Origin of the sequence: Ruminiclostridium cellobioparum subsp. termitidis CT1112, assembly GCF_000350485.1 — a bacterium.
Classification (GTDB): Bacteria; Bacillota; Clostridia; order Acetivibrionales; family DSM-1351; genus Ruminiclostridium; species Ruminiclostridium termitidis.
Map to the genome: position 1 here is coordinate 1 of NZ_AORV01000044.1, position 57,671 is coordinate 57,671.

Genomic DNA, 57,671 nt, shown 5'->3' on the forward strand with positions numbered 1-57,671 from the left:
CCTGTTAGCTCATTAAAATTGCTGACTTTTTTCTAGTTCTTGTTTCCAAAAACCAGGTTGTAAAGTTCGCAAGTTACTCAATTTGAAATCGCTATGCGATTTCGGAATTTTTCGAGTTCCTTTACATTACATTTGCATGTATTTGTCACTGTTTACTTTTCAAAGTCCATTTCTCAAAGTGTTATATACTTCGTATTACTATGTCAGACTTCGTACTCTGCGTTGCTCATTTACCTTTGTAAACTCCGCTACTCGAGACTCGTCTTCCTTGTACTACTCGTATCTACCACTTTGAAATTAATCTTAGATGCCGCATTACTGCGTCAGATTTCATATTTTGCGCTGCTCACTTATCGTATAAGCTCCGCTGCTCGAAATTCATCTTCCGATGATTCACATTGTGAATCATTGTTCTGCCTCGCATCTATCATCTTGATACCTTAAAAGCACTATTACCGCTGGCTTTCAAGGTTTTCGCTGTTCGCTTGCCGCAAGCAGCTTAATTATGATATCACGTCGTTTTACTTGTGTCAACACTTATTTTAAAAATTCTTATCAGCTGCTTTTACAGCTTGTCAGACCTTTAAGTCGGTGTCATCAGTAATTGCGACGGCTTATATATACTAACATAATGTTGTTTTTATTGTCAAGGGTAAACTAGCGATTAAAATGTGATTTTAGGTAATTATAAGAAAATAAATCACTTATATTCATATGTTCTAAAAAGTTCTGCCGTTTTCTAGCGTATACGTTTTTTATTCCGCGGCCTTCCTGCAGCTATATATAAACATACATAAATATAAAAAGATCAGTGGTTCTCCACCAATCTTTGGATTTAATATTTGTCCGGAAGCTCCTGCCGTCACCTCAGGCTTTTTATTATCGATACCTTGTTTCCGCACTTATTGAACTTCAACTTATCGCTGAGCTGTTCAACTATTATTAGTCCTCTCCCGTGTTCATTGAAGGAATTGTTCTTTTCTTCAACATAGTCGCCTAACTTCTGCAAGTCAACCTTATGATTGAACCCGCAGCCCTCATCCTTAACGCAGACATACAGATATGAATCGTTAACTATCTTTACGGTCACATAAGCTCCCTTATCGTCTCCGCAATTGTTTCCATGGCAGATAGCGTTGACGATAAGCTCATTCAGTATGACCCTGATTTCAAATAAAGTATCCTCACTTACCAGATACTCTGTCTGAATAACCTTTAGCACTGTTTTAATCAAACAGGCCAGGCCTTTTATATCGTGTTTGATGGCATAAGTTACAGCTTTCACAATTACACCCACCTAGTTTAGAATAATAATATTAATACCCAGTATTTATGTATATAAACAAGTGCATTAATATTATAGTAAAGTACGGAATCTATCCAGTATCTTTTTTTCCAAACGAGAGATGTACATTTGTGATACTCCAAACTTTTCGGCAATCTGCTTCTGAGTCAGATTTTGCATATATCTTAAACTTATGAAGTCACGCTCTACCTCACCGAATAATTTCAGTGTCCTTTCAAGGAAATCCCTGTTCTCAATTTTTTCATATGTTTTTTCATCATATCCCAAAGTATCACTTAAATCAGTTTCATTATCCTGATAAATACTCTGGTCAAGAGACTTAATTGAATTTGAGCTCCCTGCTTCAATTATTTCAAGTACGGTTTCTACGCTTATTCCCATAAAGGCTGCTATTTCATCCGCTCTGGGCACCCGTTTCAACTCCTGGGTCAATTCATCACGGGCTTTGTTAAGACCCTGCCTGGCTTCATAAAGTCTTCTCGGTATCTTGATAGATGTACTTTTATCTCTGAAGAACCTTTTGATTTCGCCCAATATGGTAGGTGTTGCAAAACTTACAAATTTAACTCCCTTATCCGGGCTGAATCTGTCTACCGCCTTAATCAGTGCCATACATGCCACCTGATATATATCATCGTAGTCGACGCCCCTGTTAATAAACTTCCTTGCTAGAAAATCAGCCAGATTTATATATTTGGATACTATTGCATTCCTGTAGCTCACATCTTTTGTATCAATATAACGTAAGAACAGTTCAGCCTCCTCCATGACCTCAATACTGCTATTAACTTTTTCCATAAGCTATACTCCGATCTTTTTGGTCATAACTATGGAATTATTATCATTACAAAGCTCTACAGTATCCATAAGCGCTTTCATGATGTACAGACCATATTCATTGTCAAGAGCTTCCTTAAAACAGTTAAATTGGATGCTTTCACCGGTAAACATTATCTCGAGGACATTTCCCCTGATATTGAAGGATATCCTGTATTGGCCTATTTCATCCGCTTCTCTGGCTAAAATGATGTTGCAAACTTCAGATACTGCTACTTTGATATCTTCTATCTCGTCAATATTAAAACCTATTCTGTTAGCCACACTTGATGCCGTGAGTCTCGCAGTACTTACATATTCTCTTTTTAAGGGCAAAACAAGTGCAACATTGTCGCAAGCTATATTATTACTCATATATAGTCTCCTTCTTTTATTATCAAAAAATAGGTACACATTTTATGTGTACCCATGATTGAGCAATGTAAACTTAAAATTAATCTATTTTAAATAATTTATCCAATCCGGTAATTATAAATAGTTTTTTTATGTTGTCCTTTAAATTGCAAATATAGATGTTGTTATTATCTTTCCTGATCTCTTTCAAAGCACCTACCAGTATTCCAAGACCTGTACTGTCAATATATGACAGTTCTTTGCAGTCTATATATAAGTCACCCTTGAATGTGTTGACTACTTCATTCAGCTCACTCTTAAATGTCTGACATGTATATATGTCAATCTCACCCGAAAGAAAAATACAGGTCTTGTCACCAACCAATTCTTTAGTTATTTTAAATTCACTGCATTCCATACTAATACCCCCCCATCAATAATAATTTCATGATCTTACTATTATCATTTGAACATCCGACAGTTCTTTAAATCTATCATATAACCTTTATGTCACTTTGTAAAAAGTTTTATCAGTTTTAATACCAAATCATAGTTCTTGGGTTGAACGCGCACAACCAGTATTTTTTCAGGACCAATTACATCAATATCTTTAAAAAACTCGCTGCCGGATACATCAATTCCGTAAAGTCGCGGCTCGGCATCTGCATAGGTTTTGGGTTTTGGCTGGTCTGTGGGACCTGCGGGATCTTCCCATTCATCAACCACCCGCAGCTTCAGTGACTCACTTTTTGACGCATCAATATCAAGCTCCTTTGCCACATCATCAAGAGCCATAAATGCTCCATTTTTTGCATAATTGTCAAAAGCATATTTATTAACCAGAAATAAATCTATATCCGATGCCGAAATGAGTACTACCGCCTTTTGCAAATAGGCGTATGACTGCTGATCGTTATGATTACCTGACAATACGGCAGAATCCACCGCTACCTCTTTTATTTCAGGGATGTTTTCAACTATCTTTTCTTTAAATTTGTCCTGCGACTCATAGTTTACTTCCCCCAGTAAACCGATTGTTATATCAGGTTCTACCCGGGTTACAATGGAATATACGGAATAAACTATCAATATTACAGCAACTATTCCGATGAGGATATGGTATTTATGATAGTGGAAAAAGTTGTCGGCTTTCTTCCTGTCGATACCTACCTTTTCAAAGGCCTTATCCGTATAGGTTTCCTTTTTCTCAACCTTTGGCTCCTCCACTTCATATCCCATTATCACTCTGTAAGCATCAGTGGACTTCCGGAATTCAGCCTCTGCATTGTCGTCCAGAGTGCCATCCATCTTCATAATTTTATACTTTTTCAGTACCACATCATATTTTTTTTCAATTTCATCTTTAGATGAGGCCTTAGTGACGCCTAGTATTTTTCTGGCTTCCTGTAAAGTATACTTCAAACCAATCCCCCCTAGCACATCCCTACATTAATTTAAGCTATTCTCTCGGCTTCATTGTAGGGAACAGTAATATATCTCTTATGGACGCTGAATCGGTTAAGAGTATGATAAGTCTGTCCACTCCTATACCTAAGCCTCCTGTAGGGGGCATACCGTATTCCAGTGCCGTAACATAATCTTCGTCCATCATATTGGCTTCTTCATCGCCCGAATCCCTTTTCTTGACCTGATTTACAAATCTCTCCTTCTGATCTACAGGGTCGTTAAGTTCAGTATATGCATTGCCCATCTCACGTCCTGTTATAAAGAACTCGAAACGTTCGGTTAATTCAGGGTGACCAGGCTTTCTCTTTGTGAGAGGAGAAACCTCAACGGGATAATCATATATGAAGGTTGGCTGGACAAGATTGCTTTCAGCGAACTCTTCAAACATCAGGTTTAAAATTTCACCCCGGGTCATTCCCGGTTTTACATGGACTTTCTTTTCTTCTGCAGCTGCCTTTGCTTCTTCGTCAGTCTTAATGCTGTCAAAGTCAACTCCCGAATACTTTTTAACTGCTTCTATCATTGAAAGTCTGTTCCAGGGAGGAGTCAGATCTATTTCCTGTCCCTGATACATTATCTTTGTAGTTCCCAGAGTTTCCATGGCAACTGTAGATATAAGATTTTCGGTAAGTTCCATCATTCCCTTGTAATCAGTGTATGCCTCATAAACTTCCATCATGGTGAATTCGGGATTATGCTTAATGGACATACCTTCATTTCTGAACATTCTTCCCATTTCATATACTTTTTCCATACCACCGACAATAAGCCTCTTAAGATATAACTCCGGAGCAATTCTCAAATACATATCTATGTCCAGTGTATTGTGATGAGTTATAAACGGTCTTGCAGCAGCTCCGCCCGGAATTGTATTCAATAAAGGCGTATCTACCTCAAGGAAGCCCCTATCGTCAAGGAACTTTCTGATTGACTTTATTATTTTGCTCCTTAATATGAAAGTATTCTTCACTTCAGGATTTACAATAAGGTCAACATACCTTTGCCTGTATCTCAAATCCGTATCTTTAAGACCGTGCCACTTTTCAGGCAGGGGCTGAAGGGATTTCGACAACAGTGTAATTTCCTTTACCTTTATTGATATCTGTCCCATATGGGTTTTGAATATTTCACCTTTTACACCGACAATATCACCTATATCATACTTTTTAAACATTTCGTAGCTTTCGTCGCCTACTTCGTCCTTTCTGACGTAGAGCTGTATCCTGCCGTCCCTGTCCTGCAAATCACAGAAACCTGCCTTACCCATTCCTCTTTTGGACATGAGTCTTCCGGCTATGGATGTGTTCCGGCCTTCCAGAGTTTCAAAATTATCCAATATATTTTGAGTTGAATCTGTCACATCATACTTGACTATTTTAAAAGGATCGTTGTTTTTATCCTGTAAATCCTTTAATTTTGCACGGCGTACTTTGAGTATTTCACTTAAATCCTGTTCTTCATTCTGTTCATTAACCTGCATATTTTCTTCCGACATTATATCCTCCAGCAATCTCTATTGTAATCTATTACAAAAAACAGTTTACATTTTTAATGTAAACTGTCAGTATAATTATATATTAGTTTAGCTTTTAGTGGCAACACATAATTAAAATTATATAAACTACTTGGAAATCTCTAAAATCTTGAATTTGATTGCTCCATCAGGAACCTGGACTTCAACGATTTCTCCTACCTTGTGTCCCATTAAAGCTGCTCCCACCGGTGATTCATTTGAAATCTTCGACTTCAGCGGATTTGCTTCTGTGGAACCGACTATCAGATATTCCACTTCCTCCTCAAATTCCACGTCGAAAAGCCTGACTCTTGATCCCAAACTGACCACATCTGTTTTTACGTCATCCTCATCTATCAGTCGGGCGTGCTTAAGCATTGATTCCAACTGGACGATTCTTCCCTCCACCTGTGCCTGTTCATTCTTTGCTTCATCATATTCCGAATTTTCCGATATATCTCCAAATGAAAGTGCCTGTTTAATTCTCTCGGCAACTTCCTTTCTTTTTGTTCCTCTGAGGAATTCCAATTCTTCTTCTAATTTTTTTAAGCCTTCGTAGGTTAAAACGACTTCTTTTGCTGACATTTGAAGCCCTCTCCTTTACCGTTAATTTTTTCTGCTAACCTAGCATAATTAAAAGTATCCTGTTATCTTATCTCCATAATCATGCTGTAATATCCATAATATTTCACAAATATAGAAAAAATTTTAAGCCGTAGGTCAGCCATATTGCTAACTAATTATAAATTACATATAAAATAATGTCAAGAAGCCTTTTCACCAATATTTTACAGGCAATTATAACCTTTGCATCCTGTATAATCCAGCATTATTGCTCTTTTCTTTGAAGTCATCAAAAAACAGCAGTGCAATTTATGCTTCGCTATATATACTATTGTACTTCAAGATATATATTAGAATATGCACCTTACTTTCTTTTAGACCTAACTTTAAGAGTTTATATAAATCACGATGAGGACAATTCCTTATCCTTCAGAATAACGTCATGGGCTCCGCCTTCCTTGATGCTTGTGGCCGATACAAGTGTGAGCCTTGCCTTCTGCTGAAGATCTGAAACCGAAAGTGCCCCGCAGTTGCACATGGTTGATTTCACTTTGTGTATGGTAGTGTCAAGGTTATCCTTGAGCTTTCCTGCGTAAGGTACATAGGAATCAACGCCTTCTTCAAAGCCCAGCTTTGAGTCTCCGCCCATATCGTATCTCTGCCAGTTTCTTGCACGGTTTGAGCCTTCACCCCAGTATTCCTTAACAAAATTTCCGCCGACTTTTATTTTTCTTGTAGGACTTTCATCGAATCTGGCAAAATACCTTCCGAGCATTACAAAGTCCGCCCCCATGGCAAGTGCAAGCACAATATGGTAATCATGCACAATCCCGCCGTCGGAACATATCGGAACATATATGCCCGTTTCCTTAAAGTATTCATCCCTGGCAGCTGAAACCTCAATAACTGATGAAGCCTGTCCTCTGCCTATGCCTTTTTGCTCTCTTGTGATACAAATTGAGCCTCCCCCGATACCTACCTTGATAAAATCGGCTCCGGCATTTACCAGGTATCTGAAGCCTTCCCTGTCAACTACATTTCCTGCTCCCACCTTGACTTCACCATTGTAGGTCTCTTTAATCCATCTGATGGTGTCGGACTGCCACTCACTGTATCCATCCGAGGAGTCTATGCAGACCACATCCACACCGGCATCAACCAGTGCAGGAACTCTTTCCTTGTAATCGCGGGTATTTATGCCTGCCCCCACAACAAGACGCTTATTTTGGTCCAGCAATTCGTTCGGGTTTTCCTTGTGGCTGTCATAGTCTTTTCTGAATACCAGGTACACCAGCTTTTGTTCGCTGTCAATTATAGGCAGGCAATTCAGCTTGTGCTCCCAGATCATGTCATTTGCTTCTTTAAGGGTGATGCCTTCCTGTCCGTAAATCAATTGTGAAAATGGAGTCATGAACTCATGAATTTTTTGATCCATTGAAGCTCTGCTAAGTCTGTAGTCCCTGCTTGTAACTATTCCCACCAGCTTGCCGGTAGGTGTTCCATCCTCGGTAATTGCTATGGTGGAATGGCCTGTTCTTTCTTTTATTTCCACCACATCTCTCAGCGTATTGTCAGGGCTCAAATTACTGTCGCTGATAACAAAGCCCGCTTTGTACTTCTTTACCTTCCTCACCATCTCTGCCTGGTTTCCGATAGTTTGTGATCCGTATACAAATGATATACCGCCACATCTTGCCAATGCGATTGCCATATTGTTATCAGAGACCGACTGCATTATGGCTGAGGCTACAGGTATATTTAGCTGTAAAGACGGTTTTTCACCGGCCTTAAACTTAACGACGGGTGTTTTCAAATCCACATTTCCTGGCATGCATTCTTTGGTGCTTAAATTGGGAACCAGAAGATATTCACTGAATGTTCTGGATGGTTCACTATAAAAATACGCCATTTTCCAAAATCCTCCTTGATCGGAAATAATAAATATGTGTTATAAAATTATATAAATACCGGATACCGTTTAAACATCTCCAGCACTATTTATCATTATTTAAAAGGCAAATGGCTGTAATGCTGCCATCTGCCTTATTATCATACTTTAGTATTATTCAAATACTTTTCTTGGAATATATTTTTTGAAAGACTCTATCATTTTGGGATGAGGTTCAAAAAATACCAGTACCTTGCTTCCGTCCTTTACCGTAGTAAGAAAGTATACATCGGGTGAATCCATGGCTGTAACAGCATTTATGCGCTTTTTAATGCTGTCTGTATTATTGTTGAATTGCCCGCTGGTCATTTTGGCAACCACATCAAAATCCTTGCAGTTTCCCGAAAAAACTCTCTTTCTTTTCCTTTGGGCTATTATCATATCTATGTCAAGATCACCGTTGGTCACAATGTACTCGTATTCAACGTTCCTGTTCCTGATAAAAACATATCCGAGATAACCTATTCCCACTATTACTAATGGTGAAAAGGCAGCCAGAAACGACAATGAGCTTACAAACATTATGATAATCAGTGCAGATAAAATGATACTGGCAATTACCACACCGTCAACTGCAGTTTTCTTACGCCTTACAATTTTCTCCAAAAATATATCCACGCAAACCCCTCCTGAGAAGTTTATTCTACACTCCAATAAACTTGCGCTTGGCTTAAAATATTATATATATCTCTAAGCTTTTTATACATAATAATAAATTACTGAAATAATATCAAGTATTATTTTTAGGATTTCTAATTAATTTTAAAATTATTTACAATTTCATCATCATGCAATTAAAAAAATTAATGATATTTTTAAATGATTAAAATAAAAGAGGATGGCTTTTTTCGCTCTGCCACCCTCTTTATTCTTATTTGAATCCAGGACTGTTAATACATGCCGCCCATTCCGCCTGGCATTCCACCTGGCATAGCCGGAGCTTCCGGTTCAGGTTTGTCGGTAACCAGACTTTCAGTTGTCAAAACCATGGATGCTATTGATGCCGCATTTTGAAGTGCATATCTTGTAACTTTTGCAGGATCGACGATACCGCTTTCTATCATATCGATATACTTTTCATTAAGAGCATCAAAACCAATACCCTTGTTGCTTGCCTTTATCTTGTCAACTATGACTGAGCCCTCTAACCCCGCATTAGCTGCGATCTGTCTTACAGGCTCTTCCAATGCTCTCAATATGATCTGAACACCGGTCTTTTCATCGCCTGAAGTTGTATCAAGTAATTTTGCAACATCAGGTATTACATTTATCAATACTGTTCCGCCGCCTGCTACGATACCTTCTTCAACAGCAGCTCTTGTGGCAGCGAGAGCATCTTCTATTCTCAATTTCTTTTCTTTCATTTCGGTTTCAGTTGCAGCACCAACCTGGATTACAGCAACACCGCCAGACAGCTTTGCAAGTCTTTCCTGCAGCTTTTCTCTGTCAAAGTCTGAAGTTGTGTCTTCAATCTGTGATTTGATTGAAGCGATTCTGTTTTTGATTTCCTGCTGGTTTCCTGCACCGTCTACAACAATAGTGTTTTCTTTCTGAACTATTATCTGTCTTGCTCTGCCAAGCTGGGTAATCTGAGTTTCCTTAAGGTCAAGACCCAATTCCTCAGTTATAACTTCTCCTCCTGTCAGTACTGCTATATCACGGAGCATTTCCTTTCTTCTGTCGCCAAAGCCCGGAGCCTTGACAGCCACACAGGTGAAGGTTCCTCTCAATTTGTTGACGATAAGAGTTGTAAGAGCTTCTCCTTCAATATCTTCAGCAATTATTAACAGTTTCTTGCCCTGTTGAACTATCTGTTCGAGAATAGGGAGGATATCCTGAATATTTGTCAATTTCTTATCGGTGATAAGTATATATGGATCATCGAGAACTGCTTCCATTTTCTCGGTGTCGGTTACCATATAAGCTGAGAGGTATCCTCTGTCAAACTGCATACCTTCAACCACTTCAAGGTTAGTACCCATGGATTTGGATTCTTCAACAGTTATAACACCGTCGTTAGTTACCTTTTCCATAGCATCTGCAATAAGTGTTCCTACCACATCATCATTAGCTGAAATTGTAGCAACTCTTGCGATGTCTTCCTTCCCCTTGATTTTCTGGCTGTTTTCCTTAATTCCGGTAACAGCTATGTCCACTGCTTTCTGTAAACCCTTCTTTAATATCATTGGGTTTGCACCGGCAGCTACATTCTTCATGCCTTCTCTGATTATTGCCTGTGCCAAAAGAGTAGCAGTAGTAGTACCGTCACCTGCAACATCATTGGTCTTTGTAGCAACTTCCTTAACCAGCTGCGCACCCATATTTTCAAACTTGTCTTCGAGTTCTATTTCCTTGGCTATTGTAACACCATCATTAGTTATCAACGGTGCTCCGAATTTCTTATCCAAAACAACATTACGACCCTTAGGTCCAAGAGTTACCTTTACGGTATCAGCTAATTGGTTAACACCTTTTTCAAGTGCACGTCTAGCTTCTTCACCAAACTTTATTTCCTTTGCCATGTTCTATTGCCTCCTAATTAATATTATTCAACTTAATATTATTCAACAACTGCAAGGATGTCGCCCTGCTTCAGTATAGTATATTCCTGGCCGTCAAATTTTACCTCTGTGCCGGAATATTTGCTGGTGAGAACCCTGTCTCCAACCTTAACTTCCATTTTGACTTCTTTTCCGTCAACAACTGTTCCAGGACCAACAGCAACAACTTCAGCAACCTGTGGCTTCTCCTTCGCGCTGCCTGGCAATACTATTCCGCTCTTGGTAGTTTCTTCGCTTTCAAGCATTTTAATAACTACTCTATCACCTAATGGTTTTATCTTCATTGTTTTACCTCCTCGAGATTTTTGTAACATTTGTTAGCACTCACTACTAACGAGTGCTAATTACATTTATTATATTATATATTGGTTAAAATATAATCAAATATCTTTTTTGAATGAAATTAGCTATATTCTGCCATATAACCCATTCTTGCTATTGATATCTATATTTTTCTTCCAATTGCTCTATTTTTCCGTATTATTTATTATTGGTGAATAAAAAACTCAGAAAGATATATTCAAAACCTTGAGTGCATCATTTAATAACCCGGAAGTAATTTTATACTTAAGTATAATTTCCCCTTTTTCCATATCTATATGAAATAACCTGCAGTACGAGTATTCCAGCGCTGCAGAATACATATCATAGCTCCCGTTGAAGGGTTCGACCGGCTGCTTTAAATCCTGGACAGCCTTAATCAATATACTGATTATCTCCTTTTTGTACAAACTGCTATACATTATTTCCCTGTTTCTCAGGGCGCCTTCAATTATTGGTGCATATTTTTTTGGGAGTTTTATCTTATCAGGTCCACTATCCCTTAACAGGTCATAATACCTGCCGGCATCGTACCTGGACTTTATGGGTTCCTGATTTACGCAGAACAGGTTTGCATACTCTTTTACAACATTGTCTGCAATTTGTCCCCGGTTATTCTCATCAGTGATGTAGCTGACCCAATCTGCCAGTGAACCGCAATTCGCCGTATAAACGTTTATCATTTCGGATAATTCCAATGCTTTGGAACGTTTGCCGGTAATTATGTACGCCAGCATCAGGACTGAATAAACCAGCCGGTCACTGTATTCAACAGCATATGTTTCCACAAGCTTGACCAGTTCTTCGGTTTTATCGAATACCATGAGCACAGTTGCAGCACAAAGCAGTTCATCCCTGTTTTCTATGGGACGGTAAGGAAGAATTTCGAGGGCACGCCTAAATGCAGCATTCCTTTTTGACCTGGATAACAGGTAAATATTCAGACAGTTCCCCCAAATATTTTCACTGTCAATAATATTTACAGTAGAATTGATATACTCTGCCCGGATAAACTGCTGCTTTTCCATTAAAGCCAGTGTCAGCTGGTTTCTGGCCTCCACATTAAACGGATTTGCCCGGATTGCTTTGTACAGACAACCAACAGCTTTTTCAGTATTGTTTTCTTTAAGATATGTCTGAGCCTTTTTAAGATTTGTTACAGATGTCTTAAGAAATTTGTTGTTATGTGAGACTTCGCTGTACAGCTTTAAATAAAAGGCCATCTCCGAAATCTCATAGCTGAACTCGCCTTCGGCATCAAAATAAAGGTATTTGTCAAAATACTCGGCAGCTTTTTCATTGTTTCCCACTTCGAAGCTATTGCAGCCCAAACCAAAAAAACAGTCGAACATTGTAGGATCAAAGTTTGTCAATATGTCATTGAACAGCCTGTTAGCTTCCCTGGGGCGTTGGAGTTCAGACAAAAAGCAAGCCATATTGAACTTATACTCACTGTTGTCAGGTTCCAGCTCCAAAGCCTTCATCAAGTTCCGGTATGCCTCGCTTAGATTTTTTTTATTAGCCAGTCTTAATCCCTTTGAAAAATAAAATTCAGGATTATTTCTATATTCACTTATACTCAGGATATTATTTTTCACTTATCTACGTCCTTTTAATTCACCATATATATCTTCGAGAGTAACGCCTCTTTCAACCATTAAAACCATAAGATGATACATCAGATCGGAAATTTCATACCTAATTTCTTCCCTGGATTTATTCTTTGCAGCTATGATTACCTCTGCAGCTTCTTCTCCGACTTTCTTTAATATCTTATCAAGGCCCTTTGTAAACAGGTAATTTGTGTATGATCCTTCTTTAGGATGAACTGTCCTGTCAACAATAACGTCATATACCTCCTGAAGGATCTTTGCTGATATCTCTTCCTCGGCCTCCGGTGCTGTTTCGGTCCATTCACCGTCTGTGAGTGTTCTGAAGAAGCAGGTCTTATTGCCGGTATGGCAGGCCGCATCAATCTGTTCGGCTTCAATGAGAAGTGTATCTCCGTCACAGTCAAGTTTTATGGACTTAACAAGCTGGAAATGACCTGAAGTCTCCCCCTTTATCCACTGCTTGCCGCGGCTGCGGCTGTAGTATGTGACCTTGCCGGTCTCCAGGGTCTTATCAAAGGCCTCCTCGTTCATATATGCAACCATGAGTACTTCCTTTGTCTTATAATCCTGTGTAACAACCGGAATAAGCCCTTTATCGTCAAATTTAACCGAGTCCTTTAAATTTCCCACCATAACGCCTCCATACATTTTTATTCTTACAGCTTGTTTTATGTTCAATTTTTTCACCGGCCACTGCACCGGAATGTTTCGTTGATTATTTACACATCTATCTATTATAGTCTAGTTTCTATTCCATTACTACCCAAATATCTTTTTAAATCGCGGATTTCCATTTCTCTGAAATGAAAAAGTGATGCCGCAAGTACTGCATCAGCCTTCCCGTCAACCAGTGCCTCTTTGAAGTGTTCCAGCTTGCCTGCACCGCCCGAAGCGATTACAGGTATTTTTACATTCTCCGAAATTGTTCTGGTAAGTTCAATATCATAGCCGTCCTTTGTACCATCCCGGTCCATACTGGTCAGAAGAATTTCCCCCGCACCCAGTTTTTCTGCTTCGATGGCCCACTGGACCGCATCCTTTCCGGTATTTACCCTGCCGCCGTTCAGATAGGTATCCCAGCCCGAACCATCCGGCCGGCCCTTGGCATCTATGGCCAGCACAACACACTGGCTACCGAATTTCCAGGCTGCCTCGGATATAAGCTCCGGCCTCCTGAGTGCCCCCGAATTGACTCCCACCTTGTCGGCTCCGGCCTTGAGTATTTGCCTGAAATCCTCTACCGTCCTTATGCCTCCGCCTACGGTGAAGGGAATAAAGACCTGCTCGGCCACCCGGCTGACTACTTCCACCATTATGTTCCTGGCGTCGGAGGAGGCTGTGATATCCAGAAAGGTCAGCTCGTCGGCGCCGGCTTTATCATAAAAGGCCGCGGCCTCCACAGGATCTCCCGCGTCTATGATATTAACAAACTGAACGCCCTTTACCACTCTTCCTGCGTGTACATCCAAACACGGAATAATTCTCTTTGTCAGCATATTAACCTCCCAAGCCATTTTATGGCTTTGAGCCACATTCGTGGCCACAAAATGTTATATAAGTAATATCCTTTATCGCAATGTGGCGAATAAAGGAGGTCAATTGGCCATATGCGCCCATGGCACATACTCAAATAGTGACGGAAAAGCCGTTTGCGGTTTTATGCATTTATGGCAGCTTTCAGTTCCAAATTCCCTGTATACAATGCCTTCCCTACAATTACACCGCTTACGCCTGTGGTCTTTAAATCTGAAATATCCTTAAGACAGCTGACACCGCCCGAGGCAATCACAGCTATTCCGACAGCTTTTGCCATTTCGCCCATAGCCGTAAGATTTGGTCCCTTGAGCATGCCATCCCTTGAGATATCGGTATATATTACAGTTTTGGCACCCAGCTCCTCCACCTTTTTTGCAAAAGCTATTGCAGACAGATCACTGGTCTGCTCCCAGCCGTGTATGGCCACCATTCCATCCTTTGCATCTATTCCTACAACTATTTTTTCCTTATACTCCTTCAAAGCTGTCTTAAGCATCTCCTGATCATTAACTGCCGAAGTCCCCAGGATAACTCTGCTCAAACCGCCAGAAATAAGATCTTCAACGGTTTCCAGGCTCCTGATGCCGCCGCCTACCTGCACCGGGATTTTCAGAGTTTTTGCTATCTGCTTTATTATTCCATGGTTCTCGGTATTACCCGACCGCGCCGCATCCAGATCCACAACATGCAGATACTGTGCTCCCTGGCTTTCCCATTTGAGAGCCATCTCCGCCGGACTGTCTCCGAAAACCGTTACCTCGCTGTAGCTGCCCTGCTGCAGCCTTACACATTTTCCGTTTATTATATCAATCGCAGGATATATTATCATAATGAGCAACCTCCTACAGTGCCGCAAAATTCCTGAGTATATCAAGTCCCACATCTCCGCTTTTTTCGGGGTGGAACTGCGTTCCCATTATGCTGCCCTTTGCTACGGCCGCATCGTATGTAATTCCGTAATTGCAGGTTGCTGCAACATGGCTGCTGTCGGCTGCTGTCAGATAATAAGAGTGCACGAAATACACATAACTGTTTTCCCTGATTCCCTTGAATATACCTTCTCCCTGCTTTATACTCAGGCTGTTCCAACCCATGTGTGGAACCTTCAGTCCCATATCCGAAGGAAACTGCGTTACGCTGCCTTTGAGCAGGCCAAGGCCGGGAACCCTGTCCCCTCCCTCGGTGCTGTAGTCGAAAAGCAGCTGCATTCCAAGGCAGATGCCCAGCAGCGGAGTTCCTTTTTCCACTACCTTTTCTATGACAGAAATCATATTTGTCTTTTCAAGACTGTTCATGGCATCTGCAAAGGCGCCTACGCCCGGCAGAACAACCTTGCCGGCAGCAAGTATTTCTGCCGGATCGAAAGTTATGGCCGACTCCACTCCTATAAAGCTGAAAGCTTTGTTTACGCTTGCAAGGTTTCCTACGCCGTAGTCAATTATAGCAATCATAATTATTCTCCAATCATACCCTCTGTTGACAATGTACAACACGCCTCACGCCGGCTATTTTGTCACTTTTCTTTGTTGTCGTCCTTGGCCTGCGACAAGGCAAAGACGTGCAATAGGGCTTTGTGCCTTGCAAGCGGCTTCAACGCATTAAACTGCTATTAGAACTTCTGACCCGTTATTTTTTCATAGGCTTCGATGTATTTTGCCTCGGTCTTCCTGATTACTTCTTCGGGGAGGGCCGGTGCGGGAGGCTGTTTGTCCCAGGTCAGGCTCTCAAGGTATTCTCTGAGATACTGTTTGTCAAAGCTCTTTTGCGCCCTTCCCGGCTGGTATCCGTCCATAGCCCAGAATCTTGAGGAGTCAGGCGTAAACATTTCGTCACCCACTACAAGCTCTCCGTCGGACATACCAAATTCAAATTTTGTATCGGCCAGTATCAAGCCCACACTTTCAGCGTGTTTGCTGGCCTTCTTGTATAGGTTGATGCTGGCGGTTTTCAATTTATCAGCCAAATCGGACCCGATTTTTTCACAGAGCACCTCGTAGGACACATTTATATCATGGCCTTCCGATTCCTTGGTGGACGGCGTGAAGATGGGTTCCGGCAGCCTGTCGCCCTGTCTGAGACCGGCAGGAAGCTTGATGCCGCATATTGAACCGGTCTGCTGGTATTCCTTGAGGCCCGAACCTTCAAGATAACCTCTTACAATACATTCGGCAGGCACCATTTCTATTTTCTTTACCAGCATTGATCTGCCTTCCAGCTCTTCCCTGAATTGAGAAAGTCCAGCCGGATATTTACTTACATCTGTGGTTATTACATGGTTTCCTATGATATCTTTTGTATAGTCAAACCAAAAAGCTGATATGCTGTTAAGAACCTTTCCCTTATTTGGTATCAATTCGGAAAAGACAACATCAAATGCCGATATCCTGTCAGTTACAACAATAAGCAGTTCATTTCCAAGATCATAAACGTTTCTCACTTTGCCTTTGATGAATAAAGGCAATTTAATAAAATCAGTGTTGTTGATAAGCATGGTATCCTCCAAATCCCCATAGCGGCTTCCGCCCTATTGCTTTGTATTTATCATTCCCTGGTAAAATTTATATACAGGAGTGACTAAAAATTCCCGTACAAATATTTGAGTTAATTATTAATCATCCCTGGAAATCAGGTTTACAGAGTACCTTTTGTGGACATAACCCCAACTATTCTGGTATCAATTTTTGTGGCTTCATCCAACGCTCTTCCGAAAGCTTTGAACATGGCTTCTATTATGTGGTGGCAGTTGCTGCCATGCAGCAGTTTTATATGAAGGGTTATTCCGGCATTAAAAGCCACCGCCCTAAAAAATTCCTCCACCAGCTGAGTATCCATCTGCCCTACCATCTGTTGAGTCATGCATGCATCAAATACCAGGAAAGGCCTGTCGCTTAAATCAAGAGAAACCTGTACCAGAGCTTCATCCATGGGCACAAATACCGTACCGTATCTCTTTATGGATTTCTTGTCTCCAAGCGCCTGTCTTATTGCAAGACCCAAAGCAATACCGGTATCCTCCACAGTATGATGGGCATCCACATGCAGGTCACCGTTTACTTCGAAAGAAGCATCAATGAGACCGTGCTTTGCAAGCAGCACAAGCATATGATCGAAAAACCCTATTCCGGTGTTGACAGTGCAGTCACCCTTACCGTCAATATTGATTTTAAGATTTATCTGGGTCTCTTTTGTATTTCTGATAACCGAACCTTCTCTCAAAAGGTATCCCCCCGTTCATCATTATCTGCGGTTCGAAATGGTAGTTAAAATTCCGAACTTTTTTTGATAATTTGAATTTAATGTTCGCTATTTATTATAACAGATAGTATTTAGTTCATCAAGCAGTACGGTATTTTGTTGACGTATGCCTACACTGATTCTCAGGCAGTTTTCCAGCAGCGGTGAAGCTCCGAATATTCTCACGAAAATACCTTTTTCACATAATTTCTTATATACTTCCCTGCAGTTATCAACTCTGACCAGGATGAAATTTGCATATGAATTGTATACATCAATACCCTGTATTTTAGTCAGTTCTTTTGAAAGCCATTCTCTTTCGTTTACAAGATAGGATATATTTTGAGCTATCTCGGTCTTCTCCTCCAAAACCAGCAGGGCGGCATATTGGGACAGACTGCTGATGTTATATGGCGCTCTGGCGAGATTTACGGCATTTGTCAGGCCGGGTCCGGCTATTGAATATCCGCACCTGATACCGGCCAAACCGTAGGCTTTTGAAAAGGTTTTTAAAACGATGAGATTCTCGTACTCAGCAGTATCTGGAATTACGGTGTCATCGCAAAATTCAGCATATGCTTCGTCAACTATGACAACGGCATCCTTACAATATCCGGCCACCTCAAGAACATCTCCCCTTGGCATCAAATTTCCGGTGGGGTTATTGGGATTGCAGATATACACCAGCTTGGGCTTCTCTTTGTCATAAGCCTCCAATATAGTCTGTTTGGAATATTCAAACCTGTTTTCGGGCTGGAGGATATATTTTACAGGCGTTCCTCCCGCTATTATGCAGGAATCGGCATACATGCCGAAGGACGGCGCAGGGTACAGCACCCTGTCACCGGGGCCTACAAACACATTTGCAAGGATCTGAATCAATTGATCCGAGCCGGTGCCCACAATTATGTTCCTGTAATCAACCTTCCAGTGCTCCGAAAGGGCTTTTCTCAATTTTACCGAATCGGTGTCGGGATACAGGTTAAGTCCGGGATTGTTCAGAATGAACTCCGACAATTTCTGCCGGGCTTTCAATGGCATATTAAATGGGCTTTCATTGGCATCAAGCTTTATTTTGTATGGCTGCTGGTTTGCATCATACGGTATGAACGACCGTATTTCAGGTCTTATTAATTCTTCAATCATATTGACCTCCGTGAGCATTGTTCTATTTTCCGGCAAATCTGACCCTTATGGCATTGGCATGGGCATCCAGATGTTCTGCCTCCGCAAATCTGATTATATCCTGGCTGGTTCTCTCCAGAGCACTTCTGTTATAGTAGATCAAACTGGACTTTTTAATAAATTGATCCACATTGACCGGTGATGAAAACCTTGCTGTCCCGCTGGTGGGAAGAACATGGCTGGGGCCGGCCATATAGTCTCCCAGAGGCTCGGGAGAATAATTGCCTACAAATATTGCACCGGCATTCCTTATACGGCCTATCAGGCTCATAGGTTCCTCAACACAGATTTCAAGGTGCTCGGGAGCTATGTTGTTCGATACCTCAATAGCCTTTTCAATATTTTCAACCAGCACTGCAAAGCCGAAATCCTGCAAGGATTTCTCAGTAATTGAACTCCTGCTCAGTGCAGAAAGCTGCTCTTTTATCTGCACGGCAACCTGGTCTATGAGCTTGGGATCATCTGTTACAAGGACCGATGAGGCCAATTTATCGTGCTCTGCCTGTGAAAGCAGGTCGGCTGCCACATATTCCGGCTTTGCGGTCGAATCGGCAATAACCAGAATTTCGCTGGGGCCTGCAAACATATCTATGTCACAATCCCCATATATCAGCCTCTTGGCAGTGGAAACATACACATTTCCCGGACCGCATATTTTGTCAACCGCAGGAATTGATTCAGTCCCGTAAGCCATGGCACCCACAGCCTGGGCGCCGCCCACCCGGAATACCTGATCTATGCCTGCTTCCCTTGCGGCAACAAGTATGGCAGGATTTACACTCCCATCCCTTGAGGGCGGCGTGCACATAATTATCCTGGAAACACCTGCAACCTTTGCGGGAACAGCTGTCATAAGCACCGAGGAAATCAAGGGTGCCGTTCCCCCCGGAACATACAGCCCCACTTTTTCCAGAGGCCTTACCAGCTGGCCTAATACAGTTCCGTCTTCCTTCGGAGTGATCCAGCTGTTTTGCAGCTGCTTTTCATGGAAACTCCAGATATTCTGTTTTGATCTTTTTATAGTTTCCAGCAATTCCGGTTCTATTTCACTGTAAGCTGCCAGTATTTCCTTTTCGGATACTTCGGCAGGCCCTATCTCAGCATTGTCAAATATTCTGGTGTACTCCCTCAAAGCCTTGTCTCCGTTTACCCGGACATTTTCAAGGATATCGGAAACCACTTTTATTATGCTGGCACCATCCCCGGATTTTGTCCTCTGCGCCAGCTTTTTATATAACTCTTGAGCCCTTATGCCATCTTCATCTTTTGTCAGATCCAATATGTTTATCATACTCTGTCTGCCTCCTTCAATACACTTCTGCTTCACTCGCCGGTCCAGAACAGACATCTGCATGCAGACTTTCCTGTTCCTTTGCTTTCTTCACTCTTTAGCGTCTGAGCAAAAGCTGGGCACGTATCCCATCTATGATTTTTTGTATTCTCTCATTTTCCATTTTCATACTCACTCTGTTTACCACCATTCTCGCACTGATATCGGCTATGGTGTCCAGCACTACAAGTCCGTTTTCCTTCAGTGTCCTTCCGCTTTCCACCAGATCCACTATCACCTCGGACAGGCCCACTAAAGGCGCAAGCTCCACAGAACCGTTCAGCTTGATTATTTCAACACTTTCCCTTCTTGTCCTCTCAAAATAATTTCTGGCTATGTTGGGGTACTTTGTGCCCACCCTTCTGATTGTGAGTTCATCTATTTTTCCCTGCAGGTCGGCCGGTCCCGCCAAAGCCATTTTACAGGCTGCAAAGCCCAGATCCAGAACTTCGTACAGATTCCTGCCCTCCTCAAGGATGGTATCCTTCCCCACAATACCTATGTCTGCCGCACCGTATTCTACATATGTAGGAACGTCAGCCGGCTTGGCCAGAAAGAATTTAATTCTGTTTTTCTCATCTAATAAAATAAGCTTTCTGGTAGATGACTTTAATTCCGAACAATCTATTCCGATGGCTTCGAACAATTCAACCGACATTTCGGTGAGCCTTCCCTTTGAAAGTGCAATTGTTAAATACCTCATATTCCCTCCGCTGACCCGCTTTTTAATGTTTCTGCCTTCACTTCTCACCCATTTAATATGGTTTCAATACTGGTTTCACTGACAGTATTATTTACCAGATCGTGAACCTTGATCCTGCCGCCGTCATCAATGAAGACAACCCCGCCTATCTGCTTTGCGCGAGCATATTCCAGGCCCTTCTCAATGCTCCCGGCCACCATCATGGTTTCAATGTTCATTTCCTGTTTTCTGAGAGTCTCGGCTATTTCAATGGCACTCTTTCTGTTTGTTTTCTTATAGCAGATCAGTGAATCCACACCCGGTCTGTCTTTTGACATGAGCGTTTTGCCGAGTGCCATCATCAGCATATTGATTCCGATTGAGAAGCCGATTGCCGGGCAGTCCTTTCCAAATGTTGATGTAAGACTGTCATACCTGCCCCCTGAAAGTATGGGGAACCCCACCCCATAGGTAAAGCCTCTGAATATGATTCCCGTGTCATAATCAGGGCCCTTCAACATGCCCAGATCAATTGACAGGTACTTTGTCAGGCCGTAATCTCCCAGGATATTTATGACTTCTTCTATGTTCTCCAGGGCAGCCCGGCTTCTTTCATTTTTTGTTATCTTTTTAAGTTTTTCTATGAGATCCAGTGAGCCAAACAAGCCTGGAAGCTTTAAAATCAGTTCCTTTAATTCCTTTGATATGTTATGCCGGTTCACGAGCTCTTCGACACCCACATAATCTTTCCTGTCAATCAGTCTGGATATTCCTGCAATGTCCTTTTCCGAAAAACCGGCCTCTTCGGCCAGTCCCTTAAAAAAATCAACCTGCCCTATATCTATTTGAAAATCCTCCAGCCCTGCAGCTTTCAAAGTATTTATTGCAACAGCAATGATTTCGGCATCGCTTTCGCAGGAGGAATCTCCAAGCAATTCAACTCCCACCTGGGTAAATTCGTTTTGCCGCCCTCCTCCAATCTCGTTGAACCTGAATACATTACCTATATACGAATATTTTATGGGAAGCTGGACATCTTTGTTTTTAGTGGCGGTAATTCTGGCAACCGGAACGGTTATATCAGGCCTCAAAACAAGTATGCGTCCCTTGGGATCTAAAAATTTAACCATTGCCTCCTGAGGAAAGGACTCGATATCTGAAGAAAATACATCATAAAACTCAATTGTGGGAGTCTCTATCTCATAAAAGCCGTAGGACCTGAAAGTCTTCCGTATACGGCTTTCCAATTCTCTTTTGGAATAGCACTCATCAAACAGGATATCCTGATAGCCATCGGGTGTATAAATTTTCCACTTTGACATAATTACCTCTCATTAATAAAATTTGGTTTATGTGCAACATCGGCATTACATACTCATGTTTTTTCTTATTAATTACTTTATTAAATTAAAGTGCTAATCTAGTAAATTAATAAATCATATTTATTATATTTTATTTTATCACATCAGTCAATAAGAATTAAATAATTATGGCTTTTCCACCAATAAAAACACCCTGTAAAGTATACAGGGCCTTTATCCCATGTCACCTTACAGGGTACTTTTACAGTTTTTCAGCTTATATCGGCCTGTATGCCTTTATTGTGCATTATCTGCCCCATACCCTCCACTCCAGGATTCCGGTGGAGGTTGATGCTTTTGCTGTCATTTCAACGCGTATCCGGCTTGTTTCAACAGAATCAAAAACAGTGGTATTATACTGATTGGCAAGTACTCCGGGGGTGCCGGAATTTCTAACATTAACCCAGCCGATGCCATCCCAGTACTTTATTGTACAGGAAGCCGGCACATCTATACCGCCCCCGTCTGAAATATCGCTGAACCAGTAAATATCACATTTCGATATTGTATACGCCTTATCAAAATCGTATTGTACCCACTGGGTAGTTCCGGGGTTGTCCCAATTGCCGTAAACAAGATGAGTCCTATCATTTGAGCCGGCCGGATCATAACCGTCATTCAGAGCATTGACACTCTCCCAGCTTGAACAGAAGGAGGCTGAAGGTGTGGCATTTGCAGCAATGTTGGTTTCATTTGTCCCTCCGCTGCTGCCTGCTGCCAGTGATCTGACTTCTGCCTGGCTCAGTGCCCTGTTGTATATTTTGAAATCATCCACCATTCCGTTCAGATAGCTGTCACCCGACCATTGTGATCTTCCGATGTAGTTCTGGTTTGTATCTCCAAGGCCGGCCGGATTTATGCTCATTGCTGTATTCCTTGCCACCTCGGTGCCGTCAATATACAGGATGCCCGTATTTCCTGACAGTGTCACGGCAATATGCTTCCAGGTGCCGGCAGGTATTCCTGCTGCATAATTCAATTGGCTTTCGCTGCCGTTGCCGGATGTGGTTATGGCAAATCTGACTCCTGAGCCTCCTGCACTTGCAGTCAGGAACATATAGTTTGTCGTTCCTGTTCCAAAGTCAAAGACTCTGGCCCAATCAGTTATTGTATTGACTTTCACCCAGGCTGCTGCCGTAAAATCGGTGAGATTGGAGACAACTCCGTTGGGAAGACTCACATACTGATTGTTTCCGTTGAGGTTCAGGGCATTTCCATTCTTTCCGGCAGCAAAACCGGCACCGCCGTTAAGGGTTCCATTCCGCTGGAAGCCGGAAGAATCATATGCTGTGGAACCCGAGGTTTCATTGAAGGCAAGGTTTGTTACACAGCCGTCTGCAGGTGCTGCCGTTACAGTAACGGTTACCATTGAAGAACTTGACAGGGCTCCGTCACTGGCCGTCAGCTTGAATGTGTAGGTTCCCGGTGCTGAAACCGTAGCTGTGGTCTTCAGGCCTGCCGCATTTGAAAAGCTTGCCGAACCGGCTCCGCTCTCCAGACTCCAGTTCGTGGTCAATACTCCATTGGGCAGTCCGTCATCGGAAGCCGTACCGTTCAGTGTGACAACCGGCATAACAAAGGTTGCAGCCGGACCGGCATTAACAACCGGAGCAGTATTTACCCCCGGTGTTCCAATTGATATTTTTATATCATAGTTTGCAGCTGTTCCGACATTTATACCGGCAACTGCTTTTTTGCCGGCTGAAACTGTCAAGGTTCCGGATTTCACATTGTTTATGAGTATATCATAGGTTCCGGCCAATAAGCCTGTAACGCTCAGTTTTGTGGTGTGTGCCGCTGAAGTGTACTGATTTTTCAGATTCAGCTGCACATAATTCTTTGCTTTTGATACCGTGGCTGATGTATACTGATCCCTGTCGAGCTCCAGATATAACTTTTCAGTTATAAGGTTCAGCCTCTTCATCAACCCGTCCTTTGGTATTATTGTATAGTTGGAGCCATTCAGTGTTACGTCACAGCCGTATCCGTACAAACCGAACACCGGATCGACTGCAACATCGGAGCTCAGTATCTTTAATGCTCCGAATAAACCCAGATCAGCTTCGCCGGCCATATCTCTCCAGCCGTTGACCAGGGTCCCGTTACCAACTCCCTGACCTCCCAGATTTCCTTTTTCAGCCTGATAGGTCCAGGAAACGGCTCCGAGATTTAAAGGATCGGAACTTATCTGTCCCGAGTTGATACACGACAGGTTGGCCAGTTTTGCTGCAAATGCCATTCTGGCATCCATTTCGGGAGTTGTTGAATTATACCTCATCCAATCATCCATACAGTATCCTGCAAGGGATGTAGTATATTGGAAATTCCACCAGTTCTCGCCGCAATTTGTGACGGGATCGGCGTAATAGTACCAGACAGGCTGATTACCCCGGCAGGCTCTGGTCTTAAGATTGATTTTATTCATCATATTGGTGTTGTTATTGGTCTTGGCCAAAGTATATACTGCTTCTTCTCCCGTATTGTCATAGCTGTATTCCGATCCGTACGGGTAGGTGGTGTTCCTGAAATTATTATATTTGGTGGTCATATATCCGGATAAAGTGTTTGCCTCTGAGGCATAGCCCTCATCCCTCAGAGCCTGAATGATGTCAGGAGTGGTCAATTCCCCCATCAATCCGGTATTCCAGTTATAGGAAACACCTGAGCCGTATAGAGCCTTGAATATGTTATAACACCTTAATAGGTAGGTATTTCTTGGGTTATTGTAAGTAATGAGCTCCGGATACTGCTTTGCAATCTTGTACATGCTGAAGTAGGTGTTGTATATATGGGGGTATGCATAACCTCTGTAAGTCGGAGTGGTATTTTCCCCGTACATCAGAAAGTCATGTATGAGATAGTCCGAATGATGGCCGTTCATCAGGTTTGTCCATATAGCTGTTTCAAGATAGTCATCTACGGCATCAACTTCTGATGCGACAGGATTCAAAACATTCTTCTCGGCCAGGAACTGTCCGTGGGTCAACCCCCAATCGTCTCCCCAGCCCCAATAACCTGCGAAATTATTTCTCTTTGCTTTTGTGTTCAGCATCCAGTCGTCAAACACCTTGTTCCTTATGTCACTGGTATTCCACTGGGTGTTCTGGACCATGTGGGTGGCATGCCTCTGCAGGGCAGTGTCCACAGGCTCTATTGCATAGAACTGGAGTACCGTCTTCTCACCATTCCCGTAATTCACGGTTATGTTGTTGGCTCCCAGCTGGCTGAGTGTCAACGAATAGATTTTGTGATTGGTTCCCACTGTGTTGAGGTAGGTCATTGCCGCACCCGCCGGAAGATTTATGGAATTTATGGTTTTAGAGGTATGCAGGTCAACCTTCGCCGTCATATTTGTGGCGAATATCATACCCGGAACCACATTGACATCTATAAGGCCTTCGGTATAGAGCCTTTCCTTCATTGCGGCCTCGTCACTTACCTTGAAGAACTTGAAGCTATAGGTCTTGCTTTGATTTGGAGAAAGTACGAGACTGGTATTGGGAAGATATCCGCGGTTTGTACTTTTTATGACATTCGAGTGGATATAAAATACATTGAGTCCGTTTTGCCAGCCTGACTGGTCCTGACACCAGGCAGCCTCTTCTGAGGAACGCTCTTGCGTTCTCCAGTGGTCCTGATATTCAAAGCCGGCTCCCGTTGAGGCATCGAGAACCATCAGCAAAAATGGACCCAATCCGCTTGGTCTGGTCGCATAGACATATGATGAATTATTCCCTGTAAAAGAATGGTCAACTGCTCTTGTTTCATATATTGCGTCTCCGCCGGTCCAGAATTCATTAAAGGGAAGCGGAAGTCCGAAATCACCTATTTCAAGCGTTTGCGAGCTTGTATTTGTAACATTTATGGACCACAGGAGATAATCATTCACCAGTGAATAGGTCTCAACAACCTTGAAATTTTTTATGCCACTGGCATTTCCGGAATTCTGATAGGTTACTGTTACGGTGTTTCCGCTTTGACTCTGGGACCTGACATCGGCCGACTTGTTGGTGGTCGCCGTTGTCCAGGCGCCGCTACCCAGCCTGTATTTGAACATAAGTTCACCGAACCACTGGTGTCCGGCTGTGTTCTGTTTCGGTGCATTAACTGTATTCATAACATAATTTGTGGGAAATGTGTCGCCTGTCAGTTTTAATGAAGATATCTCACCGTAGGAACCTGTTTCAACCTGAAAATAATTGTTGGATAGGCTGTATGCATATGATTCTGCCGGAAACACAAAGAGTGACAATAACAGGATAAAACCTGCCACCCCCAAAAACAGAAGTGCTTTTGATGCTTTGGTATTACTGCTCATTTCTAATTCGCTCCTTTCAACTCTAATATAAAGCATTTTTCAGGTATCGATTTGCGAAATTTAGAATATATGTACTTGCTTCACCTCCAATCGCCCTTTCACGTGTAAATTATTGCATAGGTTTGTCCTATTGCCTGCTTTCCTTAATCATATCATGCCATTTATTACATATTATTCCAATTTTTTAATGGTTTACTTAAAAAAATTAAACTGCCGGTATAAATACCGACAGTTATAAATATAAATTACTATTCTTCAAGTTTTTCTTCCACTTCTTTTTCTTTCTTTTCATTTATTTTTTCCACAATGCCCGGAACCAAATCCAACAGCTTATCCAGTCCTCCTGATTTCTTTATGGGAAGCAATTCAACCCTGTCTCCCTGGAGTACCAGAACTGCTGTGGGGGCTATCTTCGCTCCTGTTCCACCACCGCCGCCGATACCTCCGTTACCTCTTTCATCGGTGCCGTTTCCTCCTCCGGTTCCCAGACCAAAGGTCAGGTTGATAAACGGCACGATTGTAGTTTCGCCTATTTTAATGGGCTCGCCTACTACAGTTTTAGTCTTTAAAAAATTCTCCAGCTTGTCAAAAATAGTTCCTATGTTCTCTTTAAAATCAAAGTCTGCCATGTTTTCAATCTCCTTTTCATTTTAATATTTAAATTTTTAAGCCAGATGCTTCTTACCGGCCGGGCCAGTACAAATTCCATCACAACCAGTAATAGATAGAATAACTGTATGCTGCCTCCGGTGCTCAGGCTTCCTTTTATTTCTTCATCCTCAAAATCAGGCTGCAGATGAATATCATATTTATCTAAAATTGCACTCCATATCCCCTGTATGCCGCACAGCAGACCTGTGTACATGGGGTCTTCAAATCCGGCTCTGGCCTTAAGCACGAATTTTCTCGGTTTGCAATGATTTAGTAATTTAAGAATACATTGAAATCCTTTTTCCATTACCTCATAATTTAAATAGCTGTAAGGATTTTTATTTTGGGACTTTTTCTCTTGCTCCTTATCCCTATTTTCATCTGTATCTTTTTTACCTGGGCCTTTTTCAATGCTTTTATGAATTCCCAGAATTCTGATATTTGAGGAAAGCTTCCCTGAGTTGTAATAAATATTGAATTTAATGCCTCCGAACAGCCAGACAACTGATGCCTTGAACCACTCCTTTTCCATTTTTTCACCGGTAAAATAATATTGGAACGGGATTAATAAAATCACCAGAAGTACCGCCAGCAATATTGACAATATATATATGAATAAATATCCCAAAACGGTTAGTACTAGCATATTACCTCCTCTTAACAGCTGAATTCACCTGGCTGTCAGCATTCTTTCAACTCCCTTTTTTACTCCCTTTCCTACCCCTTTTGCAAGACTCCTGGAAGCCTTTTTTATGACCTCCGGAGTTTTCCTGGCCCCGGGAAGATAGTCCAGAAACCTCGTTGAGCCTTTTAAATTGCCAACTTGCAAATCAACCAGCTTTCTGGCGGTGCTTTTTTCTTCTTTTCCCAAAACCCTGTCAATCAGGGTTCCAGCCATTTCATCCAATTCCTGGGGATATTCCACCCTGTAATTACTCTTGTTCCCAAGCTCCCAAAACATAAGCTTGAGTTCGGATAATTCTCTTCTGCAGTCCTTGCAGGTATTTAAATGAGCTTCTACAAAAAGCTTTTCAACGGGATCGATGGTTCCTTCCAGATAATCCTGTAGCAAAGCCCCATCCATTTTTCCGCACTTTATGGAAATGTTATTTTCACTGTTAAGATTCAGGATTGATTTTTCCTTCATGCCAGCCTCCTGCTTTAAGTTTCTGCCTGATATATTTATGTTATGCACCTGCTAAACCTCCCAAATGCCCTGTTTCATCAAATTATCCTTGATTGCTGCTCTTCCGTTATGTATCAGCGTTTTTACAGTGCCCGGAGGAACCTTCATTGTCCCGGCTATTTCCTCATACTTCATCTGCTTCATATGCCTTAGCAGCACGGCAATTCTTTGTTTGTCCGGGAGTTTGCTTATAGCCTCCTCCAGCGCCTTCTTTGTGTCCTTGCAAAATATGGAGGCTTCAGTGTCCTCATTTGAGCTGATAATATTCTGAAGCTCGTCTCCGCCTTCGGTGGTTTCATTTAAAGAAATACTTTCCTTACGGCTTCTTAAAAAATTCAGGCACTTGTTCACAGTTATTTTCTTTATCCAGGGAAGGATCGAATATTGTTCCTTAAAGCTCCCAAAGGCTTTAAATACCGACATAAATACTTCCTGCGTTATGTCCAGTGCATCTTCCCTGTTTCCTGAATAGTGATAGGCAATTGAATAGACATACTTTTTGTATCTTTCATATACAAGTTCCAGACCTCTTCGGTTATTCTTTTCATATTCCCTAAATATACTTAAATCCGAAACCTCCAATTACCTTATCCCACCTTTTTCTTGTGCCTTGTACATATATACACGCAAAAATTAAAAAAGTTTTAGAAAATCTAAAACTTTTTTAAAAAAATCAACTTGAATGTTAATAAAATTTACTTAATTTCAAACTATACTATCTTAAACGTGATATTATGAGCACCTTCCAGCGGAACGAGCTTTGAGCCCATGGAATTGGCTTCAAAGGCTGCACCTTTTAAATCACAGATATGATTTATATTTCTCATTATTATGCTGTAATTCTTTAAACCGCTGACAGCAACCGATACCTGGTCTCCATTCCTGAGAACCTGAACAGTGCCCTTTGGTTTTCCTTTAACTGAATAAATAGTTGCAGAAGCAGGTTCATTTTCCCCCGGTTCAAAAACATGAAGAACCGTCCCGTCCAAATAATCATAATCGGGAACATTTTCATTATTTCCTGCGGCAATTATTGAATTGGGTCTTGCCATAAGGGGCAGACTCATAAAATCATGCTTTTCATACCGCCATGTACCGCCTGTCACCTGTTGATTTGTTATAAAATTGGTCCATATTCCGCCGGGAAGATAATAATCCACCCTGCCTTCCGGATTGAAAACAGGAGCGACCAGCAGGGAATCCCCCAGCATATACTGGGCGTCCAGATAGTCGCAGGCCCTGTCCCTGTCAAACTCAAGAATCATGGGACGCATTGCAGGTATGCCGGTCTCTGCGGTATTGCAGGCTGTGCCGAACAAATATGGCATAATCGAGCATTTAAGCTTGCTGAAATATCTCACCACGTCAACCGCTTCTTCATCAAACAGCCAGGGCACCCTGTATGAGCTGCTGCCATGGAGTCTGCTGTGAGTTGACAATAAACCGAAGCCTGACCACCTTTTATACAGATCAGGGGATGCAGTATTTTCAAAACCGCTGATATCATGGCTCCAGAAACCGAAACCCGACATGCAAAGTGACAGTCCTCCTCTGAGGCTTTCACCCATGGACTCATACCTGGATACACAGTCACCGCCCCAATGTACGGGGAATTTCTGTGATCCGGCTGTTGCACTTCTGGCAAATAATACGGCTTCCTCCTTTCCCAATCTTTTGACAAGTACCTCGTACACTGCCCTGTTATATAAGTAAGTGTAGAAATTGTGCATTTTCAAAGGGTCAGCACCATTATGATATACCACATCGGTTGGTATCCTCTCTCCGAAATCGGTTTTGAAACAGTCAACCCCCATATCAATGAGCGCTTCCAGTTTATCCCCATACCATTTACATGCGGCCGGGTTTGTAAAGTCAACAATCCCCATGCCGGGCTGCCATAAATCCCACTGCCAGGCCTCTCCGTCCTCCAGCTTCAACAGATAACCGTTTTCCACAGCTTCTTCAAACAGCCGGGATTTCTGTGATATATACGGATTTATCCACACACATATTTTTAAGCCTTTTTCCTTTAACCTTTTCAGCATATTCCTGGGATCAGGAAAGACTTCCCTGTCCCATTCAAAATTGCACCATTCGTATTCCTTCATCCAGAAACAGTCAAAATGGAATACTCTTAAGGGGATATCCCTCTGGGCCATACCGTCTACAAAGGCTGAAACCGTATCCTCATCGTAATTTGTTGTAAAGGATGTCGTCAGCCACAGGCCGAAGGACCATGCAGGCGGTAATGCCGGTCTGCCTGTCAATGCGGTATAGTTATGTATGACCTCCTTCAGGTCACTTCCCCCTATTACGAAATAATCCAACTTTTCGCCGGGAACACTGAACTGCGTTCTTGAGACAGCTTCTGATGCCACTTCAAAAGACACTTTTTCCGGGTGGTTTACAAATACACCGTAACCTCTGTTGGTGATATAGAAGGGGATATTCTTATAGGACTGTTCAGATGAAGTTCCGCCGTCCTCATTCCATATGTCGATGCTCTGCCCGTTTTTGACAAAGGCCGAGAATCTCTCTCCAAGGCCGTAGACACATTCTCCAATGGACAGATCCAGCTGTTCGCGCATATAAACACCGCTGTTTTCAGTTGTGATATAGCCCATCTGACCTGTACCGCTCCCGGTCAGGAGTCTGTCCTCATAATAAAAGCTTATGGAAAAATCCTTTTTATTCACCCGTACCGAGGTTTTTCCGCTTTTTAAAACCAGCTGGCCTTCTTCATCAAAAATCTCCGGCACAAAACCTTTACTGTAATTGAGCTCAAACTCAGGCTGCTTTATTATTTTCTTTATAAAATGCCGGGAAACAACCCTGATTATGTCACTGCAGGGCGAGCTTATTTCAATGGTCAGCATGGGGCCCTGCAAGGTCTGTCCACGGTTTGAAATCCTTGTCACCGGAGCATACAGTATTATTGATTTTTCATTTATAACGAAATCCCTTACTTCTGCCGGTGAATGAATGCTTACCCCTTTCTTCTTAAGCCAAAATCCGTCTGTAAACTTCATTAATATCCCTCCGCCCTATTAATTTAATGCATTGTGCCAATTAATTTAAATTTTGCTTTACCTGTGTAATTTTTTTATATCAACTGGTGACTTCCGTACTAACTTCATAAAATAAGAGCCCCAAAACAATTGCAAAAATTGTTTTAATCGTGCATCTTATTTTATGAAGTTGTCCTCACGTACCAGTTGATCCTAAATAAACCTATATGTAAAGCAAAACAAAATTTCAACTAGCACAACAGGTTAATTTAAATATAGTTTATCTCGTTATGCCGGTTAAATTGTCTCTCAACTTTTCAGCGGCACAGTTTATGCTGATTATGCAGGTACGCGAGTACAATTTCAAGCTATGGATTAACACGGTAAAAGTGCTTACTGAAATTTGTAGGTGAACAATAAGTTAATTTATAATAAATTTATTCAATCATACGCGGTAATATTTCTTTCTCTCCCATCAGTAAACACGATTTTACAAGGGTTATAATATCAGGAGCGGCAGCAGTTCCACCGCTCCTTTTTTAAGGCATAATTATGAACACTTGGTGCCTTACGGCTTGCACCTTTGGCTATATCCTTTTTAGATTTGCCATTGAGGCCATCAGCCTTTTCATGCCGGCTCCTTCAAATTGGATCTCCAGCATCTGATCTCCCCTGTCATCTGTCACCTTGGTTATTGTGCCTTTTCCGAACTTCTTATGCTCCACTTCTTCCCCGACACTGTAGTCGGCAGTGTCCGCTGCTGTGAAGCCCGGCACCGGAGCTCTCCCAGCTCCGGCACTATTCCCCGTCATGCCGCTTGCCGGAGGAGTATTCCTGCCTGCGGGGGCACCGCCTGAAACCCCATTTCCGCCGAATCCCCGCGATATGAGGTTTGAGTTGAGCAACTCCTTCAGAGAACCTGTTCCGGCTGTCACCGACTTAACTGTGGAATCTTTTGAACTTCCGCGGGTTTGAGCAGAACTCCAACTTTGATTTGAACTCCAGGTTTGAGCTTTACTCCAACCTACGGTTTCCTGTGACTTCTGCGCGGAACTTTTGGAGGAACCGAAAGGAAACTCTATCAACTCCTCTGGAATTTCCGATAAAAACCTGGATGGTTTGTTATAGCTGGAGTTTCCAAATAGAGTCCTGAAACGGGCGTTGGATAAATAAAGTTTTTCTCTGGCACGTGTTATGCCCACATAGCAAAGCCTTCTCTCCTCCTCCAGCTGTTCCGGGCCTTCCGTTATAGCTCTGTAGCCGGGGAAAACGCCCTCCTCCATACCCGGAATGAAGACAACGGGGAATTCCAGTCCCTTGGCGCTGTGCATTGTCATCAATACGACGTAATCCTGTTCCTCTTCAAGATTGTCCAGGTCGGATACAAGTGAGATATGCGCCAGGAATTCTTCCAGGCTGTTGTCTTCGCTCTGCTTTTCAAACTCCATTGCAACGGATTTCAATTCCTTTATATTTTCAATTCTGGACTGGGCTTCAACAGTATTTTCTATCTCATATTCCCTGAGAATGCCGGTGTCGTCCACAACCATTTCAAGCAAGTCGGCAATCCCCACGTTTTCCTTCATGGTTCTGAGTTTCATTATCATGGTGGAGAAACTGTTGAGTTTATTTGCCGCTCTTTTCAGGGCCGGCCATTCATCAGCATTTGATACTATTGAAAATATGGAGACTCCGCTCTCAAGTGCAAGATCTTCGGCCAGATCAACAGTTGCATCACCTATGCCCCGCTTGGGAACATTTATGACCCTTTTCAAACTCACATTGTCAGTTGGGTTTTGAATCAATCTAAGGTATGCGATTATGTCCTTGATTTCTTTTCTGTCATAGAACTTCTGGCCTCCTACGATTTTGTACGGAAGCCCTTCACGCATAAACATTTCTTCCAGTACACGGGACTGGGCATTTATACGGTATAATACCGCAAAGTCCTTGAACTTCCGGTCATCCTCACTTATAAGCCTTTGAATTTCCCTGGCAGTATAAAGAGCCTCCTCATGTTCATTGTCGTTTTCACACATGACTATTTTGCTGCCGCCCTTGTTGTCGGTCCAGAGGCTTTTGCTCTTTCTGCCGGTGTTATTCCTGATAACATGGTTTGCAGCATCCAATATATGCTGTGTCGACCTGTAATTCTGCTCAAGCTTTACTGTTCTGCAACCCTTAAAGTCCTTTTCAAAATCCAGGATGTTCCTGATATTTGCGCCTCTCCAGCCATAGATGGACTGGTCGTCGTCGCCAACGACGCAAAGGTTTCCATGGGCCTCGGACAAATTCCTCACCAGAGTATACTGTGCCGTATTTGTATCCTGGTACTCATCCACCAGGATATACCTGAATTTTCTCTGGTAGTAGTTCAGAACCTCGGGGTTCTGCTGGAACAACCTGATAGTGTTCATTATGATATCGTCAAAATCCAGTGCATTGTTGTTTTTCAGTTTTTTCTGGTACAGGCTGTACATCTTCGAAATTTTACCCATGCGGAAATCCGAAGCATACAGCTTTTCAAAATGCGCAGCATCAATAAGCTCATCCTTTTGCTTGCCTATTGCTTCAAGCACCGATTTTGGAGGGAAATTCTTTTCATTTATATTCAGCTCTTTGATGCATTCTTTTATTACTACCTGCTGATCCTGCGTATCATAAATAACAAAGCTTTTGTCATAGCCCAGCTTATCTATATCTCTTCTCAATATTCTTATGCATATGGAGTGGAAGGTCCCTACCCACATGTCGTTGCTAAGGTCTCCGATGAGATTGTCTATTCTCTCTCTCATCTCCCTTGCAGCCTTGTTTGTAAAGGTAATTGCCAGTATATTCGAAGGGAATACCCCTTGTTCCCTGATAAGGTATGCTATCCTGTTTGTCAGTACCCTGGTTTTACCCGAACCAGCGCCCGCCAGGATCAAAAGCGGTCCTTCGTTGTGAAGCACTGCATCCTTTTGTTCCTTATTCAACCCGTTCAATAAATCCATTTTTTCCTCCGTAATTTAAACCAAAGTTAAAAGGCGTGCCGCAAAGCCAACACAATTTAAATACATGTGAAACCTTTAACACCCCTTTTAATTATATTTCATATGCCGTTTTATATCAAGGCAGCCGGTTTTTACCGGCCGAATTCCCGTTTAACTGCTTCCAGGGTATCTTCAAGAGTATCCTCGATGGAATTGTTTGAACAATCCAGCTTGATGCCGGCGTATTTCTCATAAAGAGGCACCCTCTCCCTGTATATGTCTTCAAGAGTTTGCCCTTTGCTCAGAACCACTCCCCTGGTCTTTAAATTCCTCAGCCTGGTATATACCGTCTCCATGGCAATATGGAGGTATATTACGAGACCGTTCTGCTTTAGATGCTCCATTGCCTTCCGGCCGTACACGACACTTCCGCCGGTGGCTATGACCGTATTGCTGCAGTCCATGGACAGGATGGCCTCCTCCTCTATTTCCAGAAATGACTCGGTGCCTTCGGTGTCCAATATTTCCTGGAGAAGCCTGCCCTGCCGGGTTTGGATCAATACATCGGTATCTATGAAATTCATTCCGAGATTTTTTGCTATGATTACGCCAACCGTGCTTTTTCCCGCACTTGGCATCCCAATCAATACGATATTTCTCACTTGTAAATCCTTTCTGTACATATTACTTATTCCTGAAGAAATCCGACCTGATGGCCATATCTGCATATTCAAGACCTTTTAACACTTCGGCCTTTTTTGTCTCGCCTATACTACCGCGGAATTCTCCGCTGGAAAGAAGAACATAATCCTCCCTGGTATTTAAAAGGTTTCTTCCAAACACTGTTGATTCATATTCGCTTTCGTCAATTCCAAACAGGTTCAGCAATGTGGGCATAAGATCTATCTGACCGCCGTTGGTATGGATTGTCTCGGGTTTCTGGCCCTTGCTGTAAATGATCAGGGGAATTCTCTTGTCATTGTCCAGCCACCAGGCCTGTGAAGGCTTTATACTCTGAATCTCATCATTGAAATATTTATGGACCGAGTCATGATCCCCGTATATTACCAGTACGGTGTTATCCAGCACCCCTGATTTATCAAGTTCATCAATAAAGGTCCCAATACAGCCGTCGGTATAGTTTATACTTTGGAAGTAACCGCCCAGTTTGGTTTCTCCCAGTGTTTGATCCAATTTTAACTTCCGGTGCCAGACAGGCATTTCAAAGGGTGAATGGCTGGATAGGGTGACCATGAAGTTATAAAACGGTGTTTTCTGACTGATTACAGTATCTTTGACCTGCCTGAGAAAGGATCCGTCGCTCAGTCCAAGGAAGATAATCTCATCCATTTTAAAGCTCCTGGCGTCGATGCACTCGTGAAAACCCATGTTGCCCAGGGCTTTCATCCAATTCCAGTATTCGCCGTTGTCAGGATGGATGGCCTTTGTATTATAGCCGTGCCTTCCCATTATGGCAGGCAGTGAATTGTAGCTGGTATATGGGAATCTGAAGAAGGTGCTTCCATTTCTGATCGGAAATACCGATGTATTTGTCATTAAGTCGGCATCAGAGCTGGTACCCTCATTCACCTGTGCATAATAGTTGTCAAAGTAAATGCTGTTGGGCAGCAGTTTATTGAGTGAAGGTGTTATCTCCTGCCCATCCACCGCCTGTCCCACAACGAAGTTTTCCAAGGATTCCACCTGCAGAACCAGCAGGTTCTTTCCTTTATAAATACCCTTGTACCTGTTGGACGGGAGTTTTTCGTTTTTTTGATCTATCCATGCCTGAATTTCATTCCTGTTTTTGGCTGACAGCCTGTACGGCTTAAAATCCGAGAAAAAAACATAGCAGTCATAAACATGATATCCCATTGGTGATATATTGCAGATTGTCTGAGCAGGATTCCAATGGGTATAAAAAATGTAGTTATTTTTGTTATGTCCGTATACATCAATAGTTATATGGCTTGCAGCAAGATATCCGGCAGATAGTATAATAACTGTAAAGAATGCAGTTAATCTGGCTTTAAGGCTGGTAAACAGCGGTGAGTCATAGTACACCAAATTTCTTGATATGATCAGCAAAACGGCAATAATCGGAATGTCGAAAAAGAAAGCTATATCACAGGGTCTGAACATGGCAAAGATGCTGTCCCAGAGATTATTCAGATTCCCGGTCTGCCTTAGCAGCTGGGTTGAGAGAAAATTGCCGCTGGCTCTTAAATATACCGCATCAAAGGCAAACAGAAAGGACACCAAAAGATTGAGTATCAGCAAGAGCCAAAGTCTTCCCCTGTTCTTTGCCAGGAAGCTGAAGGCCGTAACTATCAGTAAAAATGCTGCGCATACCGGCATATACGTAATATTTTTAATTCCACGGGACATGTCGATCATCGACTGGTTATGGCTGTAAACAAAACCCATAAGAATGATGGATTTGATAAGCAGCATACCGAATGTCAAAAACAACAACCACTCCTGGACAAGGTATCCAAGGAATCCATCCCCCCGTTTAGTGCCTCTTCTATGAGCTACGGTAATACCATAAGAAGTTTTAGCCATCATATTTTATTTTCTCCCACAGAAATACAAAATAAAATCAAATTCGTAGTAATTATATTACTTTAGGAGACAAAAAGTCAATTCATGAATTATCTCACTATTCCCTCAGCATTGCAGCTCCCACTATGCCTGCGTCATTTCCCATTTCAGCCGCCTTCAGCCCGGCAATTTTAATATTATGAGCAGGTGCAAAGGTATTTTCCCTCAGATATTTTCTCAGTGGTTCCAGCAAAAATTCTCCTTCCTTGCAGACTCCGCCTCCTATAACAATGATCTCAGGCTGGAAACTGTTAACTATATTGGCCAAACCCTCTCCTATATAACGGATATAGGTGTCAACCACCGCAATTGCCGTTTTATCACCCTGTTTTGCGGCATCAAAAGCAGTTTTGGCATCTATTTTATCAAGGTCACCGCCAACAAGACTGTTTATAAGCGAATCAGGGTTCTTTTCTGCCGCCTCTCTGGTCTGGCGTATACATGCAGTAGCTGAGGCATAGCTTTCCCAGCAGCCCTTTCTGCCGCAGTTGCACGGTTCCCCATCCATTTTAAGCACCATGTGCCCCAGTTCGGCTGCAGCGTTGTTGAAGCCGCTGAAGATCTTTCCGTCTATGATTATTCCGCTTCCGATGCCTGTACCGATGGTTACTGTTACAGAAGTCTTATATCCCTTTGCCGCCCCGGCCACGCTCTCTGCGTACGCGGCAATATTGGCGTCATTGTTGACGTATACAGGCAGGGCTATATATTTTCCAAGTTCCTCTCTCAAAGATACGTCCCTGAGCTTTATATTACTGGCATATACTATTTTTCCCTCTTTGCAGTCGGGAACTCCGGGGCTGCCCACACCGATACTTTTAAAATCGGTGACTTCAAGTCCCTGTCCCTTTATCAGCTCCAGTATCAGGGCAGCCATATCCCTGATTATCTCCTGATATTCCCTGCCTCTTCCGGTCGGGACCGAGCCTTTGGAAAATATCTTTCCATTCTCGTCTACCAGGCCTGCCGCAATATTTGTACCGCCCAAATCAACTCCAATATAGTACATTTTAAACCTCCTGGAAAGGTCAATTGTATTGACCTGTAAATTCATTAAATATTACTATTATACATTTTTAAAAGCTCCGCTGTATTTGTACTATTCTATTATAAATTTATATTTTTCGGGCATATTCAATGGTTATTAATGTAATAATGTAATGCCTCAAAGACTTCCGACTCATCGGCCCGGCTTTATATTATTTATTAAAAGCCCCTTTTTCCCGTAACTATCTACAGAAAAAAGGAGCTTTTTTATTTAAGTAATAATCCGGACAATTCTTAAAATTCAGGTTCAATCAACCCATAATTGCCGTCTTTACGCTTATACACAACATTTACCTGTTTTGTGTCGGCATTGAAGAACATAAAGAACTCATGGCCCAGCAGGTTCATCTGGAGTACCGCCTCTTCAACATCCATGGGTTTGACGGCAAATCTCTTTGATCTCACAATTTTAAATTCCTTTTCTTCAGGAACATCTTCTGCAAATTTTGCATTTTCAAATGAAAAATACTGTTCATGAAGTCTTCTTTCAAGTCTGGTTCTATTTTTTCTGATTTGTCTTTCAAGAAGATCCACTGTTTTATCTATTGAATTATACATATCTTCGTTTGACTCTTCGGCTCTCAATACAATCCCGTTGAACGGTATTGTGACCTCCACTATCTGCCTTGCCTTTTGAACACTCAAAGTAACATGTGCTTCTGTTTCCTTGGTAAAAAATTTATCAAGCTTGTTAATTTTCTTGGTTACTCTCTCCCTTAGACCTTCGGTAACCTCGATATTTTTTCCTGTAATAATTATTTTCATAAATAACAGCCCCTCTCTGAGTTTTTTGTGCAATTAAATCTTTGAGTTTTTTTACAGTGGTACTTGTTATGAAATAGTACTTCTACACCACCCGGACAAAATCCTTCAAAATATTGCAATCATTTTAGTGTTATTTTAATGTTAAATTTTCAATAACTCTAAATATTGAATTCACAATAATTGCATGAGTTATGCACATATCTTCAACAAAACACCTGTTTTGTGTATAGTTTTCTGTGGATAATGTGAATAACTCTGTTTATAACTGCTCCTTTAAGGAATTTGGCCTGTGGATATACTATATTGATAATTAATACCCCATTTTTGATATTGTTACCAAAATTTTGCCTGTTTATTTCAGTTACTTATTATTGTTCATAATGAATTATATGTGTTTTCAAATTTCTACAGAACTCAGAGTAATATGTTAAATCCCAAATTCAATTTCTATAAACGCAGAAGGCATATGAAAATTATCCTGCCCTGTTGGAGAAAGAGCGGAATACCGTATTGGGCCGTTGACTTCCCTGTCTATCCTGTACAGGTTGAAAAGCCATGTATCATACGGATTTGGCGGGATACTCCCGGCTGTTGCAAATTCAGTAAATGGAATTGCCATTTCTACAAAAAAAGTCTTGTTTACCTCATCAATTATCACAGCCGATTGTATTACCTGTTCTGTTCTTGCGAATGCCACAATTTTTCGGCCGGTAATGTTGTGTATGCTGTAATGTAAAACTGCATTGAGCGGATTGACCTCAATTTCAATGTAAGTTTTTTTGTCCCTGTCATCGTCTATAAATATTTCTACTACGTCTTCATTATAAAGCTTGTCATTGAATTCCGTTAAAGTGGCATTTATGGTTTCATATTGGCACCGGAAGCCTGCATAAAGAAATCTGTCATTCCACATAAGCCTGACAAAGGTATCTCTCGGCGGAGCTTTGCCGGTGGAATTATCTCTGAGGCTTACCTCAACGGCATTGCCCCATACCGGCTTGTGAAGCCTTCCGTCAATCTCTAAATATTCATTGGTCCTTTTGCATATATATTTCAATTTTTTCTCCTTTAACCGAGCAGAAGCCGGCCCGGATAAACCTCATGTCCGGACCAGCCCTTTTCAGTAATTAATATTTATAACTCTTATTTTAAATTAAATATTAATACCCTCTATTGACAATGTATAACACGCCTCACACCGGCTATTTTGCCGCTTTTATTTATCATCGAGAATTTGCTGAACTGCTTCATCCATCTTCTTCAAACCTTCATCGACTGAAACCTTGTTTTTCATAATATATTCGGAAATTTCACCGATTTTGGTATTGGCGTCTCCCGCTCTTACTGTCTGCCACAGAGGACAAGGATTTTGAAGCGCATCCAGATAAACCTGCTTTGTATTCTTTGGTCCGAATTTTGCAGTCAGGAACAATTCCTTATTAATGGAATCTATAGGAGATAGGCCCGCACCACTTGAAACTACCGACTTGTAATTCTCTTCACTGGCTATGAACTTTGTAAATTCCCAGGCTGCAGGAATATTCTTTGAGGAAGGTGATATACATATGCCCTTGGATTGAACAGGGTTGAAGTTTTTGCCTGTAGTACCCTTCGGCATCTGCATTACGTCATAGTTTATGTTGATTCCCTTTGATTCGTCGGCATATCCATAGAGCAGGTAGGATGCCAGAGGATATATGGCACATTTGCCCTGGGCAAATATATCAGTCCATGCAGGAACGGTGTCGAAATCCGGAGCTACGTGATATTTCCATATTGCATCATACAAATACTGGAATGTCCTTTTGGAGGAATCACCCAATAAATTGGATTTTGATCCGTCAAGGGATACAAGTCCTTCACCGTATGAATTGGCAATGGGATCTACAAAGCCGTCTATCCAGGTGGAATAGTTAGCCAATCCCCACTGCACGATATTTTTTGAATCAAAAGCCGGATCTTCGGCATTCTTTCCGTTTTTGTCCAATGTCAGTTTCTTTGCCATTGCCATTATATCATCCCAGGTAGCATCTGCCGCCGGTGCCGACAAACCTGCTTTTTCAAACATATCGGTGTTGTAGGCCAGTATTATTGTGTTAATATCCTGTGGAAGTCCGTAAACCTTGCCGTTATAGGATGAAAGGTCAAGAGCCGACTTATAGTATTTGTTCAGGTCAAAATTATCTTTACCCGCCAATTCACCCACATCCACCAGATATCCTTTATTTGCATAGTCGGCAAGATACAGGGTTGTTGACATTGCAAACACATCAGGTGCACTTCCTGCCGCACTCTGGGTGGCAAGCTTTGTCCAATAGTTTCCCCAATCTGCAAAATCCAGGTTAACCTTTATACCAGGGTTCTTTGCGGTAAAGCTGTCTATTTGAGCTTGAATAGCCTTTGCCTGATCGGCATTTCCCCAGAAATTATACTTGATTTCACCTGTAACCGGTGCTTTTGCAGAATCACCACCTGAAGTTGTTGAAGCTGCATTTGTCCCGGCCGCAGTGGAGGTTCCTGAATCTGAAGTCTGGCTGCTGCCGCAGGCTGCAAACAGAACGGTTAATATTGTCAAACAAAGTACCAATGATATAATTTTAAATTTTTTAAGATTTTTCATTTAAAAATCCCCCTTAATTATAAACTCTTCGACATTTAACAATCTTTCTTTCCCTGCTTAAATGTATTGTTGAAAGTTATCCTTTTTTATATTTTCCATATCAATTGTTCCAGCACCACCGCCTTTTCCAGGTAAACTATCGCACTGCCGCCCTCCCTCCGTTCTTGATTTAAAGTTGTTATCCTTTTACAGCCCCTAATGTTAATCCGCTTACAAAATACTTCTGTGCAGCGAAGAAAATTATTAAACTCGGCAATGTTACTACCGTGATTACACATGCAATCAGGTGTGTATCCGTCAGATTCATTCTCATTTGACTCTGCATTATGCTTACACCGACTGAAATTGTATACTTCTTTATATCGCTTAAGAAGATCAAAGGAGTGAAAAAATCTCCCCATGCCGCAATAAAGCACATAACCCCCACTGCAATAACCGATGGTTTGGCCAGAGGAACAATGATCCTGAAAAGGATGCCTACAGGTGAAGCTCCGTCAATGGTTGCCGCTTCGTCAAGCTCTTTTGGAATTCCCATGATAAACTGCCTCAACAGGAATATGTATACGGCAAATCCAAAGAAGGGCGGTACGATTATAGGCAGGAAAGTGTTATACCAGTTAAAAACCTTATATACCATAAACAGTGGGACCAGCGTACTGTGAACCGGAATAAGCATGGTTGAGAGTATCAGCATGAACCAGATGTTTTTGCCTCTTCCGTTAAACCTGGCAAAACCGTATGCAATGAGCAGGCCCGAAAGAACATTGCCTATAACTACCATCAATGTGGTAAATACAGTGTTTTTAAGCCATAGAAAAACCGGCCATATATCAGCATTTTTTACAAATGCGTAATAATAGTTTTTCCATTGTGGCACTTTAGGGAAAAACTTTTGTGGGTACTCAGTGGTCTCTAAAAAAGTTTTTAAAGATGTTGATACTATCTGCCAAAAGGGTAAAATGAATAAAAACGAAATTAGTAAAAGCGCCAGATAAATTAATATTTTTCCTATTATTTTTTTGTATTTGTTATAATTATTCAAATTATTCTCCTCCTTCATAGTGCACCCAGGAATTGGATGATTTCATTACAAGGAAGGTCAGTATCAATGTAACAATGAATAAGACTACCGATTGAGCCGAGGCATAACCGAATTTTCCGAACTGGAAGGCATCCCGGTAGAGCTTGTAAACATAGAAATATGTGGCCTGGTCGGGTCCCCCGTTTGTAATTACGTATGCCGGTGTAAATATCTGCATTTGGGCGATGCACTGCAGAATAAAGTTGTACAGTATGGTCGGAGTCAGCATTGGCAGTGTAACAGACCAGAACCTTTGAAACGAATTGGCCCCATCAACATATGCAGCCTCGAAATAAGTCTCGGAGATACCCTGAAGCCCCATAAGAAATATTATCATTGTCTGGCCCACACCCCAGGCACCTATGATTATAAAGGTCAGTTTGGCCATACCAGGTTCACCCAGCCAGTCTATGCCCTCAATTCCCACCAGGCTCAGCACTCTGTTTAACAGACCATACCTGGTGTTGAATATGAAAAACATGGATACTGCCGTGGCCACCCCCGGCAATATGGTGGGAATATAAAAAATAGTTCTGAAAAGTCCCAGGGCTTTTATTTTTGTATTCAGCAGCATGGCCAGTATCAACGCAGCCAGCATATTTATGGGCACTCCCAGTATCACCATGTATACGGTGTTAAATATTGCTTTCCTGTATTCCTTATCCCCGAAAAGTTTGATATAGTTCTCAATTCCAACAAAAATATTGTTCATTCCATTTGTTTTAAAGGTACTCAGTACAAAGGTATATACGATTGGGATCAGCCAAAAGAACAGAAATCCTAAAATACCGGGAAGAATAAACAAATACATGTACATCTCATTTCTTTTTTCCTGCCTCATTTTTATCAAAGCCTTCCACCCCCTTATTGACACCTGCGGTTTTATTTGTATTCTGATATGGAGACAAGCCTGTTTTCCTTTATGGATTTTTCTGCTGCCAGGGCAATAAGCAGTGCGTCCTCAGTCTGCTCTATGCTTGCAATAGGTTGTTTCCCATGAGTGATGCAATCAATAAATTCAAGTCTTTGAGTCTGGCAGCCGATATGACCAAAACCGTTGTTGTCCGATATTATATCCGGATTATATTCAACCCTGTCGTTAAATTCACCGCCATAAATTCCAAAGCATTCATCACGCCTTGCTATCAATTGTTTACCATTATCTCCAATAAAGCCGATTTCCAGTCCGTCACCCGAGTTGTTCTGCGGTTTCAGATACATACAGAGTCCCAGCTGGGCTTTTGCTCCATTTTCATATTCAATGGACACCAGAGCATGATCAACAATACTTACATTGCTGATTATTTTGGGCTCTTTTATCGAATAGCTGCAATCTATGAGATTGTCCTGCCCGTTCTTATATACATGCTGTCCGCCCATGGCAAAAACTTTTTTCGGCTTTGAGCCTATCATCCAGTTAAATATGTCAAAATGGTGGCAATCCTTCTCAACTATTGTTCCTCCGGACTTGGTTTCATCATAAAACCACTCCTCCTGGGGAAAGCATTGGCGATACTCCTTGCACCACGCCATCATTACATTTCCAAGCTCTTTTTGTTCATTGAGTTTTTTTCCGATTGTTCTGTAGAGATTTGAGTATCTGTAGACAAGTCCCACCTGAATGATTGACTTACTGCTTTTCTTTGCCTCGACTATCCTCTTATAGCCCTCATAGTTTATTGCAACAGGCTTCTCAAGGAATATATTTTTTTGACGTTTGATACATTCAATAGCCAGTTCTTCATGAAGATATCCGGGTACTGCAATAACCACTGCATCCAGTTCTTCCTTGTCCAGCATTTCAATATAATCGGTATATTGCCTTGCGTTACTGCCCTTGACAGCATCCAGCGCCCTGTTGACAGCAGCCTGCTCCCTGTCACAGACAGCCGTTACCTGAGCCTCTTTTAATGCACTGAAACCGTTAAAGTGACCCATTCCCATATCACCTAAACCGATGATTGCAATTTTTGCCTTTTCCATTAATTATCCCCCGCCTGTAATCTAAAGTTTACTTTTTTGTTTACTAAAATGTTTATATAACGTAAACAGCTGCAACGTTTTAGTAAATTTCTATCTATATTTATCTGATCAGAATAGGTATAAAAAGCAATAATTGTACAACTATCACAAAATCATATGAAGTTATTAATATAATTTACGTTAAAATATCCAAAATACAAATTATTTCGCCTGTACTACGAACACGTAAACTATTTATTTTGTTTACCAAACATGTTATGAACTAATTTTACCACCGGAAATCTATTTTGTAAATACTTAAATACTTTTTAATAATAGGTTTGGTTTTACGTAACAAAAACAATGTTTATTGACTTGTTTAGGGAATTTGTTTACTAACGTTTACTGCCATGTTATACTATATTCAAACAAGTTTTACTGAATTTTATTGAATATATTTCATTACAATTTGCAGCCGCTATGGCGGCTCAAAGCCATCACATGGCTTAGGAGGTTAACTTGAAAGACTTTGCTAATATTCGTCTTTCAAGCTAACCTGTGAATCTATGGCCGTGCGAAATATTCAAAGTATTAGCCAATACTTTGAAAGCGCACATGGCCAATTAACCTCCTTTATTCGCCTTATAGCGATAGAGGAGTAAGCTCATTATTATTTTGCAGCCGCTATGCGGCTAATGGAGGTTAATATGGCTACAATCAGGGATGTGGCAAAAATGGCCAATGTTTCGGCAGCTACCGTATCAAGAATTTTAAATGCCGACAAGACCTACAAGGTGACCAACGAAACCAGGGAACGTGTCTGGCAGGCAGTTAAGGCACTGAACTATGTAAGAAACCAGGGCGGAAAAGAATCCATAAATAAGGTTGATATAAAAAATCCAACGGTTAATAAGGTGAAAATCGGTTGCATCCTGTGCGTAACACGTGAAAAATACACCGATCCCTATTTTATGTCCATTCTGTCGGGTGTGGAATCAAAACTTATAGAGAACGGATACAGCTTATCGGTTATCAGAACAAAAAATGAACTTCAGGATCCTACCGTCCTTTTTAATACCGTAAGTGAATCACTTACCGGTCTCATTATAATGGAAACCCTGAGTGATGAAATATACTCACAGTTAAAGGACAAGGTGGAATTTATAGTCGGTATAGATACAAAACACCAGGATATTGACAATGTATGCTATGACAGGTTTGCTGCCGCCGAAAAGGCAGTTCAGCACCTTATCGAAAAGGGACATAGAAGAATAGCATTCATAGGCGGAACCGACGCCATTGATTCCATAAGGAAGGAACAGCGATACAGGGGATACCTCAGCGTACTGGAGGATAATAATATTCCCGAGGATTTAACCATTGTAAAGAACTGTGAATGGGACTCAAAGCTTTGCTATTCAAAGACAATGGAGCTGCTGAACCTTCCTGAAAGGCCCACTGCAATTTTTGCGGCCAGTGACCTTATGGCTATGATATCGGTCAACGCAATATACGAGCACGGCTTAAAAGTCCCTGATGATATTGCAGTTATAGGATTAAGCAATATTGATATGTCAAAATATTCAAATCCTCCACTGAGCACAATTGATGTCCCCACCACCGAAATCGGGGAAATTGCGGCCGAGATTTTAATATCACGCATCAAGGGAGAACAGTCCCTGCCCAAAAAGATCATTTTGCCAACCAGTCTGATAGCCAGAAACTCAACATGATTTGAGAATGGTTTGAGGATGGTTTGCAAATTGGATTTACCCGGTTACTGTTCTGCTTCAATTGTCAATAGAGGGTAAATTTCTGTAAATGCGTAAAAAAAGTAGGTTGTCTCAGTAATTTATATACTAAGTCAGCCTACCAGTTTTTTTAATAATATATCATAAATTTCAACTATTATTTTTTATTGGAATAGCATTTGCTGCAATATACAGGTTTGTCCAGATGTGGCTTAAAAGGCACCCTTGTAGTTTGCCCGCACTCAGCACATACTGCGTCATATAACTCTTTTTTTGTTGAATGGTCTCTTTTACTTCTACATGCTTTGCATCTTGTAGGTTCGTTTTGGAAGCCTTTTTCAGCATAGAATTCCTGTTCCCCTGCAGAAAAAATGAACTCCTCACCACATTCCTTGCAAACCAAGGTTTTGTCATTATACATTGTATCGCCCCTCACTTAACAGGTATTTTAATATTTTACATTATATTACATACTTTACCATTATTCAATAACAATTTTTTATGAGGGGCGTAAAACGGTGATTTTATGGGCATTTAAGCTAAAAAAGTACGTCTGACAAAAAAGACTGTTACAGTCGGATCACCTGTATAAATTTACAATGCTATGCATTTTATCCCATTTATTTTCCATATCCTCAACCATCTTGAACTGTGTCCTGCATCTGTCCAGATTGTGCTCTTCCCTGTGTATCTTAAAATAAACATCCCCGCTGAGGTAGTCGGTCAAGAACCGTATCCCGCACTCAAGGGTCATCAGTTTAGCACTCAAGGGCAAAAGCTCAACCTCGGTATCTGTCAGCACTTCCCGGGTTGCATCCAGATAACCGTTGGTGTATTTCTCAAAAAGTCTCAGGTCCATACATACTTTTGACAGATCCCGTTCATCCTCGTCGGCCGGATTTGTTCCCGAGCGTATGGCATCCCCAAAATCGTAGAGGGCAGAACCGGGCATTACGGTATCCAGATCCACCACGCAGATACCCTCTCCCGTCTCATCATCAATCATTACGTTATTGAATTTTGTGTCATTGTGGGTAACTCTTACCGGAAGCTTGCCGTTTTGAAGCAATTCAACTATTTTACCGGTTTCTTCTGCCCTTTTGTTCGCAAACTCGATTTCGGTCTTTACTTTTACTGCTCTGCCGAAGGCATCTGCCTTTACAGCCTCTGAAAAAGCCTGGAACCTTTTCCTTGTATTATGGAAATCCGGTATTACTTCATACAGGGAATCGGCTTTAAAGTCCTCCAGCAGATTCTGAAACCTGCCGAAAGCATTGCCTGCATTGTACAGGTGCTCCTCATTTTCAACTATCTGATAAGTTCTCGCACCTTCGATAAATTCATATGCCCGCCAGTACTTGTTATCTCCTGTCCTTAAAAAGCTTTTCCCGGTGACTGTATATACCAGATTGAGCGTTTGTCTCCGGTAATCGCTCCCCCTTGATATGAGCTTCTGTTTGAGATGGTTGGTAACCTTCTCAATATTGCTCATGAGCTGTTCAGGATTTTTAAATATATTAGTGTTGATTCTCTGCAGTATATACCTGTGCTGCGTACCGTCATTTTTCCTGAAGCTTGCCGCATAGGTATCATTGATGTGGCCGAAGCCATAGGGAATGGCATCTATGAATTCACCGTCAAACCGGAAACCGGCAACTATTCCTTTGAAATCAATTTCTGCTTTATCAGGCATTTTTTAAATCCTCCCAGAGATTTTTCGGATATTTGTGGGAGAAAACCATATCTCCTATGGATTTCTTAACAACAGGCTTATCTTCCTGATAGGTCACCCCGTACCACTTGTCAGGGGTAGAAAGTACTTTGACATCAGCTTTTCCCGATTTAATGAGACTGTCTACAACAGTCGGGAGGAAAAACTCCGCTTTTAAAATATTCTCCCTGCTGTTTTTCAGGAATATGGGGAACTGTTCTTCAAGCTCATTGAAAAAGCTGGGATTGAATCCCCAGGTATTCATTGAAACAACACTTCCCTCAGGTATCAATATCCAATTCCGGTCATCCTCGGTATATTTGGTCTCACTTCCGAATTTCATGATTTTGGTTCTTTCATGGATATCTACAAGATTTCCGGAGGCATCCGCATTGCAAACCCCTCTTGCCACATGTCCGTGCTCGGTCAATGTGTTCTCAAGTATGAAACCTACCATGCAGTATTTATATTTGTCTTCCCGGTCATCATTATTTGACAGAAAATCGTTTAGAAGCCTGTAAGTGTCGGCTCCGTAAAAATCATCTGCATTTATTACGGCAAACGGTGTTTTAACCGCCGATTTTGCACTCAGGACCGCATGTCCCGTCCCCCATGGTTTTACTCTGCCTTCCGGTACTGCAAATCCCGAGGGAACATTGTCAATATTCTGATAGACATATTCAACGTCAATGAGTCCTTCAATTTTTTTACCGATAACTTCACGGAAGGTTTCTTCGATTTCCTCTTTTATTATGAATACTACTTTGCTGAAACCGGCCTTTATTGCGTCATATATTGAATATTCCATTATGATTTCACCGTTGGGCCCCACCGGATCGATCTGCTTCAATCCGCCATACCTGCTCCCCATACCGGCAGCCATTATTACTAAAGTTGTTTTATTGTTCATCTGCTATTCCTCCTTTGACCTGTGCGGTTGCTTTGGGTAAATAAATATGTTCCTGCAGAAATTCGGTATAACTGTTTATTTGTATCCTTCCGGATTTTGCGACTGCCATCTCCAGGAATCTGCACACATCTCATCAATCCCCTTTTCAGCAACCCAGTTCAATTCAATTCTTGCCCTGTCGGTGCAAGCATAACAGGCTGCTATATCACCGGGCCTTCTTTCAACTATTTTATAGGGGATATCCTTTCCGCAGGCTTTCGAAAACGCCCGGATCATCTGAAGTACACTATACCCGGTTCCGGTGCCCAGGTTGTATGGCCTGATCCCTATATGATCCTTCGCAAGCTTTTCAATTGCCTTTACATGACCTTTTGCAAGATCCACTACATGTATATAGTCCCTGACTCCGGTACCGTCCGCAGTATCATAGTCATTCCCGAACACCTGCACTTCCTTGTGCTTTCCAACTGCAACCTGTGTTATATACGGAATCAGATTGTTCGGTATTCCGTTGGGATCCTCACCGATTGTACCGCTTATATGGGCACCTATCGGATTAAAATATCTCAAAAGGGCAATATTCCAGGTATTATCGGCAAAATGGAGATCTTTCAATATGTCTTCGATCATAAGTTTAGTTTTACCATAGGGATTGGTTGCCGACAGTGAGAACTCCTCGGATATGGGCACACTGACCGGATCACCGTAAACGGTAGCCGACGAACTGAACACCAGATTTTTCACTCCGTATTTCTGCATCAACTCACATAAAACAAAGGTTCCGGTCAAATTGTTGTGATAATATTTCAAAGGTATCGAAACCGATTCCCCAACCGCCTTTAGGCCGGCAAAATGGATAACGCAATCAATGTTTTCATCAATAAATACTTTTTCAAGGGATTCCCTGTCCAGCAAATCCAGTTTATAAAACTTAACGTTCTTACCGGTTATTTTTTTTACCCTTTCAACTGCTGTTTCCTTGCTGTTGCATAAATTGTCTGCGATAATGACCTCGTAACCGGCCATAAGCAGTTCGACACATGTATGAGTGCCTATATACCCGGCTCCGCCGGTAACTAATACTCCCATATTTAACCTCCATGAGCCATTCTATGGCTTTGAGCCGCCATAGCGGCCACAAAAATAATAATGAAATTGTTTACTGTATTTATAGTGTATAATTAATTGAGCAAAATGTATTTATAATTTTTAATCATTTTCTTATAATAAATCATATAAATACCAACTAGTAGTCTGTAACATCTAAAACCTATATTGTCCGGCGAGGAAAATTTTTTCGGAACAAGGCGGCGGATGGCGGAATAACCGCTTTATTCCAACTGACGACAACCGTCGGCAATATATGAATTTAGATGTTACAGACTGCTAAATTGCACAGTAAATATTTTATACAATATGGTTGAATAAAACAACCTCACGGTAATAAATCAGACAGGGGCCTATTATGAATCAAATAGAAAATATAAATTACACCAGCATATTAAAATATGGGACCATCGTTTATGACGGTTTTGACAGCGCAATAAATGATATTGACAATTGCGGCTGCCGGCCTGGCTGCTCCGTTCACCAGGTTACCGTTAATATCAAGGACATATACAGCCTTTGCCGGCATGAAGGCAAAGTCGCAATGGATATTGTAAGCGGACTGGCTCTCCTGTACCTGACAGTTTCACCTGAAGAAAAAGGCTGCTTCTATTTGCTGGATAAACCCATTGTATTGAATCCGGGAGTTTATTACAATATAATTTCACTCTACGGAAGCTGCTGCTGTATACTGGCCTGCTCCGGCCAGGGAGAAAAAGTCCAGGTGCCAGCTCCCATAGAAGGTCCCCTGGGAATGTCCTCCAAAATAAATATATCCAAAATACATACCCTCTTTTATCAGGAGAAGGAGAAAGGCTTTAATTTCAAGGGTGAAGCCCATGATTTTCTGGAACTCACATATATAGACAAGGGTAGGATGTATACTTCCATCGACGGCAGCACCATACAGGTGGGGCAGGGTGAAGTGGTGTTCTACGGCCGGGATCAGTTTCATTCCCAATGGTCCGATAATGATCAGACCGTATCCTTTATCACTCTCACATTTGATATGGACCTGTCGGCTCCGGTCCTATTCAATAAAAGCCATGCTGTCGACAATGATATGAAGGCCCTGCTCCAGAAAATCATATTTGAAAGGGAGAATAACTCTTTATATTCCGAAGACTTGATATTGTGCTACCTTAAGGAATTTATCATCAAGCTGGTAAGAAATCTCCTTTTGGAAAAAGTAATTACACAGCAGGACAGTGATATACGGAGCAGGATTGATAATACCATCATTGACAAATGTCTGGATTATATAGATAAACATATTGAAACAAGGGTTTCTGTTCCCGATATAGCTAGAAGTATTCCTATAAGCCCGTCCTATCTTTCACTGATCTTTAAGAAAAAAATGGGCATTACGGTTATTGACTATATAAATAACCTCCGGCTGGAAAAGAGCAAGGACCTAATAAATACAAGCAGCCTCAATTTCTCGCAGATATCCGAAAAACTGGGCTACTCGTCAATTCACTACTTTTCCAGGCAATTCAAGCTGAAGTACGGCATAAGTCCGTCGGAATATGCCAGGTCCATCAAGAGATAACTATTTTTTCAGCTGCTTGAGTATTTCGTCAAGCTGGTTTTTATTGTCACACCGCAGCATGGGTTCGAACAGGTCTCCTTTCTGTTCCACCCGCGCCGCAATATTCTTCAGCGTAAACATTTCAGGCCGTATTCTTCCCAGTTCACTCCATTCAATCGGTGTCGACACCGCAGCGCTTTTCACCGCTCTGGCCGAATATGCCGTGATCATACTCTTCCCATGCCACATCTGTTGCCAGTCAAAGTATAACTTTCCTTCCCTGTTTTTCTTCATTCTCTCAATTGTGACCTTGCTGCTGAGTTTGTGGGTAAAATACTCAGCAAAGAACTCATTGAGCATTCTGGCAGTATCATAATCATACCTTGCCCCTGTAGGGATGAATATCTGAAGGCCGGTTGCGCCGGAAGTTTTTATAAAGGCTTTTATACCAAGGGCCAGCAGGGTTTCATGTATACTTCCCGCTATCTCGGTTACGTCGTTAAAGGTGTTGCCCTCATCCGGGTCCAGGTCAAAAACCAGGCTTGACGGGTGGTCCGGCTTTTCATGTACATTAAAGCTGGTATGCAGCTCCAATGCAGCCTGAGTGCATAGCCATACCAGGGTTGCGGCAGAATTCAATGCGATATAGTTCTTATCGTTGAATTTGACGGTTTTAACCCACTCAGGCGTATTTACAGGCTTCTCCTTCTGAAAAAAGCTTTTGTCACCAATCCCGTGGGGATACCGTATGGAGGTCAGCATCCGGTTTTTGGCATGCCTTACTACGTATGGCGCCAGCTTTGTCATAGTCTCAATAAATTCCAGCTTTGTAACATTGGCCTCGGGCCAATACAGCTTGTCCGGACTTTTAACATTTATTATTTTGCCTTCAATTTCCACCTTAATATCTGTAATTGTCTCCATCAGTCAGTCAACACCTTTCCATCAGCCTCGTCCAGAGGCAAATTAGTGAATCCCAGTATCTTGGGATGCCTGAAATGCCCGTCATTTGACAGTTCCAGAAAACCTACCCAGCAGGTTATTGCCGGTACAGTCCAGGTCAGTTCGGTTCCGGTCATATCAATATCTGTAATTCCATCTGGTTCAAAAGGACACTCCCTCTGTACCAGTTCATCCCTATACTGCCTGAGCAGCTGCAAATCCTGACCTTTCAAGCCCAGTGAAGCCTTTCCCATGTAGAAAAGTTTTGTGCCTGCCCCGGCCCTTATGCCCATCAGGAGCGAATTGGGAAGCTTATCCTTCCACTGAATCCCCCCTATGACACACAGCATTTTCTTTGTGAACTTTGTCTTAAACCATTCTTCATGCTTTTTTCCCGGCAGATAATAACTGTTTAGTTTTTTTGAAACTATACCCTCCATGTTTTCAAGTTTCATATTTCCATAGAGTTCATTTCCATTTTCAAAGACCCGGGATAAAAACACGGTATTGCTGTTCTGTATGACAGGAGCCGCCGCCTCTTCCAGGATATCCTTTCTTTCCTGCAAGGCTGTCCTGGTAAGCTGCCGGCCATTGTACATCAATATATCGAAAAGCATATATTTTACAGGATAATTCCTTAAGTAATACTCAAGATTGCGTTTATTTTTTACAGTTTCTCTGACAAGAATGTTATGAAAGCTGGGGTACCCCCGGTTATCCTGAACAACAATTTCTCCGTCCAGCACCATGTCTTTTTCTCCAAGAGAGGTTTCAAGTATATTGAGTTCAGGATAGAAATCGGTTCTTTCATTTCCTTTCTTTGTATAAACCTTCATACTTCCTGATTGAAGGTAGATCATTCCACGTATGCCATCCCATTTGATTTCGTGAATATATCCAGGTCCCTGTTTGACTCCGGGAATGCTGACAGGTTCCATGGGGGGTATCCAATTCACGACTTGACAGTTTCCTTTGTTTTTCTTGTCTTTTTCTTAGTTTTCTCTTCTCCGGTATCCCCTGATCCCTTTTGTACCCCGGGCAGATCTGTATTTTCTTTTTCCTGATCCATAACCTCTGCTTTTTTTCTGCCCCTGGCAGCAGTTTTTTTACCGGTCCCGTCAACAGCTTCGGTATTGTCCTTATTGTCCTTTGACATCTGTATGCTCTGTTTCAAGGCCTCCATCAGGCTGACAATGTTTTCCTTATCCGTTTCCTTCTTAACAACGAAGTCCTTGCCTTCAACCTTTGCATTGATTTTTTCCAGAAGTCTTTCCCGGTAATTGTCATGGTACTTATCCGGGTCAAATGCCGTGGTCAGATTGTCAATCAGCTGGGCAGCCATATCCAGTTCCGCCTCGGTTGTCTGGAGATTTTCAGGCACTCCCGGCACCTGTTTTGAATCCCTTACCTCATCGGGGTAAAATATGGTTTCCAGAACCAGAACATTGTTGTATACCCTGATTACCGCAAGGGATTCACGGTCTCTGATGGTTATTTTTGCAACCGCGATCCTCTTTTTACCGTTGAGTGCCTCCCTTAAAAGAGTATAGGCCTTTCCTCCGGTTTCTTGGGGACCTAAAAAGTAAGTCTTGTCAAAATATATGGGATCGATCTCTTCAAGTTTAACGAAATCCAGTATTTCTACGCTTTTTTCACTCTTTACCTCTATGGATTCAAAATCCTCCTCGGTCAGAATGACAAATTTGCCCGGCTCGTATTCGTAGCCCCTGACTATATCTTCGGGCTGGACATCCTTGTTGCATGCCGGGCAGGTTTTTTTGTACTTCACCGGTGTATGACATTCCTTATGGATGTATTTGAACCTTATATCCTTGTCCTCGGTGGCCGTAAACATTTTAACAGGTATATTTACCAGACCGAAGCTTATCGAACCCTTCCAAACTGTGTGCATATTAACCTCCCAAGCCATATTATGGCTTTGAGCCGCATAGCGGCCACAAACTGAACTTCATTGTTGTTATCAGTATTTTTCGTATAAAAAATTTTATTATGCGCGTTAATATTTTACTGACGGCCGCTGCATATGTTATAATTTAGTCAAATATAAATTAAATTCATGAGGAGTTATATGAAATGCCTTTTTATGATCTGAAATGTCCCAAATGTGGTAGTGAATTCAATGTTATGGCTAAAATGAGTGAGCGTGAGAATAATCAGATAAATTGTCCCGACTGCGGTAACAATCAATTGGAAACTGTTTTTAAGAGTGTAAATATAATACAGTCCAGAAAATCGGACAGTTCCGACTGCCCCAACAGACATGTGTGCGGAGGCTGCTGCAGCCATTAATATATACACAAAAAAACAAGGTATCTTATTATAGCAGATAACTGCCGGATAATTAAATCCTAATAAGATACCCTGGTATATCTGATAAGGGTGTGTATTTATTCAAGCAATTCAGAATCTATTTCTATATCGGAATTGGTCTTCTGATCCTTTTCAGGGTTTTGTTTAGTCGGATTTTCTTTCGTTGGATTTTCTTTTACAGGGTTTTCCTTTGTGGGATTATCCTTTATATTGCTGTTATCCGGATTATTCTTATTAGTATTACTCTTATCCATATTGCTTTTCTCTGTATTACTTTTATTTTCCGTATTGTTCTTATTTATATCGGATTGATTTAAGTTGCCCTTTGATGCACTATCCTCGTCAAGCTTAATTACATCCTGTTCTTCCGGTTGGGAAGTGATCAGATAAGCCGATCTTGGAAAGGCCACATCCAACTGGTAGCTGCCTTTGAATTCCTTATTGACCTTTCCGTCAATTTTAAACTGGACTGATTTTACATCCTTTAGTTCTGTAAGAGTATTTACAATGGAATACAATGTAAGCTGCTCATTCTTCTTTCCGCCCTTGTGCTTATCTATAAAATCCTTTGACAGATCCACAGTAGCAATGCCTTCTTTTATTGATACATTTGAATGGACTTTGGTCTCCTGGGGAATTGTGGCCTGAAGCAGGCTTCCTTTTGCAGGTCCGCTGATGAGCTCTTTAACAAGAACCGTTGCCAGGTTGTCATTTCCTTTTGCCACTTCGGCATTATCTATATATCTGGTTTCAGGTGCAAGTTTACCTTGTTCATTTATAAAATACAGTTTACAGGGAGTTTTATCCTTTAATTCACCGGCTTGATTTTCACCCAGCGAAACACTACTTGCAGGAGTTAATTCATCAATACCCGAGCTTTCATCGGTAGAGCCGCATCCGGCAAACAAAGTCATGGTGATTACACACACTAAGATTAAACTAAATATTTTTCGCATCTTTGACACCTCACATAAAAATGTTAAAGCAAATAATATGAATATTCATCCTTACACAACTATTTCTATGCCCAAGCTTTATCAAGTATTCTACCTTGTCAGATTTTTTTATAACTTTTAATAAAAATATCAAAGTATATGAGAAAGGGACTGTCCCAAAATCAGACAGCCCCTTCCTTAATTTGTATATATCTACTTATTCAGTCCTCTTACATACTCAATCATCTGCCTTGCCGCCACTGCTCCCTGTCCCACTGCGGTGGAAATCTGCTTCAGTCCGCCGGTACAATCTCCTGCGGCATATAAGCCTTTGAGATTGGTTCCCTGTTTTTCATCCACGACTATGGCGTTCTTGCTGGTGATAACCCCCAGCTTTCTGGCAAAATCAATACTCGAAGCCGAATCATATGCCACAAACAATCCGTCCAGCCTCTCTTTGGAGCCATCGTCAAAAACAATATGCTCCACAGCGTCCTTTCCGTCAATGGCTTTAATAATATTGGTATTTATCTTAAACCGTTGAGCTACATTTTTATACTTTTCCGAAAGTTCAAGCTGCCTGCCATTGGTAAAAATAGTAATATCCCCGGTAAGCGGTTCCAGTTCCATGGCCTCGTGTATGACAAAATCCCTGTATCCCAGCAGCCCCACTTTCAGACCCCTGTAAAAGAAACCGTCACAGGTGGTGCAGTAGCTTACACCATTTCCTTCGAATTCATTGATTCTTTCAATCTTAACCTTTGCAATCTGCTGTCCCGTGGCCAGCAGTACGGCCTTGCCCGAATAATTTTCACCCGTGGTATAAACCTCGAAGTATTCCCCTTTTTCAAGGGCAACAACCTCGTTGTTATCAAATTTAACCCCCAATTTAAGAGCCTGTTTTCCCCCCTGCTCAAGAAGGTACTTTCCTGAAACAGGTTCCGCAAAACCAAAATAATTCTCTATCCGGTCTGCTTTCAGCAGCACGCTTTTGTCCTGACCGATTACCATTGTCCTGAGTCCGGCTCTGACAGTATAGATAGCGGCAGACAGACCTGCAGGTCCTTTTCCTATAATAATTACATCAAACATGATAACCTCCCGTTGTAATTTGCAGCACTTAAAAATTAAAATGTACATGTACTACTATATAGTATACCATCCATATATTTTTTCAAAAATAAAATTTTAAATGTAACAACTCCCTCTAAAACATCATAGTATGCATTATCTTAAATATTTATGGAGGTAAAGTTATGGGATGTTTTGGTGGAAGTGAAGGTTTTGGATGTGAATGGCTTATAATACTGGCCATAATTTTCTTCTGCTGCTGTAACGATGGATTCGGTTGCTTTTCAGACATATTTGACGATTGCGGAATAGTCTGGCTTGCAATAGTCCTTTTGTTATTATTCCTCTGCAACAGTGACCGTTGTGGCGATGATTGCTAATCAAACTAAGGATCGTCCATAGCAAATGTATTTGAATAGAAGCTTGGGTAATATCCAAGCTTCTATTTCAAATTAACAAAAATTGTTTTTACATAATAAGCTTGTCAGCGTGCATAAACTGTAATAACAACCAAACATTAAATTACATATTGGAGGTATAATATGGGTGAAAATTCATTAAGCAAAAAAATTCAGGAGCTGTTAGGTGATAAAATGGTTCAATCTAAAGTAAATCAAGCAATTGATATGTTGAAAAAAGATAATTCCGATGATTTGGCAAAAAAACTGGAGAAGATTGATAAAAATGAGTTAATGGAAAAAATCAATGAGTTTGACGACGAGAAAATCAAGAACATGAAAATAGACAAGGAAGAAATTAAAAAGAAGATTACCAAAACCGATCTGGATAAACTTGAAAAAATTCTTGGAAAAGACAGCAAGGATATTATGAAAAAGGTTAATGAATATCTGAATTCATAGCTTCAATTTCATCAATGTTTTATGGCAGGTACATAGTGCCCGGCATGGGCACTTTTAAAATTAATTTAACCCCATAAAAAAGTATCGAGCAATACTTTTTGTCATACCAAAAGCGCTCAAGGAGCGCTCTTGGACAATTTATTGAGGTCAACATAATTGACTATGCACATGTGGGGGCATGGAGGTTAAGATGAGTGACGACATGGGTGACAAAATCAAGCAAATAGCGGATATGCTGGGACAGAACTCAAACCCCAATATCCCTGACAATGTCAAGGGTCTGCTCAACATGCTCATGTCCAATACCGGTAACAGCTCTAAAGATGAAGACACACAAGAGGATCCGGATCCGCCTCAGAAATCCAGGAGTAATGAGAATTCAAATTCAAGTTCTAACAGTAATGAAGCAGATGACTTTGCCGATATGGCCAGAAAGATGAAAAAAGCCATGAGCAAGCTCAATGTAGCAAACGACCCGAGAGTAAACCTGCTCAATGCAATCAGGCCATATCTTAAT

53 protein-coding genes (1 of these 53 running past the window's edge) are annotated in these 57,671 nt (G+C 41.6%); 6 read left to right on the top strand and 47 right to left on the bottom strand.

The features are described 5' to 3' along the window. Positions 1-862 precede the first annotated feature (862 nt). The 38 genes from CTER_RS16170 to CTER_RS16355 form a co-directional block, all read right to left on the bottom strand. The gene (locus CTER_RS16170; RefSeq protein ID WP_004627207.1) at positions 863-1,285 is read right to left on the bottom strand and encodes an ATP-binding protein; all 423 of its coding nucleotides are present in this window, start codon (positions 1,283-1,285) and stop codon (positions 863-865) included. 72 nt (positions 1,286-1,357) lie between these two features. Continuing rightward, a complete protein-coding gene (locus CTER_RS16175) occupies positions 1,358-2,104 on the bottom strand; it encodes a SigB/SigF/SigG family RNA polymerase sigma factor (protein ID WP_004627203.1) in 747 nt (248 codons plus the stop codon). Positions 2,105-2,107: 3 nt separating this feature from the next. After that, complete coding sequence (locus CTER_RS16180) at positions 2,108-2,497, bottom strand: ATP-binding protein (RefSeq protein WP_004627257.1); 390 nt, start codon at positions 2,495-2,497, stop codon at positions 2,108-2,110. 79 nt (positions 2,498-2,576) lie between these two features. Continuing rightward, entirely contained in the window at positions 2,577-2,894 is a 318-nt protein-coding gene (locus CTER_RS16185; RefSeq protein WP_004627351.1) for an STAS domain-containing protein, read from the bottom strand. A 92-nt stretch (positions 2,895-2,986) separates the two neighbouring features. Beyond that, positions 2,987-3,898 carry a hypothetical protein gene (locus tag CTER_RS16190; RefSeq protein WP_004627295.1) on the bottom strand — a complete coding sequence of 304 codons (912 nt, stop codon included), beginning with the start codon at positions 3,896-3,898 and terminating at the stop codon, positions 2,987-2,989. A 37-nt stretch (positions 3,899-3,935) separates the two neighbouring features. Beyond that, complete coding sequence (gene lysS, locus CTER_RS16195) at positions 3,936-5,438, bottom strand: lysine--tRNA ligase (RefSeq protein ID WP_004627294.1); 1,503 nt, start codon at positions 5,436-5,438, stop codon at positions 3,936-3,938. 126 nt (positions 5,439-5,564) lie between these two features. Further along, positions 5,565-6,041, bottom strand: a complete 477-nt coding sequence (gene greA / locus CTER_RS16200; protein ID WP_004627255.1) for a transcription elongation factor GreA — start codon at positions 6,039-6,041, stop codon at positions 5,565-5,567. A 382-nt stretch (positions 6,042-6,423) separates the two neighbouring features. Further along, entirely contained in the window at positions 6,424-7,929 is a 1,506-nt protein-coding gene (locus CTER_RS16205; protein ID WP_004627218.1) for an IMP dehydrogenase, read from the bottom strand. Between the two features lie 153 nt (positions 7,930-8,082). Beyond that, the gene (locus CTER_RS16210; RefSeq protein ID WP_004627285.1) at positions 8,083-8,586 is read right to left on the bottom strand and encodes a DUF6106 family protein; all 504 of its coding nucleotides are present in this window, start codon (positions 8,584-8,586) and stop codon (positions 8,083-8,085) included. A 272-nt stretch (positions 8,587-8,858) separates the two neighbouring features. Beyond that, complete coding sequence (gene groL / locus CTER_RS16215; protein ID WP_004627329.1) at positions 8,859-10,490, bottom strand: chaperonin GroEL; 1,632 nt, start codon at positions 10,488-10,490, stop codon at positions 8,859-8,861. A gap of 38 nt (positions 10,491-10,528) precedes the next feature. Continuing rightward, complete coding sequence (gene groES / locus CTER_RS16220; protein WP_004627274.1) at positions 10,529-10,813, bottom strand: co-chaperone GroES; 285 nt, start codon at positions 10,811-10,813, stop codon at positions 10,529-10,531. Between the two features lie 222 nt (positions 10,814-11,035). After that, the gene (locus CTER_RS16225; RefSeq protein ID WP_004627210.1) at positions 11,036-12,448 is read right to left on the bottom strand and encodes a tetratricopeptide repeat protein; all 1,413 of its coding nucleotides are present in this window, start codon (positions 12,446-12,448) and stop codon (positions 11,036-11,038) included. Beyond that, positions 12,449-13,093 (bottom strand): bifunctional phosphoribosyl-AMP cyclohydrolase/phosphoribosyl-ATP diphosphatase HisIE, encoded by a 645-nt coding sequence (gene hisIE, locus CTER_RS16230; protein ID WP_040761403.1) that lies wholly within the window; start codon positions 13,091-13,093, stop codon positions 12,449-12,451. A gap of 104 nt (positions 13,094-13,197) precedes the next feature. Next, positions 13,198-13,959, bottom strand: a complete 762-nt coding sequence (gene hisF / locus CTER_RS16235; protein WP_004627254.1) for an imidazole glycerol phosphate synthase subunit HisF — start codon at positions 13,957-13,959, stop codon at positions 13,198-13,200. Between the two features lie 161 nt (positions 13,960-14,120). Then, a complete protein-coding gene (hisA, locus tag CTER_RS16240) occupies positions 14,121-14,828 on the bottom strand; it encodes a 1-(5-phosphoribosyl)-5-[(5-phosphoribosylamino)methylideneamino]imidazole-4-carboxamide isomerase (protein WP_004627319.1) in 708 nt (235 codons plus the stop codon). Between the two features lie 13 nt (positions 14,829-14,841). Further along, positions 14,842-15,450, bottom strand: a complete 609-nt coding sequence (gene hisH, locus CTER_RS16245; protein ID WP_004627277.1) for an imidazole glycerol phosphate synthase subunit HisH — start codon at positions 15,448-15,450, stop codon at positions 14,842-14,844. Between the two features lie 158 nt (positions 15,451-15,608). After that, positions 15,609-16,490 (bottom strand): phosphoribosylaminoimidazolesuccinocarboxamide synthase, encoded by an 882-nt coding sequence (locus CTER_RS16250; RefSeq protein WP_004627305.1) that lies wholly within the window; start codon positions 16,488-16,490, stop codon positions 15,609-15,611. Between the two features lie 140 nt (positions 16,491-16,630). Continuing rightward, entirely contained in the window at positions 16,631-17,215 is a 585-nt protein-coding gene (gene hisB, locus CTER_RS16255; RefSeq protein WP_004627259.1) for an imidazoleglycerol-phosphate dehydratase HisB, read from the bottom strand. A gap of 87 nt (positions 17,216-17,302) precedes the next feature. Next, positions 17,303-18,379, bottom strand: a complete 1,077-nt coding sequence (gene hisC / locus CTER_RS16260) for a histidinol-phosphate transaminase (protein WP_004627282.1) — start codon at positions 18,377-18,379, stop codon at positions 17,303-17,305. 22 nt (positions 18,380-18,401) lie between these two features. Next, complete coding sequence (hisD, locus tag CTER_RS16265; protein WP_004627246.1) at positions 18,402-19,709, bottom strand: histidinol dehydrogenase; 1,308 nt, start codon at positions 19,707-19,709, stop codon at positions 18,402-18,404. 97 nt (positions 19,710-19,806) lie between these two features. After that, a complete protein-coding gene (gene hisG / locus CTER_RS16270) occupies positions 19,807-20,451 on the bottom strand; it encodes an ATP phosphoribosyltransferase (RefSeq protein WP_004627298.1) in 645 nt (214 codons plus the stop codon). A gap of 44 nt (positions 20,452-20,495) precedes the next feature. Continuing rightward, on the bottom strand, positions 20,496-21,752 hold the full coding sequence (hisZ, locus tag CTER_RS16275; RefSeq protein WP_004627283.1) for an ATP phosphoribosyltransferase regulatory subunit: 1,257 nt from the start codon (positions 21,750-21,752) through the stop codon (positions 20,496-20,498). A 286-nt stretch (positions 21,753-22,038) separates the two neighbouring features. Beyond that, positions 22,039-26,109: a DUF5695 domain-containing protein gene (locus CTER_RS16280; RefSeq protein ID WP_004627343.1), complete on the bottom strand. Its 4,071-nt coding sequence runs from the start codon at positions 26,107-26,109 to the stop codon at positions 22,039-22,041. Between the two features lie 248 nt (positions 26,110-26,357). After that, on the bottom strand, positions 26,358-26,738 hold the full coding sequence (locus CTER_RS16285) for a GerW family sporulation protein (protein ID WP_004627323.1): 381 nt from the start codon (positions 26,736-26,738) through the stop codon (positions 26,358-26,360). Continuing rightward, a complete protein-coding gene (locus tag CTER_RS16290; RefSeq protein ID WP_004627299.1) occupies positions 26,708-27,406 on the bottom strand; it encodes a DUF2953 domain-containing protein in 699 nt (232 codons plus the stop codon). Before CTER_RS16290 ends, CTER_RS16285 begins: the two co-directional genes overlap by 31 nt. A 24-nt stretch (positions 27,407-27,430) precedes the next feature. Continuing rightward, a complete protein-coding gene (locus tag CTER_RS16295) occupies positions 27,431-27,907 on the bottom strand; it encodes an anti-sigma factor family protein (protein WP_004627216.1) in 477 nt (158 codons plus the stop codon). A 51-nt stretch (positions 27,908-27,958) separates the two neighbouring features. Next, positions 27,959-28,528, bottom strand: a complete 570-nt coding sequence (locus CTER_RS16300; RefSeq protein ID WP_004627193.1) for an RNA polymerase sigma factor — start codon at positions 28,526-28,528, stop codon at positions 27,959-27,961. 128 nt (positions 28,529-28,656) lie between these two features. Then, complete coding sequence (yicI, locus tag CTER_RS16305) at positions 28,657-30,975, bottom strand: alpha-xylosidase (protein ID WP_004627215.1); 2,319 nt, start codon at positions 30,973-30,975, stop codon at positions 28,657-28,659. A 566-nt stretch (positions 30,976-31,541) separates the two neighbouring features. After that, positions 31,542-33,947, bottom strand: coding sequence for a DNA helicase PcrA (gene pcrA / locus CTER_RS16310; protein WP_004627231.1), 2,406 nt, complete (start codon positions 33,945-33,947; stop codon positions 31,542-31,544). Between the two features lie 131 nt (positions 33,948-34,078). Further along, positions 34,079-34,609, bottom strand: a complete 531-nt coding sequence (locus CTER_RS16315; protein ID WP_004627327.1) for a shikimate kinase — start codon at positions 34,607-34,609, stop codon at positions 34,079-34,081. 1 nt (position 34,610) lies between these two features. Beyond that, positions 34,611-36,494 (bottom strand): LTA synthase family protein, encoded by a 1,884-nt coding sequence (locus CTER_RS16320; protein ID WP_004627333.1) that lies wholly within the window; start codon positions 36,492-36,494, stop codon positions 34,611-34,613. A 94-nt stretch (positions 36,495-36,588) separates the two neighbouring features. Beyond that, the gene (locus CTER_RS16325) at positions 36,589-37,539 is read right to left on the bottom strand and encodes an ROK family protein (protein WP_004627201.1); all 951 of its coding nucleotides are present in this window, start codon (positions 37,537-37,539) and stop codon (positions 36,589-36,591) included. A 272-nt stretch (positions 37,540-37,811) separates the two neighbouring features. Then, the gene (gene hpf, locus CTER_RS16330) at positions 37,812-38,342 is read right to left on the bottom strand and encodes a ribosome hibernation-promoting factor, HPF/YfiA family (protein WP_004627212.1); all 531 of its coding nucleotides are present in this window, start codon (positions 38,340-38,342) and stop codon (positions 37,812-37,814) included. Positions 38,343-38,769: 427 nt separating this feature from the next. Beyond that, complete coding sequence (locus tag CTER_RS16335) at positions 38,770-39,399, bottom strand: carbohydrate-binding family 9-like protein (protein WP_004627244.1); 630 nt, start codon at positions 39,397-39,399, stop codon at positions 38,770-38,772. A 159-nt stretch (positions 39,400-39,558) separates the two neighbouring features. Beyond that, the gene (locus CTER_RS16340) at positions 39,559-40,962 is read right to left on the bottom strand and encodes an ABC transporter substrate-binding protein (RefSeq protein ID WP_004627272.1); all 1,404 of its coding nucleotides are present in this window, start codon (positions 40,960-40,962) and stop codon (positions 39,559-39,561) included. Positions 40,963-41,140: 178 nt separating this feature from the next. Further along, on the bottom strand, positions 41,141-42,004 hold the full coding sequence (locus tag CTER_RS16345; protein WP_004627235.1) for a carbohydrate ABC transporter permease: 864 nt from the start codon (positions 42,002-42,004) through the stop codon (positions 41,141-41,143). Between the two features lies 1 nt (position 42,005). Next, a complete protein-coding gene (locus tag CTER_RS16350; protein WP_027629332.1) occupies positions 42,006-42,884 on the bottom strand; it encodes a carbohydrate ABC transporter permease in 879 nt (292 codons plus the stop codon). A gap of 41 nt (positions 42,885-42,925) precedes the next feature. Then, positions 42,926-44,026: a Gfo/Idh/MocA family protein gene (locus CTER_RS16355; RefSeq protein ID WP_004627205.1), complete on the bottom strand. Its 1,101-nt coding sequence runs from the start codon at positions 44,024-44,026 to the stop codon at positions 42,926-42,928. Between the two features lie 686 nt (positions 44,027-44,712). Between CTER_RS16355 and CTER_RS16360 the strand changes: the two genes are divergently transcribed. After that, a complete protein-coding gene (locus CTER_RS16360) occupies positions 44,713-45,738 on the top strand; it encodes a LacI family DNA-binding transcriptional regulator (protein ID WP_004627336.1) in 1,026 nt (341 codons plus the stop codon). Positions 45,739-45,913: 175 nt separating this feature from the next. Here the strand turns inward: CTER_RS16360 and CTER_RS16365 are convergent, their stop codons facing one another. The 4 genes from CTER_RS16365 to galE all read right to left on the bottom strand — a co-directional run bounded on the left by CTER_RS16365 (position 45,914) and on the right by galE (position 49,466). Continuing rightward, positions 45,914-46,177: a zinc-ribbon domain containing protein gene (locus tag CTER_RS16365; protein WP_004627242.1), complete on the bottom strand. Its 264-nt coding sequence runs from the start codon at positions 46,175-46,177 to the stop codon at positions 45,914-45,916. Positions 46,178-46,336: 159 nt separating this feature from the next. Next, positions 46,337-47,449: a phosphotransferase enzyme family protein gene (locus CTER_RS16370; protein ID WP_004627220.1), complete on the bottom strand. Its 1,113-nt coding sequence runs from the start codon at positions 47,447-47,449 to the stop codon at positions 46,337-46,339. Beyond that, positions 47,442-48,377: a nucleotidyltransferase family protein gene (locus CTER_RS16375; RefSeq protein WP_004627222.1), complete on the bottom strand. Its 936-nt coding sequence runs from the start codon at positions 48,375-48,377 to the stop codon at positions 47,442-47,444. Before CTER_RS16375 ends, CTER_RS16370 begins: the two co-directional genes overlap by 8 nt. Before the next feature lie 75 nt (positions 48,378-48,452). Next, a complete protein-coding gene (galE, locus tag CTER_RS16380; RefSeq protein WP_004627250.1) occupies positions 48,453-49,466 on the bottom strand; it encodes a UDP-glucose 4-epimerase GalE in 1,014 nt (337 codons plus the stop codon). A gap of 376 nt (positions 49,467-49,842) precedes the next feature. On the opposite strand from galE, the gene CTER_RS16385 reads away from it, so the two are divergent. Then, positions 49,843-51,036 (top strand): helix-turn-helix domain-containing protein, encoded by a 1,194-nt coding sequence (locus CTER_RS16385; protein WP_004627229.1) that lies wholly within the window; start codon positions 49,843-49,845, stop codon positions 51,034-51,036. On the opposite strand, the gene ligD is transcribed toward CTER_RS16385, so the two are convergent. The 3 genes from ligD to ku are packed head-to-tail and all read right to left on the bottom strand — an operon-like array spanning position 51,037 to position 53,869. Next, positions 51,037-51,939: a non-homologous end-joining DNA ligase gene (gene ligD, locus CTER_RS16390; protein WP_004627240.1), complete on the bottom strand. Its 903-nt coding sequence runs from the start codon at positions 51,937-51,939 to the stop codon at positions 51,037-51,039. Continuing rightward, positions 51,939-52,913, bottom strand: coding sequence for an ATP-dependent DNA ligase (locus tag CTER_RS16395; protein WP_004627234.1), 975 nt, complete (start codon positions 52,911-52,913; stop codon positions 51,939-51,941). The genes ligD and CTER_RS16395 overlap by 1 nt, the downstream gene beginning before the upstream one ends. Then, positions 52,910-53,869 (bottom strand): non-homologous end joining protein Ku, encoded by a 960-nt coding sequence (gene ku, locus CTER_RS16400; RefSeq protein WP_004627226.1) that lies wholly within the window; start codon positions 53,867-53,869, stop codon positions 52,910-52,912. Before ku ends, CTER_RS16395 begins: the two co-directional genes overlap by 4 nt. Before the next feature lie 182 nt (positions 53,870-54,051). Here ku and CTER_RS16405 point away from each other — a divergent pair, with 182 nt between their 5' ends. After that, positions 54,052-54,267, top strand: a complete 216-nt coding sequence (locus tag CTER_RS16405) for an FmdB family zinc ribbon protein (RefSeq protein WP_004627339.1) — start codon at positions 54,052-54,054, stop codon at positions 54,265-54,267. Between the two features lie 98 nt (positions 54,268-54,365). On the opposite strand, the gene CTER_RS16410 is transcribed toward CTER_RS16405, so the two are convergent. Continuing rightward, the gene (locus CTER_RS16410) at positions 54,366-55,244 is read right to left on the bottom strand and encodes a GerMN domain-containing protein (protein ID WP_004627248.1); all 879 of its coding nucleotides are present in this window, start codon (positions 55,242-55,244) and stop codon (positions 54,366-54,368) included. Between the two features lie 192 nt (positions 55,245-55,436). Further along, the gene (locus CTER_RS16415; RefSeq protein ID WP_004627261.1) at positions 55,437-56,315 is read right to left on the bottom strand and encodes an NAD(P)/FAD-dependent oxidoreductase; all 879 of its coding nucleotides are present in this window, start codon (positions 56,313-56,315) and stop codon (positions 55,437-55,439) included. 164 nt (positions 56,316-56,479) lie between these two features. On the opposite strand from CTER_RS16415, the gene CTER_RS16420 reads away from it, so the two are divergent. The 3 genes from CTER_RS16420 to CTER_RS16430 all read left to right on the top strand — a co-directional run. After that, entirely contained in the window at positions 56,480-56,674 is a 195-nt protein-coding gene (locus CTER_RS16420) for a hypothetical protein (protein ID WP_004627199.1), read from the top strand. Between the two features lie 162 nt (positions 56,675-56,836). Continuing rightward, positions 56,837-57,154, top strand: a complete 318-nt coding sequence (locus tag CTER_RS16425) for a hypothetical protein (protein ID WP_004627307.1) — start codon at positions 56,837-56,839, stop codon at positions 57,152-57,154. Positions 57,155-57,344: 190 nt separating this feature from the next. Continuing rightward, positions 57,345-57,671, top strand: partial view of a hypothetical protein gene (locus CTER_RS16430; RefSeq protein ID WP_004627280.1) — the 5' portion only. It continues 96 nt past the right edge of the window; 327 of the gene's 423 nt are visible here — the first part of the coding sequence; its start codon is at positions 57,345-57,347; its stop codon lies beyond the right edge, outside the window.

Excerpts from the sequence above, each read along its gene's own strand:
- CTER_RS16175 (WP_004627203.1), bottom strand. The coding sequence starts at position 2,104 with ATGGAAAAAGTTAATAGCAGTATTGAGGTCATGGAGGAGGCTGAACTG.
- CTER_RS16180 (WP_004627257.1), bottom strand. The coding sequence starts at position 2,497 with ATGAGTAATAATATAGCTTGCGACAATGTTGCACTTGTTTTGCCCTTA.
- CTER_RS16185 (WP_004627351.1), bottom strand. The coding sequence starts at position 2,894 with ATGGAATGCAGTGAATTTAAAATAACTAAAGAATTGGTTGGTGACAAG.
- lysS (WP_004627294.1), bottom strand. The coding sequence starts at position 5,438 with ATGTCGGAAGAAAATATGCAGGTTAATGAACAGAATGAAGAACAGGAT.
- greA (WP_004627255.1), bottom strand. The coding sequence starts at position 6,041 with ATGTCAGCAAAAGAAGTCGTTTTAACCTACGAAGGCTTAAAAAAATTA.
- CTER_RS16205 (WP_004627218.1), bottom strand. The coding sequence starts at position 7,929 with ATGGCGTATTTTTATAGTGAACCATCCAGAACATTCAGTGAATATCTT.
- groL (WP_004627329.1), bottom strand. The coding sequence starts at position 10,490 with ATGGCAAAGGAAATAAAGTTTGGTGAAGAAGCTAGACGTGCACTTGAA.
- groES (WP_004627274.1), bottom strand. The coding sequence starts at position 10,813 with ATGAAGATAAAACCATTAGGTGATAGAGTAGTTATTAAAATGCTTGAA.
- hisF (WP_004627254.1), bottom strand. The coding sequence starts at position 13,959 with ATGCTGACAAAGAGAATTATTCCGTGTTTGGATGTACACGCAGGAAGA.
- hisA (WP_004627319.1), bottom strand. The coding sequence starts at position 14,828 with ATGATAATATATCCTGCGATTGATATAATAAACGGAAAATGTGTAAGG.
- hisH (WP_004627277.1), bottom strand. The coding sequence starts at position 15,450 with ATGATTGCTATAATTGACTACGGCGTAGGAAACCTTGCAAGCGTAAAC.
- CTER_RS16250 (WP_004627305.1), bottom strand. The coding sequence starts at position 16,490 with ATGCTTATCAACAACACTGATTTTATTAAATTGCCTTTATTCATCAAA.
- hisC (WP_004627282.1), bottom strand. The coding sequence starts at position 18,379 with ATGATTGAAGAATTAATAAGACCTGAAATACGGTCGTTCATACCGTAT.
- hisD (WP_004627246.1), bottom strand. The coding sequence starts at position 19,709 with ATGATAAACATATTGGATCTGACAAAAGATGAAGATGGCATAAGGGCT.
- hisG (WP_004627298.1), bottom strand. The coding sequence starts at position 20,451 with ATGAGGTATTTAACAATTGCACTTTCAAAGGGAAGGCTCACCGAAATG.
- hisZ (WP_004627283.1), bottom strand. The coding sequence starts at position 21,752 with ATGTCAAAGTGGAAAATTTATACACCCGATGGCTATCAGGATATCCTG.
- CTER_RS16280 (WP_004627343.1), bottom strand. The coding sequence starts at position 26,109 with ATGAGCAGTAATACCAAAGCATCAAAAGCACTTCTGTTTTTGGGGGTG.
- CTER_RS16285 (WP_004627323.1), bottom strand. The coding sequence starts at position 26,738 with ATGGCAGACTTTGATTTTAAAGAGAACATAGGAACTATTTTTGACAAG.
- CTER_RS16290 (WP_004627299.1), bottom strand. The coding sequence starts at position 27,406 with ATGCTAGTACTAACCGTTTTGGGATATTTATTCATATATATATTGTCA.
- CTER_RS16295 (WP_004627216.1), bottom strand. The coding sequence starts at position 27,907 with ATGAAGGAAAAATCAATCCTGAATCTTAACAGTGAAAATAACATTTCC.
- yicI (WP_004627215.1), bottom strand. The coding sequence starts at position 30,975 with ATGAAGTTTACAGACGGATTTTGGCTTAAGAAGAAAGGGGTAAGCATT.
- pcrA (WP_004627231.1), bottom strand. The coding sequence starts at position 33,947 with ATGGATTTATTGAACGGGTTGAATAAGGAACAAAAGGATGCAGTGCTT.
- CTER_RS16315 (WP_004627327.1), bottom strand. The coding sequence starts at position 34,609 with ATGTACAGAAAGGATTTACAAGTGAGAAATATCGTATTGATTGGGATG.
- CTER_RS16320 (WP_004627333.1), bottom strand. The coding sequence starts at position 36,494 with ATGATGGCTAAAACTTCTTATGGTATTACCGTAGCTCATAGAAGAGGC.
- CTER_RS16325 (WP_004627201.1), bottom strand. The coding sequence starts at position 37,539 with ATGTACTATATTGGAGTTGATTTGGGCGGTACAAATATTGCGGCAGGC.
- hpf (WP_004627212.1), bottom strand. The coding sequence starts at position 38,342 with ATGAAAATAATTATTACAGGAAAAAATATCGAGGTTACCGAAGGTCTA.
- CTER_RS16340 (WP_004627272.1), bottom strand. The coding sequence starts at position 40,962 with ATGAAAAATCTTAAAAAATTTAAAATTATATCATTGGTACTTTGTTTG.
- CTER_RS16350 (WP_027629332.1), bottom strand. The coding sequence starts at position 42,884 with ATGAGGCAGGAAAAAAGAAATGAGATGTACATGTATTTGTTTATTCTT.
- CTER_RS16355 (WP_004627205.1), bottom strand. The coding sequence starts at position 44,026 with ATGGAAAAGGCAAAAATTGCAATCATCGGTTTAGGTGATATGGGAATG.
- CTER_RS16360 (WP_004627336.1), top strand. The coding sequence starts at position 44,713 with ATGGCTACAATCAGGGATGTGGCAAAAATGGCCAATGTTTCGGCAGCT.
- CTER_RS16365 (WP_004627242.1), bottom strand. The coding sequence starts at position 46,177 with ATGTATAATGACAAAACCTTGGTTTGCAAGGAATGTGGTGAGGAGTTC.
- CTER_RS16370 (WP_004627220.1), bottom strand. The coding sequence starts at position 47,449 with ATGCCTGATAAAGCAGAAATTGATTTCAAAGGAATAGTTGCCGGTTTC.
- CTER_RS16375 (WP_004627222.1), bottom strand. The coding sequence starts at position 48,377 with ATGAACAATAAAACAACTTTAGTAATAATGGCTGCCGGTATGGGGAGC.
- galE (WP_004627250.1), bottom strand. The coding sequence starts at position 49,466 with ATGGGAGTATTAGTTACCGGCGGAGCCGGGTATATAGGCACTCATACA.
- CTER_RS16385 (WP_004627229.1), top strand. The coding sequence starts at position 49,843 with ATGAATCAAATAGAAAATATAAATTACACCAGCATATTAAAATATGGG.
- ligD (WP_004627240.1), bottom strand. The coding sequence starts at position 51,939 with ATGGAGACAATTACAGATATTAAGGTGGAAATTGAAGGCAAAATAATA.
- ku (WP_004627226.1), bottom strand. The coding sequence starts at position 53,869 with ATGCACACAGTTTGGAAGGGTTCGATAAGCTTCGGTCTGGTAAATATA.
- CTER_RS16405 (WP_004627339.1), top strand. The coding sequence starts at position 54,052 with ATGCCTTTTTATGATCTGAAATGTCCCAAATGTGGTAGTGAATTCAAT.
- CTER_RS16410 (WP_004627248.1), bottom strand. The coding sequence starts at position 55,244 with ATGCGAAAAATATTTAGTTTAATCTTAGTGTGTGTAATCACCATGACT.
- CTER_RS16415 (WP_004627261.1), bottom strand. The coding sequence starts at position 56,315 with ATGTTTGATGTAATTATTATAGGAAAAGGACCTGCAGGTCTGTCTGCC.
- CTER_RS16420 (WP_004627199.1), top strand. The coding sequence starts at position 56,480 with ATGGGATGTTTTGGTGGAAGTGAAGGTTTTGGATGTGAATGGCTTATA.
- CTER_RS16425 (WP_004627307.1), top strand. The coding sequence starts at position 56,837 with ATGGGTGAAAATTCATTAAGCAAAAAAATTCAGGAGCTGTTAGGTGAT.